51 protein-coding genes (1 of these 51 running past the window's edge) are annotated in these 57,671 nt (G+C 42.7%); 25 read left to right on the top strand and 26 right to left on the bottom strand.

Annotated features, from left to right (window positions below; all coding sequences use genetic code 11):
• The 8 genes from QWZ17_RS17550 to QWZ17_RS17515 form a co-directional block, all read left to right on the top strand.
• Nucleotides 1-1,032 carry the 3' portion of a twin-arginine translocation signal domain-containing protein gene (locus QWZ17_RS17550; protein ID WP_290306591.1) on the top strand. 72 nt of this gene lie to the left of the window's left edge, so the window shows 1,032 of its 1,104 coding nt (coding positions 73-1,104); its start codon lies beyond the left edge, outside the window; its stop codon occupies nucleotides 1,030-1,032.
• 291 nt (nucleotides 1,033-1,323) lie between these two features.
• Nucleotides 1,324-2,742 carry an alpha-L-fucosidase gene (locus QWZ17_RS17545; protein ID WP_290306590.1) on the top strand — a complete coding sequence of 473 codons (1,419 nt, stop codon included), beginning with the start codon at nucleotides 1,324-1,326 and terminating at the stop codon, nucleotides 2,740-2,742.
• A 375-nt stretch (nucleotides 2,743-3,117) separates the two neighbouring features.
• The gene (locus tag QWZ17_RS17540; RefSeq protein WP_290306589.1) at nucleotides 3,118-3,825 is read left to right on the top strand and encodes a DNA alkylation repair protein; all 708 of its coding nucleotides are present in this window, start codon (nucleotides 3,118-3,120) and stop codon (nucleotides 3,823-3,825) included.
• Nucleotides 3,826-4,050: 225 nt separating this feature from the next.
• Nucleotides 4,051-6,099 (top strand): BatA domain-containing protein, encoded by a 2,049-nt coding sequence (locus QWZ17_RS17535; RefSeq protein WP_290306588.1) that lies wholly within the window; start codon nucleotides 4,051-4,053, stop codon nucleotides 6,097-6,099.
• A gap of 29 nt (nucleotides 6,100-6,128) precedes the next feature.
• The gene (locus QWZ17_RS17530) at nucleotides 6,129-7,379 is read left to right on the top strand and encodes a dihydroorotase (protein WP_290306587.1); all 1,251 of its coding nucleotides are present in this window, start codon (nucleotides 6,129-6,131) and stop codon (nucleotides 7,377-7,379) included.
• 7 nt (nucleotides 7,380-7,386) lie between these two features.
• Complete coding sequence (locus QWZ17_RS17525; protein ID WP_290306586.1) at nucleotides 7,387-8,055, top strand: hypothetical protein; 669 nt, start codon at nucleotides 7,387-7,389, stop codon at nucleotides 8,053-8,055.
• A gap of 12 nt (nucleotides 8,056-8,067) precedes the next feature.
• A complete protein-coding gene (locus tag QWZ17_RS17520) occupies nucleotides 8,068-8,652 on the top strand; it encodes a DUF4199 domain-containing protein (protein WP_290306585.1) in 585 nt (194 codons plus the stop codon).
• Nucleotides 8,653-8,779: 127 nt separating this feature from the next.
• The gene (locus QWZ17_RS17515) at nucleotides 8,780-9,331 is read left to right on the top strand and encodes a DUF4199 domain-containing protein (protein ID WP_290306584.1); all 552 of its coding nucleotides are present in this window, start codon (nucleotides 8,780-8,782) and stop codon (nucleotides 9,329-9,331) included.
• Between the two features lie 265 nt (nucleotides 9,332-9,596).
• Here the strand turns inward: QWZ17_RS17515 and lysS are convergent, their stop codons facing one another.
• On the bottom strand, nucleotides 9,597-11,318 hold the full coding sequence (lysS, locus tag QWZ17_RS17510; protein ID WP_290306583.1) for a lysine--tRNA ligase: 1,722 nt from the start codon (nucleotides 11,316-11,318) through the stop codon (nucleotides 9,597-9,599).
• A 226-nt stretch (nucleotides 11,319-11,544) separates the two neighbouring features.
• Here lysS and QWZ17_RS17505 point away from each other — a divergent pair, with 226 nt between their 5' ends.
• Nucleotides 11,545-12,438 carry an SMP-30/gluconolactonase/LRE family protein gene (locus QWZ17_RS17505; RefSeq protein WP_290306582.1) on the top strand — a complete coding sequence of 298 codons (894 nt, stop codon included), beginning with the start codon at nucleotides 11,545-11,547 and terminating at the stop codon, nucleotides 12,436-12,438.
• On the opposite strand, the gene QWZ17_RS17500 is transcribed toward QWZ17_RS17505, so the two are convergent.
• The 5 genes from QWZ17_RS17500 to QWZ17_RS17480 form a co-directional block, all read right to left on the bottom strand.
• Nucleotides 12,435-12,755: a hypothetical protein gene (locus QWZ17_RS17500; RefSeq protein WP_290306581.1), complete on the bottom strand. Its 321-nt coding sequence runs from the start codon at nucleotides 12,753-12,755 to the stop codon at nucleotides 12,435-12,437. The genes QWZ17_RS17505 and QWZ17_RS17500 overlap by 4 nt on opposite strands.
• Before the next feature lie 92 nt (nucleotides 12,756-12,847).
• Nucleotides 12,848-13,159 carry a type II toxin-antitoxin system RelE/ParE family toxin gene (locus QWZ17_RS17495; RefSeq protein WP_290306580.1) on the bottom strand — a complete coding sequence of 104 codons (312 nt, stop codon included), beginning with the start codon at nucleotides 13,157-13,159 and terminating at the stop codon, nucleotides 12,848-12,850.
• Nucleotides 13,160-13,161: 2 nt separating this feature from the next.
• Nucleotides 13,162-13,386, bottom strand: a complete 225-nt coding sequence (locus tag QWZ17_RS17490) for an addiction module protein (RefSeq protein WP_290306579.1) — start codon at nucleotides 13,384-13,386, stop codon at nucleotides 13,162-13,164.
• A 496-nt stretch (nucleotides 13,387-13,882) separates the two neighbouring features.
• Nucleotides 13,883-14,473, bottom strand: coding sequence for a hypothetical protein (locus tag QWZ17_RS17485; RefSeq protein ID WP_290306578.1), 591 nt, complete (start codon nucleotides 14,471-14,473; stop codon nucleotides 13,883-13,885).
• A gap of 137 nt (nucleotides 14,474-14,610) precedes the next feature.
• Nucleotides 14,611-15,207, bottom strand: coding sequence for a Crp/Fnr family transcriptional regulator (locus tag QWZ17_RS17480; RefSeq protein ID WP_290306577.1), 597 nt, complete (start codon nucleotides 15,205-15,207; stop codon nucleotides 14,611-14,613).
• 240 nt (nucleotides 15,208-15,447) lie between these two features.
• Between QWZ17_RS17480 and QWZ17_RS17475 the strand changes: the two genes are divergently transcribed.
• Nucleotides 15,448-15,765, top strand: a complete 318-nt coding sequence (locus QWZ17_RS17475; RefSeq protein WP_290306576.1) for a cupin domain-containing protein — start codon at nucleotides 15,448-15,450, stop codon at nucleotides 15,763-15,765.
• A gap of 79 nt (nucleotides 15,766-15,844) precedes the next feature.
• Here QWZ17_RS17475 and QWZ17_RS17470 read toward each other — a convergent pair whose 3' ends face one another.
• Nucleotides 15,845-16,429, bottom strand: a complete 585-nt coding sequence (locus QWZ17_RS17470; protein WP_290306575.1) for an LOG family protein — start codon at nucleotides 16,427-16,429, stop codon at nucleotides 15,845-15,847.
• 108 nt (nucleotides 16,430-16,537) lie between these two features.
• Between QWZ17_RS17470 and QWZ17_RS17465 the strand changes: the two genes are divergently transcribed.
• Complete coding sequence (locus tag QWZ17_RS17465; RefSeq protein WP_290306574.1) at nucleotides 16,538-17,320, top strand: hypothetical protein; 783 nt, start codon at nucleotides 16,538-16,540, stop codon at nucleotides 17,318-17,320.
• Between the two features lie 78 nt (nucleotides 17,321-17,398).
• Here QWZ17_RS17465 and guaB read toward each other — a convergent pair whose 3' ends face one another.
• From guaB to QWZ17_RS17450, 3 genes are all read right to left on the bottom strand, one after another.
• Nucleotides 17,399-18,871: an IMP dehydrogenase gene (gene guaB / locus QWZ17_RS17460; RefSeq protein WP_290306573.1), complete on the bottom strand. Its 1,473-nt coding sequence runs from the start codon at nucleotides 18,869-18,871 to the stop codon at nucleotides 17,399-17,401.
• Nucleotides 18,872-19,177: 306 nt separating this feature from the next.
• Nucleotides 19,178-20,461, bottom strand: a complete 1,284-nt coding sequence (locus tag QWZ17_RS17455) for a M16 family metallopeptidase (RefSeq protein WP_290306572.1) — start codon at nucleotides 20,459-20,461, stop codon at nucleotides 19,178-19,180.
• A 138-nt stretch (nucleotides 20,462-20,599) separates the two neighbouring features.
• Complete coding sequence (locus tag QWZ17_RS17450; protein WP_290306571.1) at nucleotides 20,600-21,877, bottom strand: M16 family metallopeptidase; 1,278 nt, start codon at nucleotides 21,875-21,877, stop codon at nucleotides 20,600-20,602.
• A 211-nt stretch (nucleotides 21,878-22,088) separates the two neighbouring features.
• Between QWZ17_RS17450 and QWZ17_RS17445 the strand changes: the two genes are divergently transcribed.
• Complete coding sequence (locus QWZ17_RS17445; RefSeq protein WP_290306570.1) at nucleotides 22,089-22,643, top strand: HEAT-like fold family protein; 555 nt, start codon at nucleotides 22,089-22,091, stop codon at nucleotides 22,641-22,643.
• Nucleotides 22,644-22,725: 82 nt separating this feature from the next.
• Here QWZ17_RS17445 and QWZ17_RS17440 read toward each other — a convergent pair whose 3' ends face one another.
• Together QWZ17_RS17440 and QWZ17_RS17435 are read right to left on the bottom strand one after the other, a co-directional pair.
• Complete coding sequence (locus tag QWZ17_RS17440; protein WP_290306569.1) at nucleotides 22,726-23,070, bottom strand: phosphoribosylpyrophosphate synthetase; 345 nt, start codon at nucleotides 23,068-23,070, stop codon at nucleotides 22,726-22,728.
• Nucleotides 23,071-23,284: 214 nt separating this feature from the next.
• Complete coding sequence (locus tag QWZ17_RS17435) at nucleotides 23,285-24,907, bottom strand: hypothetical protein (RefSeq protein WP_290306568.1); 1,623 nt, start codon at nucleotides 24,905-24,907, stop codon at nucleotides 23,285-23,287.
• A gap of 215 nt (nucleotides 24,908-25,122) precedes the next feature.
• On the opposite strand from QWZ17_RS17435, the gene QWZ17_RS17430 reads away from it, so the two are divergent.
• Both QWZ17_RS17430 and QWZ17_RS17425 read left to right on the top strand, forming a co-directional pair.
• Nucleotides 25,123-25,518: a hypothetical protein gene (locus QWZ17_RS17430; RefSeq protein WP_290306567.1), complete on the top strand. Its 396-nt coding sequence runs from the start codon at nucleotides 25,123-25,125 to the stop codon at nucleotides 25,516-25,518.
• 84 nt (nucleotides 25,519-25,602) lie between these two features.
• Nucleotides 25,603-25,785 (top strand): hypothetical protein, encoded by a 183-nt coding sequence (locus QWZ17_RS17425; RefSeq protein ID WP_290306566.1) that lies wholly within the window; start codon nucleotides 25,603-25,605, stop codon nucleotides 25,783-25,785.
• Nucleotides 25,786-25,920: 135 nt separating this feature from the next.
• Here the strand turns inward: QWZ17_RS17425 and clpB are convergent, their stop codons facing one another.
• Complete coding sequence (gene clpB, locus QWZ17_RS17420) at nucleotides 25,921-28,512, bottom strand: ATP-dependent chaperone ClpB (protein WP_290306565.1); 2,592 nt, start codon at nucleotides 28,510-28,512, stop codon at nucleotides 25,921-25,923.
• 150 nt (nucleotides 28,513-28,662) lie between these two features.
• On the opposite strand from clpB, the gene QWZ17_RS17415 reads away from it, so the two are divergent.
• The 10 genes from QWZ17_RS17415 (at nucleotide 28,663) to QWZ17_RS17370 (ending at nucleotide 40,046) form a co-directional block, all read left to right on the top strand.
• Complete coding sequence (locus tag QWZ17_RS17415; RefSeq protein WP_290306564.1) at nucleotides 28,663-29,991, top strand: sensor histidine kinase; 1,329 nt, start codon at nucleotides 28,663-28,665, stop codon at nucleotides 29,989-29,991.
• Nucleotides 29,992-30,225: 234 nt separating this feature from the next.
• Entirely contained in the window at nucleotides 30,226-30,777 is a 552-nt protein-coding gene (locus QWZ17_RS17410) for a dihydrofolate reductase family protein (RefSeq protein WP_290306563.1), read from the top strand.
• 69 nt (nucleotides 30,778-30,846) lie between these two features.
• On the top strand, nucleotides 30,847-31,251 hold the full coding sequence (locus QWZ17_RS17405; RefSeq protein ID WP_290306562.1) for a DUF4890 domain-containing protein: 405 nt from the start codon (nucleotides 30,847-30,849) through the stop codon (nucleotides 31,249-31,251).
• 273 nt (nucleotides 31,252-31,524) lie between these two features.
• On the top strand, nucleotides 31,525-33,153 hold the full coding sequence (locus QWZ17_RS17400) for an acyl-CoA carboxylase subunit beta (RefSeq protein WP_290306561.1): 1,629 nt from the start codon (nucleotides 31,525-31,527) through the stop codon (nucleotides 33,151-33,153).
• 169 nt (nucleotides 33,154-33,322) lie between these two features.
• Nucleotides 33,323-33,736, top strand: a complete 414-nt coding sequence (locus tag QWZ17_RS17395; RefSeq protein WP_290306560.1) for a DUF3592 domain-containing protein — start codon at nucleotides 33,323-33,325, stop codon at nucleotides 33,734-33,736.
• Between the two features lie 14 nt (nucleotides 33,737-33,750).
• Nucleotides 33,751-34,164 carry a DUF3592 domain-containing protein gene (locus QWZ17_RS17390; RefSeq protein WP_290306559.1) on the top strand — a complete coding sequence of 138 codons (414 nt, stop codon included), beginning with the start codon at nucleotides 33,751-33,753 and terminating at the stop codon, nucleotides 34,162-34,164.
• A 39-nt stretch (nucleotides 34,165-34,203) separates the two neighbouring features.
• Nucleotides 34,204-35,376 (top strand): dipeptidase, encoded by a 1,173-nt coding sequence (locus QWZ17_RS17385; protein ID WP_290306558.1) that lies wholly within the window; start codon nucleotides 34,204-34,206, stop codon nucleotides 35,374-35,376.
• A 73-nt stretch (nucleotides 35,377-35,449) separates the two neighbouring features.
• A complete protein-coding gene (gene trxB / locus QWZ17_RS17380; RefSeq protein ID WP_290306557.1) occupies nucleotides 35,450-36,406 on the top strand; it encodes a thioredoxin-disulfide reductase in 957 nt (318 codons plus the stop codon).
• A gap of 556 nt (nucleotides 36,407-36,962) precedes the next feature.
• Complete coding sequence (locus QWZ17_RS17375) at nucleotides 36,963-39,266, top strand: family 20 glycosylhydrolase (protein ID WP_290306556.1); 2,304 nt, start codon at nucleotides 36,963-36,965, stop codon at nucleotides 39,264-39,266.
• 18 nt (nucleotides 39,267-39,284) lie between these two features.
• Complete coding sequence (locus QWZ17_RS17370; protein ID WP_290306555.1) at nucleotides 39,285-40,046, top strand: hypothetical protein; 762 nt, start codon at nucleotides 39,285-39,287, stop codon at nucleotides 40,044-40,046.
• A 302-nt stretch (nucleotides 40,047-40,348) separates the two neighbouring features.
• Here QWZ17_RS17370 and QWZ17_RS17365 read toward each other — a convergent pair whose 3' ends face one another.
• From QWZ17_RS17365 to QWZ17_RS17325, 9 genes are all read right to left on the bottom strand, one after another.
• Nucleotides 40,349-41,140: a DUF1223 domain-containing protein gene (locus QWZ17_RS17365; protein WP_290306554.1), complete on the bottom strand. Its 792-nt coding sequence runs from the start codon at nucleotides 41,138-41,140 to the stop codon at nucleotides 40,349-40,351.
• 25 nt (nucleotides 41,141-41,165) lie between these two features.
• Nucleotides 41,166-42,203 (bottom strand): alpha/beta fold hydrolase, encoded by a 1,038-nt coding sequence (locus QWZ17_RS17360; protein ID WP_290306553.1) that lies wholly within the window; start codon nucleotides 42,201-42,203, stop codon nucleotides 41,166-41,168.
• 144 nt (nucleotides 42,204-42,347) lie between these two features.
• Nucleotides 42,348-43,109 (bottom strand): LytR/AlgR family response regulator transcription factor, encoded by a 762-nt coding sequence (locus QWZ17_RS17355; RefSeq protein ID WP_290306552.1) that lies wholly within the window; start codon nucleotides 43,107-43,109, stop codon nucleotides 42,348-42,350.
• Complete coding sequence (locus QWZ17_RS17350) at nucleotides 43,090-44,109, bottom strand: sensor histidine kinase (RefSeq protein ID WP_290306551.1); 1,020 nt, start codon at nucleotides 44,107-44,109, stop codon at nucleotides 43,090-43,092. The genes QWZ17_RS17355 and QWZ17_RS17350 overlap by 20 nt, the downstream gene beginning before the upstream one ends.
• Nucleotides 44,110-44,167: 58 nt before the next feature.
• Complete coding sequence (locus QWZ17_RS17345; RefSeq protein WP_290306550.1) at nucleotides 44,168-44,353, bottom strand: hypothetical protein; 186 nt, start codon at nucleotides 44,351-44,353, stop codon at nucleotides 44,168-44,170.
• 80 nt (nucleotides 44,354-44,433) lie between these two features.
• Nucleotides 44,434-44,913, bottom strand: a complete 480-nt coding sequence (locus QWZ17_RS17340; RefSeq protein WP_290306549.1) for an organic hydroperoxide resistance protein — start codon at nucleotides 44,911-44,913, stop codon at nucleotides 44,434-44,436.
• 146 nt (nucleotides 44,914-45,059) lie between these two features.
• A complete protein-coding gene (locus QWZ17_RS17335) occupies nucleotides 45,060-45,821 on the bottom strand; it encodes an alpha/beta hydrolase (RefSeq protein ID WP_290306548.1) in 762 nt (253 codons plus the stop codon).
• A gap of 213 nt (nucleotides 45,822-46,034) precedes the next feature.
• Nucleotides 46,035-48,737, bottom strand: coding sequence for a TonB-dependent receptor (locus tag QWZ17_RS17330; RefSeq protein ID WP_290306547.1), 2,703 nt, complete (start codon nucleotides 48,735-48,737; stop codon nucleotides 46,035-46,037).
• A gap of 274 nt (nucleotides 48,738-49,011) precedes the next feature.
• Nucleotides 49,012-50,001 carry a FecR family protein gene (locus QWZ17_RS17325; RefSeq protein WP_290306546.1) on the bottom strand — a complete coding sequence of 330 codons (990 nt, stop codon included), beginning with the start codon at nucleotides 49,999-50,001 and terminating at the stop codon, nucleotides 49,012-49,014.
• A 189-nt stretch (nucleotides 50,002-50,190) separates the two neighbouring features.
• On the opposite strand from QWZ17_RS17325, the gene QWZ17_RS17320 reads away from it, so the two are divergent.
• Entirely contained in the window at nucleotides 50,191-51,018 is an 828-nt protein-coding gene (locus QWZ17_RS17320; RefSeq protein ID WP_290306545.1) for an SDR family oxidoreductase, read from the top strand.
• A gap of 26 nt (nucleotides 51,019-51,044) precedes the next feature.
• Here QWZ17_RS17320 and QWZ17_RS17315 read toward each other — a convergent pair whose 3' ends face one another.
• From QWZ17_RS17315 to purL, 4 genes are all read right to left on the bottom strand, one after another.
• On the bottom strand, nucleotides 51,045-51,623 hold the full coding sequence (locus QWZ17_RS17315) for an RNA polymerase sigma factor (protein WP_290306544.1): 579 nt from the start codon (nucleotides 51,621-51,623) through the stop codon (nucleotides 51,045-51,047).
• A 96-nt stretch (nucleotides 51,624-51,719) separates the two neighbouring features.
• Nucleotides 51,720-52,445, bottom strand: a complete 726-nt coding sequence (locus QWZ17_RS17310; protein WP_290306543.1) for a DUF6896 domain-containing protein — start codon at nucleotides 52,443-52,445, stop codon at nucleotides 51,720-51,722.
• 53 nt (nucleotides 52,446-52,498) lie between these two features.
• Nucleotides 52,499-53,077, bottom strand: a complete 579-nt coding sequence (locus QWZ17_RS17305; protein WP_290306542.1) for a peptidylprolyl isomerase — start codon at nucleotides 53,075-53,077, stop codon at nucleotides 52,499-52,501.
• Between the two features lie 558 nt (nucleotides 53,078-53,635).
• A complete protein-coding gene (purL, locus tag QWZ17_RS17300) occupies nucleotides 53,636-57,295 on the bottom strand; it encodes a phosphoribosylformylglycinamidine synthase (protein ID WP_290306541.1) in 3,660 nt (1,219 codons plus the stop codon).
• Between the last annotated feature and the right edge of the window lie 376 nt (nucleotides 57,296-57,671).

Raw genomic sequence — 57,671 nt, 5'->3', positions numbered from 1 at the left:
TTTGCTATTTTGCACAAGGATTTGCAGCCTGATGACCAAACCATAGGGCAGGGGGGCTTTACCTATAAAGCTGATAAGGGATGGGCCAAAATCAGCGTAAACAGTAACCCGTTGGCTAACTGCCACGAAATGGTGCAGGATAGTAAAGGTCGCCTCATTATGCTGGGCGATCATACGGCAAACAATATTCTCATTTTTGATAAATCGGGTAAGTTGCTGGATTATTGGGGAACGGCTTTACCAGGAGGTCATGGTTTAACCATTAGTAAAGAAGGGGGCGAAGATTTCTTGCTGCTTACCGATTGCGGTTGGGCGCAGGATAGAACAGGCGCCGGTTACGGTCAATCGGGACAGGTTTTAAAAACCACGGTGGATGGTAAGCTGATATTTGCCATTGGCCACCCGCGTACCATCGGTGTTTATAAAGATAACGAACCCTTTAAACCAACCGAAACGGCGGTAGCGCCCAACGGCGATATTTATGTTGCAGATGGTTATGGGTCTGACTATATTATCCATTACGATAGCAAGGGGCAGTATATCCGTCACTTCGGCGGCCACAATAATGCCAATAAAGATCATAACCTGGTGAATGCTCATGGCATTACCGTTGATACCCGCGATAAAAATAACCCTACTTTGATCTGTACCTCTCGCGAGGAAAATTGTTTTAAGGTTTTTACTATGGATGGCAAGTTTATCAAGCGTATTGACATGCCGGGGATGTACGTTTGCCGTGCGGTTATCAACGAGCAAAATATTTACGCCGGGGTATGCTGGAGCAAAGATGCCAGCGGTAACCGTTTTGATTACTCGGGCTTTGTAACCATATTGGATAAGGATGATAAGGTGATCTCTAATCCCGGTGGTGCGGCGCCCGTGTATAAAAACGGGGTGTTGCAACCTACATTGCAAGCTTCAAACCGTATTTTTCAACATGGTCATGATGTTTGTGTGGATGAGGATAAAAACGTTTACGTATGCCAGTGGAACGCTTATCATACGGCGCCGGTGAAGCTAACCCGGGTATAAGGATATAAGGTATTGTTGACGTCTGGTTTAATCCGGTCGTTAACAATTTATCAATTAAATATTGACACTTGATTAGGGAACTAATATTTAGTGCCTTAGCTGATCAGGTAACGGAATAATCCATCAATGTAAAAAATCGTCCATCGTTTATAAAAATCCATCAGTTGTTTTGACAATATCGATGAATAAAATGCCAATATCTATAGATGTTGATTAAACGTTTTATCGGCAACTTAGTAAATCCCCGTTTAACAGAATTTATAAAAAGTTGACTATCACAAAACAGTTCAGATGCATTCAAATTTTACCAAAAAGAAGCTATTTTCTTTATTCCTAAGCCTGCTTATTTTAGGCACCCTAAGCGTAAAAGCCCAAAGCACTTCAAAAGCACCAATTCCCTTAGCGCAATTGCAGCAGCAGTTTGTTGATCTGCGGTTTGGTATGTTTATCCACTTTAACATCCCAACTTTTGAAAATGCCGATTGGCCCGATCCCGAAACGCCGGCATCAGATTTTAATCCTAAAAAATTAGATTGTGTACAATGGGCAAAAGCAGCCAAATCGGCCAATATGACCTACGGTTGCTTAACCACCAAGCATCACAGCGGTTTTTGTATTTGGGATACCAAAAGCACTGATTATAACGTAATGCATAGTCCGCTAAAACGCGATGTGGTTAAGGAATACACCAAAGCCTTTCGCGATCAGGGTTTAAAGGTGATGTTGTATTATTCTATTTTAGATACCCACCACAAACTGCGCCCAAACCAAATCAAATCTAAGCATATTGAAATGGTTAAACAGCAAATCACTGAGCTGTTAACCAACTATGGCAACATAGAAGCATTGATTATTGACGGCTGGGATGCACCATGGTCAAGGATATCTTATGATGATGTGCCTTTTGAGGAAATCTACAAACTGGTCAAAAAACTGCAACCCAACTGCCTGTTGATGGATTTGAACGGTGCTAAATACCCTGCCGAAGGTTTATATTATACCGATATCAAAACTTATGAAATGGGTGCTGGTCAGCGTGTTCAAAAAGAGACTAATAAAATGCCGGCATTGGCTTGTTTGCCTATTCAAAGCAGTTGGTTTTGGAAATCAAACTTCCCTACCACGCCAATAAGGGATGTAAACAAACTGGTTAACGATATTTTGGTGCCGCTTAACAATGCCAGCTGTAACTTTATCCTCAATGTAGCCCCCAATACCGATGGTTTGTTTGATGATAACGCCATTGAAGGTTTAAAGGAAATTGGAAAGCTTTGGAAAAACGAAGGTCCGGTTGCAAAACTTGGCGAAACGGGCAATCCTATCATATCACATAACCTGGCCAAACGTGCGCCTGCAAATTCAAGCTGGAGCGATGACATGAACATCAGCGATTTTGCTAATGATGATGATTTTGAGTCGTCATGGCAATCAAATGATAGGGTGAAAAACGCCTGGTACGAGGTTGATTTAAAACCCGGTCAGCAATTTAACACCATTGTAATTTTTGAGCGTAAAGCCAATATCAAAAAATACAAGTTAGAGTACAACGACGGCGCGGGCTGGAAACCTTTATTTGAAGGCGAAAACCTGAGCCGTGTAAAAGTTAACCGCTTTAAGGCTGTTAACGGTAATAAAGTGCGTATGGCGATAGAAACATCTGATAGCGCGCCATCTATAGCGGAGTTTGGTGTATATAATGAAACGTTGTAGATATGCGGAATGGTAGATGTGCAGATATGCAGATTTCAGATATGCAGATGAAACACCAAGCAAGTGTGGTGCCGAATTTATTTCGGCACCACACTTGCTTGGTATATATCATGCTGGCAACCTGTCCTGTGAGGTCCTGAAACGAGTTCAGGATGACTTTGATTTTTAGTATACCCGAAATGTCACCTCAATTAATGGGGTGACATTTTTTTTAATCGCTCCCGCGAGCTTTCAGCTCGTGGGTACTTATGGCTACAGCTTTCAGCTGTCCCTGTTAAATTAGCCCACCTGAAATCTTTGTAACAGCTTTTAACTTGCAAAATATCCCGATCATTTTTTATATTTTTATTCGGCAAACAACCTAAATAAAATATCATGGATGTACAGGAAGTTATGGCCCAACTGCAGGGCTACGGCAGCGAAAGCATAAAAAAGATCTTGCTGAAGCATGGCATTAAAGAACCGTTTTTTGGCGTGAAGGTTGAACACCTTAAAATCATCCAGAAACAAACCAAAACAGATTATCCTTTAGCTAAAGAATTATACGCCACCGGCAATACCGACGCCATGTACCTGGCCGGCCTGATCACCGACGATGCAAAAATGACAAAGGACGATTTGCAAACCTGGGTTAAACAGGCCGTATCCAATAACATCAGCGAATACACAGTTCCCTGGGTTGCCGCTGGCAGTAAATATGGTTTTGAGCTGGCTTTAGAGTGGATAGACTCGCCGGAGGAACATATTACCGCCGCGGGCTGGTCCACATTGAGTAATACGGTAGCGTTAAAGCCGGATGCGGAGTTGGATATTCCGGCATTGAAGCAATTGCTTGAACGGGCCTCAGAAAATATCCATTCGGCGGCCAACAGGGTAAAGTATACTATGAACGGTTTCATCATTTCGGCAGCCAATTATGTAACCGCGCTAACAGAGGATGCCATTGACATTGCCAAAAAGAACGGTGTGGTGATGGTTGATATGAATGGCACGGCTTGCAAAGTACCCGACGCGCTTGAATATATCGCCAAAATGCAAGCGAAGGGGCAGGTAGGGAAAAAGAAGAAGACGGTGAAGTGTTGAGGGGGAAGATTATTTCCTCAATACTTGTCATGCTGAGGCACAAAGCATCTATTCATGAACTTACAGGGCGAATAAGTATGGCGAAGAATAGATTCTTCACTACATTCAGAATGACAGTTTTTTTAATGTTTTGACTTAGCAATCATCTCAACCTTAAATCCATTCATCCTAAATTTGCATATCTGCACATCTGAAATCTTCACATCAATTCGTACATTCGCATATATGCACTTCATCTATCCGGCATTTTTATTTGCATTGCTTACGTTAGCCTTCCCGGTAATTATCCATTTATTTAACTTTCGTAAGTTTCAGCGGGTAAATTTTAGCAACGTTCAGTTTTTAAAGGAGATACAGGAGCAGCAATCATCCCGCAGAAATTTGAAAGAGCGCCTGATCCTTGCTTCAAGGCTATTGGCTTTGGCCTTCCTGGTATTTGCGTTCGCTCGTCCGTTTATCCCTGCTCAGAATACTGCAAACGCCGGGCGGCAAAACGCGGTGAGTATTTTTGTAGATAATTCCTACAGTATGCAAACCCTTAACCGCGAGGGTTCCTTGCTGGATGATGCCAAACAAAAAGCCAAACAGATAGCATCGGCCTATAATATCAATGATCGCTTTCAGCTGCTTACCCAGGATTTTGAAGGCAAACACCAGCGACTATTAAGCAGGGACGAGTTTAATGACGCGGTAGACCAGGTAAAGATCAGCGCGCAGAGTCGTACATTGCAACAAATCATTAGTCGGCAGCAAAGTTTATTGATCACCCAACCTGGTGCTGCAAAATCGGCGTATATCATTTCAGATCTGCAAAAAAACATGGCCGATAAGCCTTTAAAAACGGATAGCGCCATCGCTATAAATTTGATTCAGTTAAAAGCGGGCAACCTGCCCAACGTAGCGGTTGATTCGGTTTGGCTGCTTAATGCTATTCACCGGCCGGGCGAAAGCGAAAAGCTGGTAGTACGCCTGCATAACTATGCCGATGAAAAGGCCGAAAAGATTCCGCTTAAAGTCACTATTAATGGCGCTCAAAAAGCTTTGGGGAGTTATACCCTTGCCGCGCGATCTGTACAAAACGATACTCTCGCTTTTATGGGTCTGCAGGCAGGTTGGCAACAGGGTGAAGTAGCTTTACAGGATAACCCGGTTACTTTTGATAATAAATTCTTTTTCAGTTTTAATGTGGCACAGCAAATGCCGGTTTTACTGATAGATGGTGGTACGCCAAACCCATACCTGAAAGCAGTTTTTGCTGCCGATCCTTTTTTTAACGCCCATAACAGTCACGATGGTAATGTTGATTATGCCGCGTTAGGGACTTGTCCGCTTATTGTGATCAGCGATATTAAAGCGGTTTCAACCGGCCTGGCACAGCAGCTAAAAACGTATGTGAGCAAAGGTGGCACGCTGGTAGTTTTTCCGGCTATAGATGCCGATTTGAACAACTATCGCTCGTTTTTGCAGCCGATGAACGCGGCTTATCCCGAAAAACTGGTGCCAGATGCTGGCAAAGTATCGGCGCTTAACCGTCAAAGCCCGGTATTTAAAAATGTGTTTGAAAGTTTCCCGCCAAACCCGGATCTGCCTATCGTAAAAAAATATTACCAGTTGAGCGCCGCCCATGGCAGCCAGGATAATTTGATGACGCTTACCGCCGGGCAAAGTTTTTGGGCAGGCTACAACAGCGGCAGGGGCAAGGTTTATGTAGCTGCTGTACCACTTAATGAAGATTTTAGCAACCTGCCGCGCCACGCGCTTTTTGTACCCATATTATTCAGGATAGCTTTATTGAGCGGGCACGATCTGCCTTTGTTTTATACCCTGGGTGCCGACGAAACATTAGAAGTGCCTCCAGTGCAGCTTACAGAAAAGCAATTGCTTAAATTAACCAAAGACGGCCAAAGCACCATCCCTGATGTAAGGCAGCAGGAGGGAAGCACGTTGCTATACGTATCTGATCAATTACGGGAACCGGGTATTTACACTTTAAAAAAGCAGGATAGTACGCTGGCCACGCTGGCGTTTAACGATAACAGGAAGGAATCGGACCTGAGTTATTTAACGCCGGCTGTTTTAAAAGATATTTTACCCAGGCAAGCAGCCTTAATACCAGGTAGTAACGCTTCATTAAAAGGTATTGTTGCCGAAACAAATTTAGGTACGCAATTATGGAAACTTTGTATAATTTTGGCATTGATTTTTCTGGCCATCGAAATTTTGCTCATCAGGTACCTTAAGTCCAATGTGCAGGGGATAAAACAGGCGGTTTAATCAACAAAAATCCTTTTAAAGCAGTGCTAATGAATTTGCTTATCAAATCTGCCACTATCCTTGATCCCGGATCAGCCTTTCATCAACAAGTTGCCGATATTTTAATTGAAAACGGAGTTATCACCCGCATTGCCGACGATATTGAGGCCGATGCCGAACTGGTAGACGCCGAAGGTAAATATGTATCACCTGGTTTCTTTGATCTTAACTGCAACATAGGCGAGTTGGGGCTGGAAAACAAAGAAGATATGATATCGGGCACACGTGCCGCCGCCGCCGGTGGTTTCACGGGTGTTGCCATGATGCCTAACACCGCCAACCCGGTGCACTCAAAAGCCGAAGTTGAATACCTGTTGAACCGCGCCAAAGGTAATTTGGTTGATGTTTATCCTTTGGGAACCATATCGCACAAACGTGAGGGAAAAGACCTTGCCGAAATGTACGATATGCACCTGAGTGGTGCAAAAGCCTTTACAGATGGCAACCGCCCGGTACAGGATGCCGGTTTAATGGAGAGGGCTTTATTATATACCCAGGGCTTTGATGCCATGGTTTTCTCGTATCCCGAAGATACCGCCATAGCCGGTAAAGCCAAAGTGAACGAAGGCGAGGTGAGTACCCTGTTGGGTATGAAAGGCATCCCTTCATTAGCCGAAGAGCTGATGATTGCCCGCGATCTTTACCTGGCCGAGTACACAGTTTCAAAAATACATTTCAGTACCATATCAACCTCGCGCTCTGTCGAACTCATCCGCGAAGCTAAGCGTAAAGGATTGGAAGTTACCTGCGATGTTGCAGCGCACCATTTAATACTTACAGACGAAGCCCTGCTGGGTTTTGATAGCCAATATAAGGTAAAACCACCCTTGCGCACCAAAGATGATGTGACGGCCTTAATAAAAGGTTTAAAGGATGGCACCATAGATGCCATTGTATCGCAGCATACTCCGCACGAGATTGAGTTTAAAGATGTGGAGTTTGAAGTAGCCGCTTACGGAATGGTAGGCTTTCAAACGGCCTTACCACTTGCGTTGAAAACAGGTTTGCCGGTTGAACTGATCGTAGAAAAATTAGCCATCAACCCACGTGAAATTCTTGGGGTAGACGTTCCGGTAATTGCAGAGGGTGAACAAGCCAACGTGGTAGTTTTTGACGTCGATGCGGAGTGGGAATATAACAGCAAAAACAATTTGTCGAAATCGGCAAACTCTCCTTTCATTGGCGAAAGCTTAAAGGGAAAAGTGCTGTTAACGTACAACAATCAACAAATACTTAAATAGAAAAACAATGATCGATCCAAAAATAGAAATAGCCTTCCAGGCTGCCTTAGAGGCATTTTCAAAATACAGTAGCTTTGACGCATCAACACTCACCGGCGATTTTGGTGATGTGTTTGCTTTAAATGAAGACTTTTTAGATAAAGTTGACGCCCTTGACGCGGTATTTGACAACAACCCCGATGTAGAAGTGCTTCGCGAAGTGTTTTTTGATTTGCTGATGATCAATTTCTTCAGCGCCGACGTTAAAAAATTAGAAGAAGATTACCTGGATACCCCCGAGTGGGAAGATATTGAAGAGCAAACGCTTGATCGCGGTACCGAGCTGCTAAACCTGTTATTGTACCTTAACGAGTGTGAAGATGAAGACATTGAGCCGGAATTGGAAGATTACCTGAAAGAGTTTTTATTAGTTGATGAAGACGAGTTCCAGGACGAATACCGTATTTACGAACCGGTTATAGCTAACCAGATTTTGATGGAAAGCCCGGTAGAAGAGATCAGCAAGGTAGCGCAAAGCCTGCCCGAAGATTCTGAATTAGCCGAACTATTCTATCCTATGATGTGCTTTTTTCAAAATGTAGATCCATCACCGGATGCTAAGGCCGTTATTGCCGATAACGCTTTGGAAAAAGAGTTTGATATGGCTGTGTTAGAGATTTTGATTAATTTTCAATAATAGGTTTCAGAAATGGAAATAGACATTGATAAAGCAGAATTAAGAAAGTGGGGAATTATTTACGGGATTATCCTGGGTGTTTTACTTTCTGCCTTTAGCATCATTTCTTTTTATGTGATGATAAGCACATCGTCGGTAATTGTAATATCATCGGCGCCCTTTGTTTTTTCGGTGTTGTTGCCAATAGGGGCTGTTGTGCTATTGGTTATTAATCTGCGTAAAAAGATAGGTGGTTTTTGGAGCATGCGCCAGGCGGCATCCGGTATCTTTATCATGTTTTTTACAGCCTTTGTGTTGCAGTTTTTGGTTAGGGATATGCTGTTTGCAAAAGTGGTAGAGCCAAATATGGTTCAAAAAACACAAACTGCCATGACCAAAGCAGTATCAACCTACCTTACAGAAAATAAAGCTAAGCCAGATGAGGTTAAAAAGAAGATGGACGATATTAACCAACAATTTGAAGTGCAAAAAGATGTTACCGTTGGCAGGCAGATTACCGGTTTCGGGATATCAATTATTTTTATGTTTGTGCTATCGCTTATTTTTGCCGCTTTCTTTAAACGCGAAGGCGTAGTTTATAATAACCAGCCACAGTAGATATATTATTTTATAAATAACGATGGGGCCTTTATCTTAACCGGTAAGGGCCTTATTTATTTATGAGTAATTACGCCGATTTTATAAAATATTAGTTAATTTTAGCTAAACTATAAAACCTACAATCATGGAAGTAAAAAAAGCAAGTCCCTCTAAACCGGCAATCAAATGGGCTTTGATAGGCCTGATAGCCTCGATAGTTATTACTTATGCATTTCAGTTTTTGAATGTCGACCCCACTTCATCAGCTAAATACATAAACTATTTGGTTTTTATCGGCTTTTTATGTTTAACGCAACAAGAATATCGCAATGATCTTGGTGGTTATATGACTTTTGGTGAGGGATTTTTATCGGGCTTTTTATATTCGCTGTTCCTGGGTATTTTAACGGCAGTTTTTTTGTATGTGTATTACGCTATATTAAGCCCCGAAATGGCTGAAAAAATCCTTTCATCTACACAGGCGCAATTGGAGGCAAAAGGTACGTTAACCCCAGAGCAGGTTGAAACAGCCATGAGCATGACCCGTAAGTACTTCGCCATTTTTGCAGTAGCCGGGGCATTTTTTGGCTCGTTGGTTATGGGTGTAGTTGTTGCCTTAATTGGCGCCGCCATATTCAAAAAAGAGAAACCACCGTTTGCTACTGATGTAGCTGATAGTTATGATCCTACTGTTTAAGCAGGGATTAAAAATATAGTAAAATGGGCCTGCTCTTTTCAGAACAGGCCCATTTTGTTTTTTGTTGCCGCGAGTTTAGCGCAACGTAACTCTTGCCTATGATGTATAGGCTTTCAGCTTATACCGGCAGCTAAAAGCTGCAGCCATGAGGCTCACGAGCTGAAAGCTCGCGAGAGGGTACAAAAAAGAGACGCATTTAATAAATACGTCTCTCAATTATTTCACTAAAAAAGCTTTCAGTTTTAAGCTTTCCGCCTTCAGCTTCTTATTTAAACCAGGCCATTACTTCTTCTTTGGTTGGCATAGTAATATCAAGTTTCATTTTTTTACGCATACCGCCAAGGTCATTAAATACCTTGTTGGGGTTTGCGGCTTTTAATTCTTCTACCGTGTTAAAGCCCATTTTATTTAGTACCGGTACCCACTCGGCAGGTACGCCAATGTTTGTAAAGTCTTCGATGGTAACCACTTTAGCCTTTTTCTCGGGACGCATCTGCGGAAAGAATAGTACTTCCTGTATGGTGCTTTGGTTGGTCATTAGCATTACCAAACGGTCGATACCGATACCCAGGCCCGATGTTGGTGGCATGCCGTATTCCAGGGCGCGTAAAAAGTCGTCGTCCATGGCCATAGCCTCATCATCGCCACGACCGGCCAGGATCAATTGCTCCTCTAAACGCTCACGCTGATCAATAGGGTCATTCAATTCAGAATAAGCATTGGCAATCTCTTTACCGTTTACAAATAGCTCAAAACGCTCTACCAGGCCATCTTTGGTGCGGTGTTTTTTGGCCAGCGGTGTCATCTCGATAGGGTAATCGGTAATGTAGGTCGGCTGGATCAAATTATGTTCAACCTTGGCACTAAAAATCTCATCTATCAATTTGCCTTTACCCATGGTCGGATTCACGTCTATTTTAAGCTCGGCGCAAACTTCACGCAATCCCGCTTCATCCATGGCAGATACATCGATACCTGTATATTTCAGGATTGAATCATACATCGATAGTTTTTCGTACGGGCCTGCAAAGTTAATCTCGTTGCTGCCTACCTGTACCACCGGGATGCCGTGAACAGCTTTGGCAACAGTTTCCAAACACTCTTCAACCATGGCCATCATCCATATATAGTCTTTATAGGCTACATATATTTCCATGGCAGTAAATTCCGGGTTGTGGGTACGGTCCATACCCTCGTTACGGAACATTTTACCAAACTCATATACTCCATCAAAACCAGCTACAATAAGGCGTTTTAGGTAAAGCTCATTGGCAATACGTAAAAACAGCGGCATATCAAGCGTGTTGTGGTGTGTAGCAAACGGACGGGCCGCCGCGCCACCATGCACGGGTTGTAATATAGGGGTTTCAACTTCCATCCAACCCTGGTTGTTAAAGTAATTGCGCATACTGCTGATCACTTTTGAGCGATTGATGAAAATTTGTTTATATGCAGGGTTAACCGTTAAATCAACATAACGCTGGCGATAACGCAATTCAGGATCGGTGAAGCCATCATGAATGGTGCCGTCGTCCTCGCGTTTAACAACTGGTAGTGGTTTCAGAGATTTTGACAGCACGATCAAATCACGTACGTGAACCGAGATTTCGCCGGTTTGGGTTAAAAATACATAGCCTTTAATACCGATGTAGTCGCCAATATCCAGCAGTTTTTTAAATACAGTATTGTATAAGGTTTTATCCTCGTCGGGGCAAATATCATCGCGTTTCAGGTAAATCTGTATACGGCCGGTTGAATCCTGTAATTCGGCAAAAGATGCGCTGCCCATAATGCGACGGGTCATGATACGGCCGGCAATTACTACATTTTGGTAGGCCTCGGGTTTTATTGCAAAATTATCGGTAATATCCTGTGCCCAGGCGTTAACATCAAAAGCTTCGGCAGGGTATGGGTTAATGCCCAGTGCCCTTAATTGTTGTAAAGATTCGCGGCGGATAATTTCCTGCTCGGATAGTGCAATACTCATGTTTTGAACGGTATTTTTATTAAAGGTGCAAAAATAGCGTTTTAAATGGTTTATTGGGACTGTAGAGACGCAATATTTTGCGTCTTCCGCCAAGCAATCAAATTTGAAAGTGAGAATCTAAAGGCGTGATTTGCATGCGGGAGACACAAAATGTTGCGTCTCTAAATTCGGGGCTCTTTTATCTCTGTCAAAAACAACCTACATTAGCAAACCAATTATTAGTACCATGAAAAAACGTTCTTTATTGTTTCTAAGCTTGCTAACCGTATCATGTAGTGTATTTGCCCAGGATGTTACCAATTTGTATGATGCAGGTACTAAGCCGGTATTAATATCCAAACAGTTTGCGTTTACCGAAGGCCCCGCCGTTGATAAAAAAGGAAATGTGTTTTTTACAGATCAGCCTAACAATAAGATCTGGGAGTATGATACCAGCGGTAAGCTGTCAATTTTTTTAGATAGCGCGGGCCGCAGTAACGGGATGTATTTTGACCGTAAAGGCAATTTAATAAGCTGTGCCGACGCTAAAGACCAACTCTGGAGTATCAGCCCCGATAAAAAAATAACCGTTTTGTTAACCGATTATAAGGGTAAATTATTTAACGGCCCTAATGATGTTTGGGTGCGCCCCGATGGCGGTATTTACATTACCGACCCTTATTACCAACGTGATTACTGGACCCGCAAACAATCCGATCTTGATGGCCGCAAACTTTATTACGTAGCCAGGGGCAAACACGAAGCTGTGGTGGTTGACGATCAGTTTAAACAGCCCAACGGAATCATCGGAACCCACGACGGTAAAAACCTGTACGTGGCCGATATTGGCGATAACAAAACCTACCGTTACGATATCAATAAAGACGGTTCCCTCAGCAACCGCACGCTTTTTATAGCCATGGGCTGCGATGGGATGACCATAGATCAATTAGGAAACATTTACATGTGCGGTAAAGGGGTAACCATAGTAAACCCCAGAGGCGAAAAGATAGGTCACATTGACATAGATGAACCCTGGACGGCCAACATCTGCTTCGGTGGCAAAAATAAAGACGTGTTGTTTATTACAGCCTCAAAAGCAGTGTATACCTTTCAAATGAAGGTAAAAGGAGTTGATTAAACTTGCTGTTGCAGAAACGTAGCTATTTGTTGTTGTTCGGTTTTGCTTAACAAGTCGCCGTTGTAATCCCAGTGTGTATGGTTGGGTAAAAAAATGATGGTACCTAAATAATCCGGATTATCACTATCGGTCAGCGATGCCTGCGTTTCATCTATTTCCAATTCCTCGGTAAATAAAGTAGATTCATTATCTATCGATGTTTTGTAAATTTTATAAACGCCGGTATCGGCAAGGTTGTGCTTTAAAACGGGTTCAATAATAATACTTCTTGTAGTGCCGTCAGTATGCATTAATGCCAGGTAGACCGGGTTTTTCATATCGATATTTATTAATGTATAAATTTGATATAAAAGACAATAAGTTGGGATTTTGTTTGGGCGATTGTTTAGATAAAAGGCAAACTTATAAACTATTCATCGTCGCTTCGCTTATCGGCTAATAATGGATTACGGGTTTGATGGACCACGGCGATAATAACAATTTGGTTTATTGATTGATTTACAAAGAAATGTATAGCGTAAGGAAATACATCGGTAAATGCAGTTCGGACGTTTTTATATTTAATCTCGTATCCAAGTGGATTTTTCTGTAGTCTGGCAATGCATGCCTTAACTTCTCTGCTAAACTGTTTTTCTAACCCAGGTTTCTGATTCTTATACCAATCTTTAGCTTCAACCAAGTCTACCTTTACAATATCAAGGTAGTGTAAACTGTAAGCCATTGCTAATTGTCTAATTCGTCAAACAATGTCTCAATTGGCAAAATCATATCCGGATTTCTTTTTAATGCTTCAAGGCGCTCATCTATTATCTCCTTATGCCACTCTGGAATTGATGTATCGATATTATCAACGTCGGGGTATTTGCTTTTTATCATTTCCCATTCTTTAATAGGGACTTGCACAGCAGTGACTTGTCCTTTTGTGTCTGATATATATTGTACGCTCATATTATCAAATTTAAAGATTATTGCAGAAGCTGTCAACAATAAGAAGATTAATATAAAAAGGGATCATAAAACCTATAGAAACAAGAAGCGCCCTCTGATGGGCAGGGGCGCGTTCTAACCAATTATAAACCTAAATTATGAGAAGAGCTGTAAGAAGAGGTATCGAACCATCTGTGTTTTGCTGCCGTTCAGCGTCTTACATTTATTACACTGCAAATATACATCGTATCTTTTATTTTGCAAATATTTTAAGTGAAAAACTTAACTATTAACAATTTGATAATATTGACAATGTTTAAGTACAATATTGATAAATAAATAAATGTTGTTTAAACATTTTATTTGCCTGTATATCAATATGTTTGAGCATTGCAATAATGATACCAATAAACCTGTCAAATAAAATAATCTGTAAACTTTTTAATAAATATTACAAAGTTTACAGATTATGATACGTTTTGTCGAAAAAATGCCACTATATGGCGAGTAAAACCTTTTAGATAGTTTGTGTATTTGCTATACTTATAGTTTTTGACAGACGGATTGCTGCCAAAAGGTAATAAAATGCCCCAAAGGCCGAATAGCCGGCCAGGTTGGCAATACCCATTGTTGGTTTGTGTGCAAACGCGATGAAAGAAATGCCGGCAATAACTGATTGACCACCACTTAATATCATTGGCCATTGGCCGCCAAGTTCACGCCTGCGTTGAAGGCCAAGTACCAGTTGTATAATGCCGGTTAACCCTGCCCATACGCCAAAAACAATAAGCGCGTTAGGCACGCCCGAATTTAAAGCTACGCCAACCGCAAAAGTGGTGATGATACTAATGATCGCGTTAGCGTACTGTGGTGTTACTGGTCCGTTAGCTTTATTAATACGGATATCTCCAAAAGTACCCACAACATCCCATGCCGGGTAAATGATTAATAATATGGCTGCTACTTGTGGCGATTTTGCTGCATATATGGCTACCAGGGTTACCCATATAACAGAGAAGCCCACGCGGGTAAAATATAACTTGCTTAATGATTTAGCTGTAGTTGCTTTTACAGCTGCATCGTGGTTAAAAGATTGTGCGGTTTTCATTGTGTTATTTTTTATGTTGCTTTTTGTTTGATAACACAAAGTTGTTTACAATAAACACCGCGTTTTTTCACCTAAGTGAAAAACGACCGTTCTTTTTAGAATCTTTTAATCCCCAGCCGAAGAAACTGACAGTCAGATTACTTTTGGGCAAGTAAACGTTTTTTAATTCGCGTTAACGATGGATTTTTAATACCCAGGTATGACGATATATGGTAAGCCGCTATCCTATCAACAATATTTGGATGTTCTTTGGTGAGTTTAATGTAGCGCTCCTCGGCAGTATTAAATAAAAATTCCTCAGCGCGGCTTTGCGAATAGTTAAAGAATAATTCGGCTATCAGCCGGCCAAACTTTTCCCAGCCGGTGGGGGTGGTATACAGGTATTGCAGGTCTTTATAATTAATGCTGATGATCTCGGCATCCTCCAGCGCCTGTATGTAGTAATAGCAAGGGTATTGGTTAATAAAACTGCGAAACGATACCAGGAATTGCTTTTCAGAAAAGAAGTATACATTTTTTTCGTCCTGCGTATTTGGCGGCACAAAATAAATCCTGAAGATGCCTTTGGTAATTAATGCCAGGTCTGTACAAACAAAGTTCTGCATATTAAAAAAATCGCCTTTTGCAATTTTCCGACTCCGCCAAAGACTTTGGCCCGCGGTAATATCATGATCATTAAGGCCGGCAAAATTTTTCAGTACATCGGCTAATATGGCGTGTTTCTCGTTGTTCATAGGCGCATAAGGCTAAACAAATGTAATCAAACCTGTAAAACCAAATGTTGCCAAAATGTAAAAGCAAAGGACAAGCACCTGGCAATAAATAAAATGTAAGAGAATTAATTTGAAGATTTAGAATTTAAGCCTTTAGAATTTAGGGTTTAATTTTTTTTAGAATTTGGAATTTTCCCATTTAGAGTTTCAGGTTTTGGAATTTAAAACATAAAACTTAGGTTTTATTCCGTACTTTAAAATATGAAATCATCCGTAATTAAAGCCCTTCAGAATTTAACAGACAAGCCCAACCAATTATTTGTAAAAGTGTTGGAGCATGGCAGCATGTCTGTAGAGCTTTACAAACCGCAAAATATCGACCCCCAAACACCGCATACACAGGATGAATTGTATGTTATCATTAGCGGCAATGGCGAGTTTGTAAATGATGGCGTACGCACCAGTTTTCAGCAAGGCGATGTGTTGTTTGTAAAAGCCCATGCAATACACCGCTTTGAAAACTTTACCGACGATTTTGCCACCTGGGTAATATTTTACGGCAAACAAGGAGGAGAGTGAAGAAGAATCAAGAATTAAGAGCCAAGAATCAAGACAAAAGCCTTCTTTAAGTAACCGAGCAGAATTTTTGACTTTTGACTTACGCAAGGTTTCTGTCTCTGAACCAAACTTCATCTGGCTTGGCGTTGAAGCTGTCCATAAGGTTCACCAGTTCTATCGGGTTGCCGGAGGTGAGCACCAGTTCGCGGTTGGTGGGTTTCAGGAACTTTTGAGCAACCATTACGTCAAGCTGGGTAAGCAGGGGATCATAAAAGCCACCTATATTTAATAAACCTATCGGATGATTGTGCAGGCCAAGTTGCAGCCATGTTAGTACTTCAAAAAACTCTTCAAGCGTACCCAATCCGCCGGGCAGGGTAATGATGGCATCACACAGATCATTCATCATTTGTTTGCGCTGATGCATGTTCTCTACAATGTGCAGTTCTGTTAAGCCGGTATGGCCAACTTCTTTATCCATCAAAAACTGTGGGATTATACCAATAGCTTTACCTCCACGACTCAAAATGGCATCGGCTATCAATCCCATTACACCAACTTTGCCACCGCCATAAACCAAGGCTATTTCACGACTTACCATTACTTCGGCCAGTTGTTCAATTGCTTCTTTCAGCAGGGGATCGCCGTTAAAGTTTGCGCCGCAGAATACACAGATAGATTTCATGTTCAATTATAACAAAATTTGTGCAATGCCTCATTATGGTTTTGTTATCTGTTAGTTGCCTTATATTATGGTTGATATTTTTATATATCTTTAAAAAAAACATAACCCATGAAAAAAACCTTAACACTTACTGCTTTCCTGATGATATCTTGTTTCACTGCCTTTTCGCAAAATATAGTAAAGCCACAGGTAGATCAAAATGAAGATCTCAATAGCGATATTGAAAAAATTGAAACCGGTAACCAGTTTACTACCGTAACTTTTGCCTATACCGCTAACGCCGACAATGCATGGGTGCAGCTAAACAAGGAAATTTATATCCAAACAGACCAAGGTAATGAACATTACAATTATGTAAAATCTGAAAACATTGCTATGGTGCCTGCAAAGCATGTTTTTGCAAAAGCGGGCGATAAACTTACGTTTAAAGTATACTTCAAAAAAATACCGGCAGCTTCAAAAACTATCGATATTATTGAAAGAGCGGGGTATAGGAAAGATGGTATATTATTTTTTAACTTTTATGGCGTAAGCCTCAGCCAATCAACATCAGACGGTGTCTCAAAAAGAGCAACAATTACCGATGTAAGATTGCTTCCGCCTCCGCCTGTAAGTGCGGATACCGCTTCGAGGGGCTTGTTTTACGGTGCAGGCAATGAAATGCAGAACGCGATGAGTGCCATGGGACCGATGTATGCGTCAATGGCAAAATCTTTACTGGATGCAAATCTGGCCTATTACAAGCAACCGGGCAAAATAGCCGAACTGGCCAAACTTAATAAAGATTATTTTGACGCGCTTGTAAAAGAAGGATTCACCAACGATCAGGCGTTAAAGATCATTACCTCAGATGGTCTGTTTTCAAAATCATCGTCCCTGAGCGGTAAATAAAGAGGATATTATAAAATAAGAATCGTCATTGCGAGGAGGAACGACGATTCTTATTTTATGCAGTTTTATCTTAAAAAACTACCTGCTTGTATAGTTAGGCGCTTCTTTAGTAATGGTAATATCGTGTGGATGGCTTTCGCGCATACCGGCTGCAGTGATACGTACAAATTTGGCGCGTTGGAGGTCTTCGATAGTTGCGGCACCGCAGTAATGCATGCCGGCACGTAAACCGCCTATGTATTGGAAAATTACTTCGGCCATGCTGCCTTTAAATGGCACGCGACCAACGATACCTTCTGGTACCAGTTTGGTTACCACATCTGTCTCGTCCTGGAAATAGCGATCTTTTGATCCTTTTGCCATTGCCTCAACAGAACCCATACCACGGTACGATTTAAATTTACGGCCTTCATATATAATAGTTTCGCCCGGTGATTCTTCAACACCGGCAAATAATGAACCTGCCATAATGGAACTTGCACCGGCCGCGATAGCCTTTACAATATCGCCTGTTTGTTTGATACCACCATCGGCAATAACAGGTACGCCACGGCCTTCAAGGGCTTTAGCACACTCATAAACGGCATATAACTGTGGTACACCAACACCGGCAATAATACGGGTGGTACAAATAGAACCTGGTCCAATACCTACCTTAACGGCATCGGCACCGGCATCGGCTAAGGCGATAGCGGCATCACCGGTTGCTATGTTACCGGCAATAACCTGCAGATTAGGGAACAGCTCTTTTACAGCTTTCACCATATCAATAACCCCTTTTGAGTGACCGTGTGCAGTATCAACAGTAATCACATCAACACCTGCCTGGGCTAAAGCCTTAACACGGTCGATATTATCCGCGGCAACTCCAACAGCGGCACCAACCCTTAAACGACCAAACTCGTCTTTACAGGCGTTAGGGAAATTTTTAACTTTTTGAATGTCTTTATAAGTAATTAAACCAACCAATTTGCCAGCCGCGTTAACAACCGGCAGTTTTTCAATTTTATTACCTTGTAGTATAGCCGTAGCCTCGATTAAGGTAGTACCCTCTGGCGCGGTGATCAGGTTAGTTTTGGTCATGATCTCGCTAACCGGAACGGTCATATCCTTTTGGAAACGCAAATCGCGGTTGGTGATGATACCTTTAAGGTTATGATCGGCATCAATTACCGGGATACCGCCAATGCTGTATTCCCTCATAATCTGGAAAGCATCTGCAAGAAGTGCGTCTTCGGCCAAAGTAACCGGGTCCTGGATCATTCCACTTTCAGATCTTTTAACCTTGCGTACCTCATCGGCCTGGGCCTGTATGGTCATGTTTTTGTGCAGTATACCAATGCCACCAGCCTGGGCAATAGCAATAGCCAGGCCTGCTTCGGTAACGGTATCCATAGCTGCCGAAATAATTGGAATGTTTAAACGGATATTTTTTGTTAAAAAAGTACCTGTGTTTACATCACGCGGCAATACTTCAGAATAAGCGGGGAGTAGTAATACGTCGTCGTAAGTTAATCCTTCGGCAACAAATTTAGATGGGTCTAACTGCATAGCAAATAATTATTTTGGAGTTATTATTTGCCGGGCAAAGCTACCTTTTTATTTTGGATTTAGGAAATGTATTGTAGAATAGAGTCAAGAATCAAGAGTCAAGAATCAAGATTTTGACATTGGGAACAGAAATATAGAATAGAATCAAGAATTAAGAGTCAAGAACTTCACATTGCGAACAAAAATTGGAAGTTGTACTTACTATTGCAGCCTTAGGTTTCTCACAAACAAAAAGGCATCCGTTATATAACAGATGCCTACATAAAAGTTTGTCTTAACTCTTGATTCTTAATTCTTGACTCTTTTTTAATACTTCCCGACAATAACTTTGTAAAAACTGTCGAAGTCGAAATACTTATTAGCCAGGTCTAACAATTGCTGCGAGGTTGTATTTTTCACTGTAGCTGCATACCTGTCGTAATAATCATAATCTAACCCGGCAAAATAGATACTTTTGAACTTATCGGCGTGTGAAAAAACGTTTTCGAGGCTGCCTAATAATGATCCTAACATGTAGTTGCGTACCAAGTCCAGTTCTTCATCGGGGATCAGTTCGGTTTTAAGCAGGTTGAGTTCTTTTTCAATTTCTTCAACTGCCGATTTGCAAACATCTGCACCCACTTCGGTTGCTATGAAAAAGGCGCCGCCCTGTTTTAATGAGCTTAAGCCCGAGCCTATGCCGTAGGTGTAACCCTTATCCTCGCGGATGTTGGCCATCAGCCTTGAGCCAAAATAACCGCCCAAAACAGTATTTAAAACCTGCATCGGCTGAAAATCGGCGTGATTACGGTTGATAGTCGGAATACCCATCCTGATTGCCGACTGTAAAGCCTCAGGCTTTTCTGTAAAGTAAAACAAGTCTGTAGCCGGTGTAAGTTCTGGCTGGGTAGTATTGGCAGCTACAGGGCCGTTAAGCCAATTTTTATCAAAGGTATCGGAGATGAGTGATAAGGCATCAGCTTCAACCTTACCAGCTATAATTATAGTGCAGTTTGCGGGTTGGTACATCTCTTTATAGTGAGCTACCAAATCATCACGTTGCAGGCTTTTGTAATTATCAGGTGTTGCTCCCAGGCCATAAATAGTATCGCCGTAAACGGCTTTATTAAAATCGCGGCGGGCAATAAAGTCGTTTTTTTGCAAACTTACCTGTAGTTTTTGCTGCTGGTTACGCTTAAAAGTTTCCAGTTCCTTTTCGGGAAAGGTGGAGTTGGTAAGCAAATCAAAAATAACCGGTAAAGTATGGTGCAGGTGTTTATTTAAACTGTAAAGGGTTACTGTCGAATTTTCGTAACCATACTCAACCTGCAAAAACGCGCCGTAAAAATCTATTTTATCTGCAATTTGCGCCGCATTTAAAGTGCTGGTTCCTTCGGTAAGCATGGTGTTGGTAGCCATGTTTAACATCGGCTTTGCCGGGTTAAAACGCAGGTTGCCAAAGATCCATTCTATACGAACCAGCTCCTGGCCGCCCGAGTTAAAGCAAAATATCTTACAGCCATTATCAAGCTGCTGGCTCTGGGGCCGCAACAGGGTTATATTATCGATAGCCTTAAAATCCGGGGCTAATGTTCTATCTATGTTGGTCATTGGTGAATAGTCAATAGTCATTGGTCATTAGTCTGAACCGGGATTAAGCAGATTTTTCAGATTTATAGGATTTGATTTTCTAATCCTATGAATCTTTTAATCCTAAAAATCGTGGTTCAGACAATAATTGCGATTCTGTTAATTCTCTAATTCTGAAAATTCTGATTCAGAAACAGCAGCTTTATCCGCCAGGTAAATCAGGGTTGATGAATTATCTTTTCTAAATATTTTGTTGGCAGCTTGTTTAATTTGCGCGCCGGTTACAGCCAGGTATTTTTCGGTTTCCTGGTTTAGCAAATTGGCATCGCCCAGTAGCTCAAATGAGGCCAGGTTCATGGCTTTATCTAACAGCGACATTTCGGAAAATACCATGGTCGATTCCGTTTTGTTTTGAACCTTGGTCAATTCATCGGCCGGAACTTCTTCGTTTTTAATCTTTTCCAGTTCTTCCCAAAGCGCGGCTTCTGCCTGTTCAATGCTGATGTTTTCTAAAGGCTTGCCTTCTAACACAAACATACCCTTGTCAAGACTGCTGGTGATGTAGGCGTGCACTTCGCTGAAAATCTGCTTATCTTGCACTAAACTGCGGTACAAACGTGATGAATGACCACGCGAAAGTACATCGCTCAATAACTCAACCGCGTAATAATCTTCATCTAAACGGGCACCCATCTGGAACGCTATGTACACGTCATTTAAAGGTACTTTGGCGGTAACCGTTTCGCGGCGCTCTTCGTGCTGATCTGCCTCCTGCGGCAGGTTACGGATATATTTTTCGCCGGCTGGGATAGATCCAAACCATTTTTCGGCCAGCTGTTTTACCTGTTCCAGGTTTACATCGCCACCAACAACCATAATGGCATTTTGCGGATTGTAGTGTTTTTTGAAAAATGCTTTCACATCCTCAATACGGGCATCTTCAATATGTTTAATGGTTTTGCCTATTGTAGCCCACCGGTACGAGTGGGTTTTGTAAACCAGCGGACGAAGCTTTAACCAAACATCTCCATAAGGCTGATTCAAGTAACGCTGTTTAAACTCCTCTATTACCACGTTACGCTGTACCTCCAGGCTTTTTTCGCTAAAGGCGAGGCTCAGCATGCGGTCGCTCTCCAGCCAAAACGCGGTTTCAATATTGGCCGATGGCAGGGTAATGTAGTAATTAGTAATATCGTTGCTGGTAAAAGCATTGTTTTCGCCGCCTACGCGTTGCAGGGGTTCGTCATAGCTTGGGATGTTAACCGATCCGCCGAACATCAGGTGTTCAAACAAGTGGGCAAAGCCGGTTTGATCGGCATCTTCGTCGCGTGCGCCAACATCATACAGAATGTTAAGCACCGCCATGGGCGTAGTATTATCTTCGTGAACAATAACCCGCAGGCCATTATCCAGTGTAAATCGATTGAATTTAACCATTGATAGTTATCTTTAAACTGAGCAAATGTAAAACTTTTGGCGATATTGTTGTTGTAAGTCGGAAAAGTCCGAAAGTCCGGAAGTCGGAAAGTCCGGAAGTTAGAAAAGTCTGGAGGCTTAGGAGGCTATTGAAACTATTCCTAAACTTTCAGACAAAAAATCTTTCGGGCTTTTCCGACTTTCGGACTTTCCGACTTCCTGACTAAAAAAAATGACGCAAACTGAACTCATTAAACAAATTAGCGAAACGATTGGCAAACCCAAGGTGCTGGAATTAAGCCGCATATTAAAGGAGCAGCAATTTGCGTTGCGTGATATTATAGATATTACTTTTCATGCTGATAAAGCCATTTCGTTTAGGGCAGCATGGATTTTAGAGAATATTTTTTTTACCGATCCCGAGCGTTATCTGCCCGATTTGCAATACCTTATAGAGCGCTTTAAAGATGTTAAGCATCAAAGTTGTATGCGCCATTACGCCAAAATAATGATGCACATTACCGAGCCTGATACGTCAGCCTCGCTACAATTAAAACTGAAAGAAATAGATTTTGAACCCGTAGTGGAGCAACTGTTTGATTGGATGATAAATCCCAAAACAAAAGTTGCCGTAAAGGTTTTTGCCGGGAGGGCACTGTTTAATTTAAAAGACGCTTTTCCCTGGATAAAAGAAGAATTAGCTGCTCAGTTTGAATTCTTAATGCGCGACGGCAGCCCGGGAATACAATCAAGAGGGAAGAAGATAATTAGTGAAATTCAGAGATGATGTGCAGATATGCGGATTTCAGATGTGCAGATGAATTATTATTGAATCATTTGCACATCTGAAATCTGCATATCTGAAAATCTTATTCAGTCGGTTTATCCTCGCCGTGTAAATTATGGCTTACCTGGCCATGGTGTAGTTTGGCGGCTATGGCCGATGAGCTATCATCGGCATAAGTACCGTAAGCGTTAACTAAAACGCCTTTCAGGTTATATTTTTCTGATGATACAGCGTAAACTATCGACATATCATCGGGATTGCTGGCACCTTCAAAACGGTAAAATTCGTCTATTTCAAATTCATCAGCAGTCATTTGAACGCCTTGGTTATGATCGTTTACCGTGTCGCCATCTAAAATTAAGTTAGCGGTATATCCTCTTTTTAACAGGTCGTTAGTGGCATCCACTAAAGTATCGTAAGTTTTCATGTTGGTGATGTTAAGGTAATGAGCAGTTTTAAACTGTCTGTAATGTATAACCGTTCACTGCGTATGTTGTTTGCTTTAGCGAATAAAATAGGGGGGGAGCACGAACCAAACCCTACTAAACAAAAAACTTGCGAAGTTTTTAAAACTTCGCAAGTTTAAAGCATGCAAATCAAAAGTCTCCCCTTCAGGGGAGATTTAGAGGGGCTTGGGCTTCTTACTGCGCCTTAGCCAACCACAACGATGCATTTAGATGCAAAGCCGGGTGCGATGTATAACCAGAAGGTGCATCGCCCGACCAGCCGTTGAACAGGCTGTCGTTAGGATCGCCTGTGCCGTCATCAGCGTCAGAGCTATCACCAATCCAAACTATACGGCCGCTGCCATAAGTAGCCATTAACGCCATGGCATTAGCAGTACCACCATTGGTAGCGCTGTTACGCCAGAACAAACCTTGCACGCTTGAATTGTTGGCCGGCAATAAAGTAGCTGTTGAGCCATCATAAAAAGCCAGTTTAGATGCTGTACCAGCAGCGCCATTCAATACTTTTTGCGCATCTGCGTTGGTACCTGTATATACATTGGTTGATGGGCTTTCGTTTATGTCAACATAATTGATGTTAAAGCCAAACAGGTTATTATTATTGATGCCGTTATTGGTCATCAAATCGTTCCAAACACGTGGTGAATCGTAACCATCACCGTCGCGATCCGATGGATTATAACCATTAGCATCGGTACCGGCGGTTGTAGCCGCGGTATGATCGGCAATCATGAATAAGCCGCCACCATTGGCCACAAAGTTGATCAATGCTGTTTTTTCGGCAGCGGTAAACAAACGGTTAGGCTCAACAACTACAAATACATCGTAGTTACTTAAATCCTGTGCGTTTGATGAATTACCATAGGTAATTGATGATCCGCTTGGCAAGCTTTCAACTAATTCGCCGCGTTTAACCAATTCAATAGCCCATGAAGAAAGCGCGCCTCTCCAATAAGTTTCGGCAGTGGTTGAAGTAATGCCGGTGTATGACGGCGTTGGGATGCGTTGTGCTTTGGTTTCAACTGTGGTGCCGCCTGTATAAATTGGTACGTTTTCGGTACCATCGGCATCAATTTGCCAATCGGCACTGCCTGCGTTTTCGAGGTGACTTGCATCAAACAGGAATTTTTTACCTGTAAGTACAGTGCCACCTCCGGTACCGCCACCGCCTGTAGTACCACCATCATTAATGGTAATATCGTCAATATCAATACGGTTGGTGCCGCCGCTAAGCTTGCGAATTTCTAAACGGGCTGTGCCGGTTACACCGGTGATAGTAAAAGTTGATAAGGTTAAGGTGGAGGTAGTAGTTATAGTTGAGCCTGCCTGAGTGTAGCTTGTACCACCATCGGTTGAGTAAAACAATCCCCAGGTGCTGGCCGCGTCGCTGCTGTAAGTGCCGCTTTTAATGGTTACGGAGCTGATGCCTGTAGTTACATCAAACAACATGGTAATTTTACCGGTGTTACGGATGCGTGCCGCCCATGAACCGGCTTTTAAATCGCCGGCAAGGTTACCGATCAATGCATCGTAAAGGTTCCAGGTATTGCCAGAGAGCGTTACGTTATCGCCGCTGCTTGATCCGGTAGGAGATACATCATAAGCTGTTTTAGGGCTGGTTGAACCTACCTCAAAACCCTGGGTTAATGATACCGCTTCAGTTTTTAATTTTGATGCAGTATTTGCATCAGCGGTGTTTTGCACTGGAGTGGCAAGGTCTTTTTTGCAGCCGGTTGCAAGTGTACCGGCAAAAGCTAAGGCAACAAAAAGCAGCCTTGAATTGTTGAATTTTAGCATAGTGTGTTTTTTAGGTGTTTTGTGTATAAGTTTATATTTATTAACTGTACTTCAAACTTGGTTATATTTTTATAACCAAGTATTGCTAATATATTAACTTATTGTTAAATAAAATTATTGAAACTGATTTTTAAGCCTGATATTGAATGTGTTATTGTTTCTACAATTAAGGGAGCTTTGTTATCAACTTACAACCTTAATACTTATATTTACCTATGCTTAAAAGCGAAAAATATGAACACACTAAAATGAGCGTTAAGCAGTATATATTGGCTTTAACCTTATTGCTCAGTTTTTTCGCTACCGTTGGCCGCGTAAGTAATGGGGAGAAGGTCATCGGCGTAGTTAATACCGAGGTTTTGACAACCAGGCCATCCGTATTTAAAAATGGTGTTGGTTTTAGGAGAGCCTTAATAGCCCTTGATAAAAGAGGGGCTTGTTTTTCGACGCCTAAAGAAAGCCCGGTTTGGGCGCTGGTATTATTTAGCGCTATTGTTACATCGCGCTGTATTCATTTGAACTTACTCTTCAATAGTTATAAAAGTACTCTACAGCTAAAAATGATGAGTCCCGCTCATTTTTACCGTCTGTATTTCTCCACGATAGGCTAATCTTCAATCACCGATTTTCCAAATAAAATTTTATTGAACTGCCTGGCTGTGCCTCAAAGCCTGTTAGGCGCTTATGGGCATTACATGAACAGATTTAAAAAGCTGCTAAGGTTTATTTTCCTGGCGCTGTTTTTAATATTGGCCGCAACCGGAATTTCTATTGCCGGTGCCGCGCCAATTTTAGCGAAAAACCAAGAAAGGTATAATGATAATGAAGTACGTATAGAAATGGTTGACGAGAAGAAAGAAGACGAAGAAAAGCCATAGTACGAGATACAAAAATAGCCGCCCAACCTGGGCGGCTATTTTTTATATGATAAACATTATGATATTGATTTTTTGACCATGCTGATAAGTCTTCCAACCCAATCAACCGCTCACTCAATCAACCTAATCAACTCTTCAAGAATTCAAAAACACAAAGTTGTTATCAAACATATCAACCTTTATAACACTGTCTTTATCCACCTTACCGGCCAGGATTTGTTTGGATAGCTCATTGAGAATCTTTTTCTGGATCACCCGTTTTAGCGGACGCGCACCAAACTGCGGATCATAACCTAACTGGGCAAGCCAATCTAAAGCTTCGTCGCTTGCTTCCATGGTGATGCCCATTTCGGCCAGCGTTTGCTGTACCTGGGCAAATTGCAGCTTCACAATGTCATGAATCTCATCACGGCTAAGCGGCGTAAACATAATGATCTCGTCAATCCTGTTTAAAAACTCTGGTCTGATGGTGGCCCTTAGCAAGCTGAATAATTCATTCTTGGTTTTGGCTATCAGCTCATCGCGGTTTTTATCTTCCAAACTCTGGAAATTTTCCTGGATGATGTTTGAACCAATGTTTGACGTCATGATGATGATAGTATTTTTAAAGTTCACCACCCGGCCCTTATTATCAGTTAAACGGCCATCATCCAACACCTGTAGCAAAATGTTAAATACATCGGGGTGTGCTTTTTCAATCTCATCGAGCAAAATTACGCTGTAGGGTTTGCGGCGTACGGCTTCGGTTAACTGGCCGCCTTCGTCGTAACCTACGTAGCCCGGAGGCGCTCCTATCAACCTGGATACCGCGTGGCGTTCCTGGTATTCGCTCATATCAATACGTACCAGTGCAGCCTCGTCATTAAATAAATACTCGGCCAGGGCTTTTGCCAGTTCGGTTTTACCTACACCGGTGGTACCCAAAAATATGAACGAGCCAATTGGCTTGCGTTTATCCTGTAAACCTGCACGGCTGCGGCGTATAGCATCACTAATTGCCTCTATTGCTTCCTCTTGCCCCGCTACGCGCTTATGCAGCTCGTCTTCCAGGTTTAACAGTTTTTCTCTTTCGCTTTGTATCATTTTGCTCACCGGGATGCCTGTCCAGCGGCTTACCACACCGGCAATATCATCGGCGGTAACTTCCTCTTTCAGCATTCGGCTGTCGCTCTGGTTTTCTAACAGGGCGGCTTTTAGTTTTTCAACTTCGGCCTGGGCCTGTACAATGGTACCGTAGCGTAACTCGGCTACTTTACCGTAATCACCGGCACGCTCGGCCTGTTCGGCTTCCAGCTTGTAGTTTTCAATTTGCTCAACCTTGTTATTGATGCCATCTACCAGGTCTTTTTCGCCCTGCCATTTGGCACGTAGGGAATCGCGCTGGGCCGATAGGTTGGCTATCTCTTCGCTTAGTTCGGCAACCTTACGGTCATCATGCTCGCGTTTAATCGCTTCGCGTTCAATCTCCAATTGCATAATGCGGCGTTCCAGTTCATCAACTACTTCTGGTACCGAGTCCATTTCTAAACGCAGTTTTGAAGCCGCTTCGTCCATAAGGTCTATAGCTTTATCCGGTAAAAACCTGTCAGATATATAACGTTGCGACATTTCAACGGCGGCAATAATGGCCTCATCTTTAATACGCACCTTGTGGTGAGTTTCGTAACGTTCCTTTAGCCCGCGTAAAATAGATATGGCATCGGCAGCATCCGGCTCTTCAACCATCACCTTTTGAAAACGGCGTTCCAGGGCTTTATCTTTCTCCAAATATTTTTGGTACTCGTTAAGGGTTGTGGCACCTATAGAACGTAACTCGCCACGAGCCAAAGCTGGCTTCAATATATTGGCTGCATCCATAGCGCCTTCGCCACCGCCGGCACCAACCAGTGTATGGATCTCATCAATAAACAGGATGATTTCACCATCGCTTTGCGTAACCTCTTTAATAACGGCTTTTAAGCGTTCTTCAAATTCGCCTTTGTACTTGGCACCTGCTATCAGCGCGCCCATATCTAACGAATAAACTATTTTGGTTTTCAAACTTTCGGGCACATCACCTTTCAGTATTCTGAAAGCGATACCTTCGGCAATGGCTGTTTTACCAACGCCTGGCTCACCAACCAGGATAGGATTGTTTTTTGTACGGCGGGATAAAATCTGGATAACCCTGCGGATTTCATCATCACGACCGATAACCGGATCAAGCTTGCCCGAACCGGCATATTCATTTAAGTTGCGGGCGTATTTATTTAAAGCGTTGTAAGTAGCTTCGGCGTTTTGATCGGTAACCTTGCTGTCACCACGTAAACTAACAATGGCTTTTTTCAGGTCTTTTTCATTTACGCCAAAATCTTTCAGTACCGAACTTACGGTACCACCCGCGGCTAAAATACCCAACAGGATATGCTCAACCGATACAAATTCATCCTTAAACTCCTTTAAATACCCCTGCGCTTTTTGCAGGGCCGAGTTTGATTCGGAAGATAAGTATATATTGCTGCCGCTTACTTTAGGGTACGATGCAATTTGGGCTTCCAGGGTATCGTTTAAGCGCTTAAGATTTACGTTTAGTTTTTTTAGTAAGTACGATATAACATTTTCATCAACCAGCAACAGGCCTTTTAAAAGGTGCGCCGGTTCAATTGCCTGCTGTTGGTTGCCAGTGGCAATTTCTGAAGCCTTTTGAACGGCTTCCTGGGCTTTTATGGTAAAGTTGTTAAAATTCATAGTACTCAATGTTAGTCAAATCCCCTGCCATACAAGGCAACATGATAAAAAGTCACGTTAAAATGACTTTTAAGGCCATTTTGACATTTTAAATTTAGAAAGATTCTTATTTAAATTAATATTTTTGCTTCCAGGCCTCAGCGTAACAAATTGGATACAAATTTTTTTTTCAACAACCTACCCAAAAAGTACAGAACATCGTACAGGAACTTTTATACCTATCAAAATTTAATAGCCATGCGGGCGGCAAGCGGGGTGTTTTTGCTGATCAATGTTATTATCCGTATTCTGTACTTCGTTTTCCCGGTAAGCCTTACCAAAGCACAAAACTTTCCCGAATTTAATACCAGTAACTGGATTTTCCTGGCCATTACGCCGCTTTTTTTGGCCGCAAGCTATCTGTTGATATTGGATTTTAAAAAGCGACAAAAAGGCACACAGCTAATGGCTTTTACGGTGTTTTTGTTTTCGCTGTATATTATTACCTGTGGTATGTATTCCAGCTTTATTACCACATCTGATCCCAGCAACGCGCTTACATTATATTTAATAGCCTTGTGCCTCATTAGTGCAATTTGTGTATTGGAGTACTATGAAACCTTTATGCTTTTAATAGCGGTCGAAATATTTTTTACGGCCCTGCTACTTTACAGCCAGGTATCGCCTACACAAATGCTTTATAATCAGTTAATATCGGTAATCCTGTTATCGGCTTTTTACCTTATATCCAGGTACTTTTTTACTTACAAGGCCAATAGCTATCAGCAGGTTTTACAAATTCGCGAAAAAAATGAGCTGATTGGAAAAGCCAACGAATTTAAAAACCAGGTATTGGGTATGGTTGCCCATGATTTGCGCAACCCCATAGGGGCGGTTGAATCAATAGCGATGATGATGGAGCTTGATGATGATGTATCTGCCGATACACAGGAAAATATAGATATGATCAAAGCATCTTGCGAAAAGGCGCGATCAATTATCACTGATTTGCTGGATGCCGCCAAAAACGAAAACAATACCCAGATAGCCACCGAACGCACCGAGCTTAACCAGTTACTTAAAGCGGCAGTGAGCGGGTGGAAAACCGAAAAGAAAGTACAAGTGGTTTTTACCAGCAATGTTAACCCTGTTTTCGCGCTTATTAATAAAGAGAAGTTTTTTAGGGTGGTTGATAACCTGGTAAGTAACGCCGTTAAATTTTCAAAAGATTATGATCGTGTAGATGTGCGTTTATCACAACTAAACAAGGAGGTAGTGATAGAAGTGCAGGACTATGGTATGGGCATCCCCGCACAAATGCTGCCTGATATTTTTACCCGTTTTACCAAAGCCGGACGAACAGGCCTGCGTGGCGAAAAATCAACCGGACTGGGCCTGAGCATAGTACGCCAGATAGTTGAAAGCCACAACGGCACCATCAAAGTTGAAAGTGCCGAAGGCCGGGGTTCTGTTTTTATTGTTAAACTTCCCTTGGGGTAGTTCATTGTTTTCTGACTAAATAGGGTTGCCGTACAGAAAAGTAGTGTTTAATGGAGTGTAATCGGCTCCATTAATAATGTCACCTTAAAATTCCATTTATTTTGTCGATTCAGAAATATCCTCTGTGGCTTGTTGTTACTTCACCAACTCGTTAAAAAAACTGATATTACTGTCCAATTCCCCAATCCCCATTTGTTATGCTCATATAATTCAAACAATTAAAAATTTAAAACGATGAGAAAGTTAACAGCATTCAATTTTGTGACCCTTAACGGCTTTTATAAAGATGAGAATAATAGTACCAGCTGGCATATTCATGGCGAGGAGGGCGCTAAGTTTTCTGAAGAAAATATGCAGGCTGGAAATACGCTGCTGTTCGGACGGATTACTTACCAAATGATGGCTGGTTTTTGGCCTTCGCGAATGGCCATGCAAAGCATGCCTGGGGTAGCCAAAGGCATGAACGATGCACAAAAGATTGTAATTTCATCAACTCTGCAAACTGCCGACTGGAATAACACCACTTTAATAAAAGGCAACCTTATTGATGAAATCAAAAAACTAAAGGAACAGCCTGGCAACGATATTACCATACTGGGTAGCGGCAGTATCAGCGCGCAATTGGCCAATGCTGGACTGCTCGACGGTTTTATGCTTTGGGTTGATCCGATTGCTATTACCGGCGGCACGCCCATGTTTGAGGGAATTACCAGGCAGCTTAATTTTAAGCTTACCAATTGTCGCACACTAAAAAACGGGGCGGCGGTATTAAGTTATGAATTGTAATATTGGGGTAGCGCTAAATTAAACCTATCAATCGATACCAAGTCATACCAGCAAAAAAACTAAAAAAGGATGAAAAAGTTAATGTTGATGATAGCGCTGGTGGCTGGTTTGGGCTTATATGCAAAAGCTCAGGACAAAGCGCCAAAAACACCCGAGTTAAAGGCCGCTAAACAAACCAAAGTTTTGGCAAAACAGTTAGGTTTAACCAACAGCCAGATACCACAGGTAAATGCCGTATTGCTTGCGCAGGTGAATAGCCAGGATAGCCTGAAAGCCTTGAAAGGTACCAACGATAAAAAAGAACAAAGATATTCGCACAAGCTGATCCATGATCAAACTCAGGCTAAGTTGAACGCTATTTTAACACCCGAGCAGCAAACTAAATTTGCAGCGCTGGTACAAGCCAAAAAGGAAAAGAGAATGGCTGTGAAAAAAAGCTCGGCTGCAACCCCAGCTCCCGCTCCTCAAAATTAATATAGATATTTTTCCGGGTAGCGATGGATTTTAAACCCATCGCTACGTTTAAAAGCCGCCAGAAAATTTGAGCGGCTTTTGATTTTTAATAAACTCAAAAGTTGCTTGAAAATAAAAAGCGTCAGCAAAAGGGGGATATGGTGTTGTTATGAAGCACCTGTTAGGGTTATAATTTTCAGGATATTATTATTTTACTGCAAACTGCGGACCGCTAACTGCAAACTGAAATTACAGTAATTTTCCCTAAATTACGTTTCCTATTAAAGACCAATTATGGATATCGCTTTTAATGTTAATGAAGATATAAATAAGCAGCTTGTTTATGAACTGAACACCCGGCTTAAAAAAGTATACCTGGGTGGTGGCGAAAAGGCTGCCGCAAAACAAAAGGAAAAAGGCAAAATGCTGGCCCGCGAGCGGGTGGCTTATTTAATAGATAAAGATAAACCATGGCTTGAAGTTGGCGCTTTTACTGCCGATGGCATGTATGCCGAGCATGGTGGTTGTCCATCGGGCGGTGTTATTTGTGGTATTGGTTACGTATCGGGCAGGCAATGTGTTATTGTAGCCAATGATGCCACCGTTAAAGCCGGTGCCTGGTTTCCAATAACCGCCAAAAAAAACTTGCGTGCGCAGGAGATTGCGATGGAAAACCGCTTGCCCATTATTTATTTGGTCGACTCGGCAGGGGTGTATTTGCCTTTACAAGATGAGATATTTCCGGATAAGGAGCATTTTGGCCGCATTTTTCGCAACAACGCCATGATGAGTAGTATGGGCATTGTGCAAATTTCGGCCATCATGGGTTCATGCGTGGCCGGTGGGGCGTATTTACCCATTATGAGCGATGAGGCCATGATTGTTGAAGGCACCGGTTCGGTTTTCCTTGCGGGATCATACCTGGTAAAATCGGCCATTGGCGAGGATGTTGATAACGAAACCCTTGGCGGTGCAACAACCCATTGCGAGATCTCGGGGGTAACGGATTACAAACAACCTAACGACCAGGCCTGTCTCGATTCCATCCGCAATATCATGAGCATGACCGGCGATTATACCAAAGCTGGTTTCGACAGGATAAAACCCGCCACCCCAAAACTCGATCCTAAAGATATCTATGGCATTTTGCCCGATAATCGTGAAAAGGCCTATGATATGATGGAGATTATTAAACGCTTGTTGGATGATTCGGCTTTTGAACCCTATAAAGACGGCTACGGTCAGTCTATTATTTGCGGCCTGGGCCGTATAGATGGCTGGGCGGTAGGTATTGTTGCCAATCAACGTAAAGTGCTCAAATCAAAAAAAGGCGAAATGCAGTTTGGCGGCGTCATTTATTCCGATTCGGCAGATAAGGCAACCCGCTTTATCATGAACTGTAATCAAAAGAAAATTCCGCTGGTTTTTTTGCAGGATGTTACCGGTTTTATGGTAGGCAGTCGGAGCGAACAAGGCGGCATTATTAAAGATGGTGCCAAAATGGTGAACGCGGTGGCCAATTCGGTAGTGCCCAAATTTACTATTGTGGTAGGCAACTCCTACGGTGCCGGCAATTATGCCATGTGCGGCAAGGCTTATGACCCCAGGTTGATCTACGCCTGGCCATCTGCAAAAATAGCGGTAATGGGCGGTGCGCAGGCAGCCAAAGTATTGGTTCAAATGCAATCGGCAGGTTTAAAAGCCAAAGGCGAACAGGTTGACGAAGTAAAAGAACAAGAACTGTTAAAACAAACCACAGATCGTTACAATTCTCAAACCACCCCATACTACGCCGCGGCTCGTCTATGGGTTGATGGCATCATTGATCCGCTGGAAACCCGCAAGGTAATCTCTATGGGCATCGAAGCGGCTAACCACGCGCCGATAGAGAGACCGTTTAATGTGGGAGTGATACAGACTTAGTGAGTGGTGAGTGGTGAGTGGTGAGTGGTGAGTGGTGAGTTTGCAGTTTGCAGTTTGCAGTTTGCAGTTTGCAGTGAAAAGTGCAAACAAGTTAATCAAAAATCCTAAAATCTGATAAATCTGCTGAATCCTGGTTCAGACAAAAAAAACAGAAACCCGAAATCAAAAAATGAACGTAACAATAGACGAAATTATCTTACTTGCAGGCGGCACTTTTTTAATAGTTTGGGGTATTGGTAAGATAGTGGAACGTAATAAACTTGTCAAAACGGGTATTAAGGTTAAAGGTATTGTTTTACGATTTGAGCGCCGCTCCGATGCCTCTCTTAGTTCATATTATCATCCTGTAATAAAGTATGTTACCGTAGGTGATAACGAAGAAATAACAAAAGCATATGCCATAGGCAGCAACCCGCCTATGTATGATGAGGGCGAAACACTTAAGATAATATACGATAAGACTGACAAACGGCACTTCATCATCGACGGCACAGCCAATAAGATAACCGGGCCTTTATTGCTTTTGATCGGCGTGGGTTTAATTATCGCGGTGGCTGTTTATTATATGTTGCATCAATATTAGTTGAATAATAAGATATGTTTTTAGCACTTAAAACCGCAATTGATGACAATGGGGTACGGATGATTGCTGGCATGCTCGGGTTTTTTGTTGTTGGGATTGGCGTTATAAATATATTTCTGCGCAGTCAGCTGATGAAGACGGGTGTCCGTGTTCCCGGTAAGGTAATTAAGATTGATGAAGTTGTAAAGGGTTTTAAAAAGCGATACTACCCGGTTTTTAGGTATCAAACGTTAGACAATGAAACCATAACGCAAAGAAGCACGATAGGGTATAGTATGACGTTGTACATCGTTGGAGAACAGGTAAAAATCATCTACGATCCAACCGAAAAGGATAATTGTATTGTAGATAATTTAACGGGTAATAGTATTGGGTATTTAATAGCTGGTGGTGGAATTATTGTCATCCTTGCCGCCATCTTTTTTTAACCAACACAAAATCAACGCTCAAAATTCCTATCTTGAGGCATGAAAAAACTGTTACTTCCCTTATTACTGTTTTCATTAAAACTATCGGCACAAAACGCGCAGCAAATTCATCAAAAGGCTATTTTAATTGATACCCATAACGATGTGCTATCGAATGAACTGATCACTAAGTTTGATTTAGGCAAACGACAAAAAGAGGGCGATTTTGATTTAGTACGCGCCAAGGAGGGCGGACTTGACGCGCAGATTTTTTCCATCTGGTGCGGCGAAAATTATGGCAAAGGCACGGCTTTCGCATTTGCCAACCGCGAGATTGACTCTTTATATGCCCTTATCAAACGCTACCCTGATAAAATTACCCTGGTACATAACAGTGCCGAACTCAAAAAAACGGTCGCCCAAAAGAAATTAGCGGCATTGATAGGGGTAGAGGGCGGCCACATGATAGAGGACCGTATGGACTATATTGATAGCCTGGCCAAACGTGGCATGAATTATTTAACCCTTACCTGGAATAACAGCACCTCTTGGGCAACCTCGGCACGTGATGAGGTTACCAAAAAAGATAGTTTGCCGCATTTGGGCCTTACCGATTACGGCAAACAGATTGTTAAACACCTGAATCAATTAGGTGTAATGGTTGATGTGTCGCACGTTGGCGAACGTACGTTTTACGATGTGCTGGCTACCACAACCAAACCGGTAATTGCCTCGCACAGCTGCGCCTGGAGTATTGACCCAAGCAGACGTAATTTAAAAGACGATCAGCTAAAGGCCCTGGCTAAAAACGGGGGAGTGGTTTGCCTTAATTTTTACAGCGGCTTTGTTGATAGTACTTACTCGCCCAAAGTAGCCGTGTTTTTACATCAGCATAAAGCCGAGCTAGATTCGCTCACTAAAATTTACAATGATGGCGATTTGGCCAATATCAGGCTGAATGTGATGTACAAAACAGAGTCGGATAAAATTCGCCCGCCGTTGAGTTTGCTTATTCATCATATAGACTACATTGTGAAACTGATTGGAGTTGATTATGTGGGCATAGGATCGGATTTTGACGGTGCAGAATCGTATCCATTAGGTTTGGATAGTGTAAGTGATTACCCCAAAATTACCGAGGAGTTATTAAAGTTGAATTACTCTGAAAAAGATATAGACAAAATATTAGGCGGTAATGTAATGCGGGTGTTGAAGGCTAATACAGGCAAATGATGGCACAGGCCTGACGATATTTTGCTTGGCAGATAGGCTTTTAAACCGTAAATTCGCATACATTTTTATAACAATGTCTGAAGAATTAGAACACGTAAAATGCCTGATCATTGGATCGGGTCCTGCCGGTTACACAGCCGCTATATATGCTTCAAGGGCCGATTTAAAGCCCGTAATGTACACCGGTTTATTAGCCGGTGGGCAACTTACCCAAACTACTGATGTAGAAAACTTTCCGGGCTATCCAGAAGGTATTATGGGGCCCGAAATGATGGAAGATTTCAGGAAACAGGCCGAGCGCCTGGGTACCGAAATTCGTTTCGGTTACGTAAGTTCGGTTGATTTTACGAGCCTGCCACATAAAGTGGTTGTTGATGATGTGAAAACTATCCTGGCCGATACCGTAATTGTATCTACCGGTGCATCTGCAAAATGGCTGGGCTTACCATCCGAGCAAAAATACAGCGGCTTTGGCGTTTCGGCCTGTGCTGTGTGTGACGGCTTCTTTTTTAAAGGACAGGACGTAGCCATAGTTGGTGCCGGTGATACTGCTGCCGAAGAAGCAACCTACCTGGCTAAACTTTGCCGCAAGGTATACATGATTGTTCGCCGCGACGAGTTCCGTGCATCAAAAGCAATGGTTCACCGCGTAAAGAACACCCCTAACATCGAGATCCTTTACAACACCGAAACCAAAGAAATCATCGGCGACGGACAAAGCGTAACCGGTGTTAAAGTGATTAACAACAGCACCAATACTGAAACAGATCTTAACGTAACCGGATTTTTTGTGGCGATAGGTCACCATCCTAATACCGATATTTTTAAAGGCTGGTTAAATATGGATGAAACAGGCTATATCATCACCCGCCCCGGATCAACAGAAACCAACGTAGAAGGCGTGTTTTGCTGCGGCGACGCCCAGGATCACATCTACCGCCAGGCCGTAACCGCGGCAGGCACCGGCTGTATGGCCGCTATAGATGCCGAAAGGTACCTGGCTGCTAAAGAGCATGTGGTAACTGCGTAAGAAGCCTCACCTAAATCCTCTCCAAAGGAGAGGACTTTGAAAATATATTTAAGAGCCATTTGCAAAGCAGGTGGCTCTTTTTGTTTTAAAACGGTCGTCATTGCGGTAGGAAGCAATCCCCAACTATACAGGGGCTATTTGCACAGTTGCTCTGTAAATTGGGGATTGCTTCGTGCCTACCCATGACAAGTTATAAAACTGAAGTCATCCTGGAACTTGTTTCAGGACCCCATAGGGTAGGTTTTTCACCAGGTGTACACTAAGCAAGTGGGGTGCCGAAACAAGTTCGGCATGACTACGGGATGAAAAGCCGTTGTCATTTTCACTTTCAGAGTCCGTGGATTTTATAACTCGCAATGACGATTCCTGGTATTTATAATTTGGACAGTGGTTAACTATTCCTGTCTGTCTCCCAATCCCCAAGTCCAACCAGTCCTAAAGTCCCACCGTCCCAAAGTCCAATCAGTCCTTGCTCCTAAATCCTTACTCCAAAAAAACTTCTTATAATTTTTTAAAAACTCTATATTCACAACGTAGTACCAACCTCACACTAAATATGTTAAAAAAAGCTTCCCTGCTGCTGTTTGCATTGCTTACATCATGCACTATTGTTGTTAACGCCCAGGATACTGATCCGTACGCGGGTGTTATCCCGGCACCGGTATCGTTGAAAAAAGTGCCCGGTCAGTTTATACTGAGCCAGGAAACCAATATTCAGGCCGATTCGCCTTCAAACAAAGCGGTATTGTTTTTTAAAGATTACCTGGCTAATAACCAGGCTTATAACAAAGCCATTACTGTTAAAAGCGCAGGGAGCACATCAAATACTATCACTTTAACTTCTGCCGGAACTGATGGGCTACCTGCCGAAGGTTATCGTTTAACCATTACCTCACAACAAATTACTGTTGCCGGTAAAGGCGCTGGTTTGTTTTACGGCATCCAAACATTAATTCAACTGTTCCCTGCCGATAGAGCCGCTACAGCCAAATTGCCTTGCGTACAGGTAGAGGATTATCCTCGCTTTGGCTATCGTGGTGCCATGCTTGATGTTGGCAGGCATTTTTTTGGTGTAGAGATGGTCAAAAAATATATCGACCTGCTGGCCGCTTACAAACTCAATAATTTTCACTGGCACTTAACAGAAGACCAGGGCTGGCGCATTGAGATTAAAAAATATCCGAAGCTAACCCAAATCAGCAGCATGCGCGCCCAAACGCTGATAGGCGGCTATCGTGATAAAACACCCCAACAGTTTGATGGTACCCCATACGGTGGTTTTTATACCCAGGATCAGATCCGTGATGTAGTTAAATACGCATCTGCCCGTTACATCAACATTGTACCCGAAATTGAAATGCCGGGCCATTCACAGGCCGCTTTGGCTGCTTACCCGGAGTTAAGTTGTGACCCAACCAAAACTTATAAAGCTGCCGAAACCTGGGGCGTATTTAAAGATATTTATTGCCCAAGCGATAAAACCTTCGCGTTTATTCAAGATGTGCTTACCGAGGTGATGGAATTATTTCCAAGTAAATATATCCACATTGGCGGCGATGAGGCCCCTAAAGATGCCTGGAAAGCGTCACCTTTTTGCCAGCAGCTGATTAAAAAGCTAAAACTTAAAGACGAGAACGAGCTGCAAAGCTATTTTATTCAGCGTGTTGAAAAATTTGTAAACTCAAAAGGCCGTAACATTATTGGCTGGGACGAGATTTTAGAAGGTGGACTTGCACCAAACGCGGCAGTAATGAGCTGGCGCGGCGAAGAGGGTGGTATTGCAGCCGCTCAGCAAAAACACAATGTGATCATGACACCCGGTAGCCACGGTTTATATATCGATCATGGCCAGGGTAAACCAAGCCAGGAGCCATTGAGCATTGGCGGTAATGAACCGCTATCAAAAATTTACGCTTACGACCCAACGCCCGAAGCGTTGACACCCGAGCAAAAGAAATACATTATGGGTGTACAAGCCAACCTGTGGACAGAGTATATCCCAACCGATGCCAAAGTTGAGTTTATGTTGTTGCCGCGTTTAATGGCACTATCAGAAATTGCCTGGTCGCCATTGGCTAACAAAAATTTTAAAGATTTTTCTGAAACCCGTTTACCCGGGCATTTGGCTTGGTTAGATAAAAATGGCTTTGATTATCACGTGCCGGTGGCCATTGGCGCGGTTGATACCGTAATGATTGGCAGCCAGCTTACCGTTAACCTGAAACCATCTGTTGATGGCGCTAAAGTTTACTACACCATTGATGGCTATACTCCACGCGAAACCGACTTGGAGTACGACATCCCGATGACCTATAACGTGCCGCAAGATCAGTACCGCGAGCTACAAACCATTGTAATTACCCCATCTGGCAAACGCAGTAACGTTACCCGTGCGCTGGTTTATAATAAAGCGCCGATGGCAGCCGTTAATTATACAGGTGATGCCGCGGGCCTTAAATACCAGTTATTTGCGGGTACGTTTGGTAGCACCAGCCAATTAATTGGTGCCGCTACAGATAGCGGTACGGTAAAAACCTTTAGCACTGCCGATTTTAGAAAAAGTAAGGGTAAGTATGGTGTAATTTACAGCGGATTTATTAATATTGATGCTGATGGAAATTACGGGTTTTCAACCCTGTCTGCCAATGGTTCGGTATTGTTAATTGACGACCAGGTGATAGTTGATAACGATGGTAAACATGCCGTTAACGAGCAAATGGGTGCCGTGCCTTTAACGAAAGGCTACCACAAGTTTGCTTTGAAGTATGCTGATAACGGCGGTAACAATACTTTAAAAGTATTCATAACTGCACCGGGCAAAACCAAGGCCGAATTAACGGCCGATGTGCTAAAGAACTAACAGAAGGATAAACATATAATGATTAACAGGTTATATTATTTAGCTTTTTCATTAACTGCCGCTATTGCTTTGGCGGGCTGTGGCAACAGCGAAACAAAAACAGCGGTAACCGCGCCGGTACCTAAAAAGCCCGCGTTAATGGCACCTTTCAGGTTTCATAAGTTGATTGAGGTGGCACCGGGACAAAGCTATGACATCTTTAGCTGGGGCAGGGGATCGCAGGAAGCGGGTTCATTCATGATCCTGCATTCCGATTCATCGGCCATAAAATATACCACTACCACCGGCGATCTGGATGGCAACATCATTGATGTTTACAATGCCGATATGGATTTAGATGGCAACCCCGAGATATTGATTGAGGCAAAATCAAAAGATACCATTAACCGGGCAAGTATTTACGCTTTTGAGTTTAATGATAATAAAGCCAATAAGCTCGACTTTCCCAAGTTAAACTCATCACAACGCAAAGGTTACCGGGGCGATGATAATTTTTACATCCGCGATGGTAAGCTCATCCGTGAGTTCCCTATTTACAGCGGTACCGGTAAAGATGCCAAATCAACCGGAGCCAAACGCCAACTGGAATATGGCTTGAGCAGAAATGAGTTTACCGTTAAGCAATTGAGTAAAGATTCTACGGATGCGGCTACTAAAGCAACTACTACAGCGAGTACTCCGGTAAAACAAGCTGATAAACCAAGTACCAAAAAATCTGAAAAGAAAAGCTCGAAAAAATCGAGTAAGAAAAAGAAACATAGAAGGCATAGCGGAGATTAAAGAAAGCTTAACTACAAGCAAAGTGTCATTGCGAAGAGGAACGACAAAGCAATCCCCAAAATACAGAGCCGCCCTGTATAGTTGGGGATTGCTTCGTTCCTCGCAATGACAAGTTATGTTTTAAAATAAGGCGGCCTGTCACCCTGAGCCTGTCGAAGGCTCGCGCGCAGAGGCCTTCGCCCGCGTGCTTCGACAGGCTCAGCATGACCCCATTTTTTTGATGTTGTCATTTCACTTTCAGAGTCCGCGGATTTTACAACTCGCAATGACGCTTTCTTTTGTACTATTTTAGGGCTGTGTTTTTAAGAATTTTCACCTTTAACAACTTCAACCCTCGTAGCAGTCAACACCTCGCCGGTACTGGTACTCTGAATAAAACCAACTATTTCCCATGCCTGCGTATTAAAACCTTGCGGAAGTTTAACGGTGGTTGTACCATGATCTGATGTTAAAGCCACCGTATGTAATTCACGTACTATTTGGGCGTGGGTCAAAGTGCGGCCGCTATTTTCACCGGCCCCTATTTTACTGATGGCTTGTTTTTGCACAACCGCGATGAGTAATTGATTGCTTGCCGATGTTCCGGTTAGTTTGTAGTTTACCGCCAGTTTATCACCTTGTTGCTGCGCTTGCAGTGTAACATTAGCGGCAGGGGCAGAGGCTAACCCTTGCGCAATGGCATCCCTTAAAGCCGATTCATCAGAACCTACGCATTCGGCCTTCCCGTTAATAACAACCTGTGGCGTATAGATTGATACATTTAAAAAGCGGTTATATGCTATCTGACGGTTGGTAAAATCATGATTGCTGAATACGTCTTTCCAACCCAGGCGGTTCCAGTAATCAACGTGGTAGGCTAATATGTAAACGGGTTTATCTGTTGTCTCTTTTTGAATCCTGGCCAATAACTCATCTGCCGGCGGGCAGCTTGAACAACCCTCCGAGGTGAATAACTCCAATAACGCGAATCCTTTTCCGTTAGCTATTGGTTTGCTAACTTTTACCGGGTTTGAGTGATAACCTGCAAAGGCGCTAATTGCTGATATCATGGCTATAAGTATTACGGCTATCGCCAAAAATTTAATGGGTTTCATGTGTTTTAGTTTTAAGGGTGAGAAATTAATAAGTACCTACTTCTAATATGGCATCAGCAAAGGCTTGTGGTGCTTCCTGTGGTACATCGTGGCCAATACCTGGCAGTATTTTGTGCGCGTATTTGCCGGTAAATTGTTTCGTATAAGCTTTTCCGTCGGCGTTGGCACCGTCAAAATCGCTTGATATGGTAATGGTAGGTACAGTGATTACCGGGCGGGCGGCAAGGCGTTTTTCCAGCTCGTCATATTTTGCTTCTCCTTCGGCTAAATTTAGTCTCCAGCGGTAGTTGTTAATCACAATAGCTACATGATCGGGGTTGTTAAATGATGATGCAGTGCGGTTATAAGTAGCATCATCAAAGTTCCATTTTGGTGAGGCCAACTGCCATATTAGTTTGTTAAACTGGTCGCGGTTTTGATCGTACCCGGTTACGCCGCGTTCTGTAGCAAAATAATATTGGTACCACCAACCTAATTCGGCTTTTGGAGGTAATGGTTGTTGGTTAGCAACACGGTTCACTATAAGGTATCCGCTTACCGATACCAGGGCTTTACAACGTTCTGGCCAAAGGGCGGCTACAATATCGGCGGTACGGGCGCCCCAGTCAAAACCGGCTAAGGTAGCTTTATCAATTTTAAGCGCATCCATCAAAGCGATTACATCTGCGGCAATTGCTGCCTGCTGTCCGTTTCGTGGTGTTTGGTTGGATAGGAAACGGGTAGTACCAAAGCCACGCAGATACGGAGTAATTACGCGGTAGCCTTTAGCAGTTAAAATCGGAACAACATCGGCAAAGCTATTGATATCATAAGGCCAGCCGTGTAGTAAAATAACTACCGGACCGGTGGCTGGTCCGGCTTCGGTGTAGCCAACGTTTAGCACGCCTGCATTGATCTGTTTTAAAGTACCTAACGAGCTGGCAGGTGCTACGCTATTATTATTGGTTGCCGTAGAAGCAGTTTGCGCGTTGGCAAAGCCAAATAAACCTGTTTGTATTGCAACCAGGATAACAGTTGCTAAGCGGATTAAACTGTGGCGATTAAATTTTATTTGAGTTTTCATTTTGATGATAGTTTTTTGTTTTTGTTATGAACAAACTTACCTCAATCATCAAGGCGAAAACAGTACTATTGGGCTTAACCAGACATATTGGATGGCGGATTAGACAATTAAATGGCTAATCCGCCACGCCGCTTTTGGAATTAATTAGCGATTATCCATCCAGTTTAAAAAGATGGGGGCTTTCTCTTTGTTGATCAATAATTTCTCGGGCGTTGGGATAGTGAGTTTCACAAATAGCTTGCGCATAAAGTAATGCTCAATCTCTTTAATGGCGCTAAAGTTTACAATGTATTGCCGGTTTAATCTGAAGAAATCTACCGGGGATAAAAGGCTGCTGATCTGATCGAGCGATTGATTGAGTATATATTCCTGCTGATCAAAACACATGATGGTTGATAACTCGTTCCTGATGTAAAAAAAGGCGATGGTATCGGTAGCCACGTTAATGTATTTGTTGTTTTTAAACACCAGGAAGCTTTTTTTGCCGGTAGGCGGAGCAGTTTTGGTTAAAAGCTCATCAATATTGGGTACTACCTTTTGCTGAAAAAAATTGCGTAGCTCATCTACCTTTTTAAAAGCGTCGGCTATATCGGTTTTGGAGAAGGGCTTAAGTACATAATCAACACTGTTGGCTTTAAATGCCTCCAATGAATATTCATCAAAAGCGGTACAAAAAACAATAGGGCACGAAATTTTTACCGACTTAAAAATCTCAAATGATAAACCATCCGATAGCTGGATATCCATAAATATCAGATCGGGCATCACGTTTTCTGACAGATAGGCCAATGAACTTTCAATGCTTTGCAGCTTGGCTATTACTTTAGCCTGGGGCCTTACCTCGGCTATCATGTTTTCAAGGGACCTGGCGGCTTTTATCTCGTCTTCAATGATGATAATGTTCATGTATAAGGGGTAGTTTTATTTTAAATGTTTTATCGGTTACTATAACCTCGGTTTGTTTATCTAACAAATGAGCATACCGCTCATTCACGTTTTTAAGGCCAACACCTGTGGATGCTTCGGGCGTTTTTTTGAGTTGCACCTGGTTTTCCAAAACTATGTAATCACCTTCTGTGTAAAGGTTAATGTACAAGGGGCGTTCTAAGGATACAATATTATGTTTTATACAGTTTTCAACCAATAGTTGCAGTGTAAAGGGAGGGATGAGCGTACCGAGATATTTTGCATCGATGGTGTTGGTGAAAATAAAACCATCTTCAAACCTGGCTTTTAATAAATAGTTATAGGCATCTATTATTTCCAGTTCTTCCGATAAGCGAATCAGGTCCATCTTGCGGCTCTCCAGCGTGAAGCGATAAAAGTTGGAAAGCTTTAAAATAAAATCGACTGAGTGCTGATCGTTTGTCTCAACCATCGCCTTCAATGTATTAAGGCTGTTAAACAAAAAGTGCGGGTTAATTTGCTGCTTAAGCAGTTCATACTGCGCGCCTAAATTATCGGCGGTAGTACGCTCCAAAGCTACGTTAACCTGTTGGTTGCTGTAGTTTTGGTACACCAGGTGCAAAAACATATAAAAGATAAGGTTGATGAGAATCCCCCTTACCTCAATCATCAGCGCTATAGGGCCAAAATTGATATGCGCTAAAATTAATTGCTGCAAATAAGCCAGGCCAAGCATCACCACAATACCTATTGATAAACTGCTTACCAACCGCGAGTAAAAAACGGTGGTATTATCATATTTTTTATAGCTTTTGGGTAGCGCGTAAATGTTATAGTACCACATCACCAAAGCAAATGCCGCGGTGATTCCCGCATTTACAGATGCTTCAGCAATGTTGAAATGCCGCTCGGCAATTTGAGGAACAGATGACAGCAAACCCAGGCCTATGGAACTGATCCATATAATAGCGGGGGATATTTTGAAGGTTGTATTTTTCATTTTAATTATACTGTCTTCGCTTTTTGCGCTAAGGTATAGCAAAGTGTAGTTTTTCTGATTAAAATTTTAAGGATGGACTGTATTTTGATGTCGATAATTCATTTTTCCTCTTCTTAATTACGCTTACCAGCTCGCAATCCTGTGGGTTATTTTCAAATGGAGATCTTGAAAACATAGCGCTACTTAACAGCGAAGTAAAAGCGATTACCAACCTGCTTTTGATGTATTTATTTAATTTGTTCATGGCTTTTAAAATTGTTGTGTATAAATAGCAAAGGCTTGCCCGTATTAACCGGCAAGCCTTTGTTTGTACCAGGCAAAGGGTTATACCATGTTAATTACTACGTTGATATTGCCTTTGGTTAGTTTTGAATACGGACAGGTTTGGTGTGCCATTTTTACAACTTGTTGGGCTACTTCAGTTTCCAAACCTGGTAAACTTACATTAAGGCGGGCTTGCAGAAAATACGCGCCAGAAGTGTTAGCCAAATCAACTTCGGCATCTACCGCTAAATCGGCAGGTAGTTTGATTTTCAGGGTATGGGCGGCTAAACCCATGGCACCAATGAAACAGGCCGACCAGCCTGCTGCGAACAATTGCTCTGGATTAGTACCAACACCTGATGTGCCGGGAGATGATAATTTAATATCTAACCGGCCATCACTGCTTTTTGCAGCGCCATCGCGGCCGCCGGTGGTGTGGGTTTTACCGGTATAAAATATTTTTTCTACCTGGTGGATGTTAGTTTCTTTAAATACCGTGGTGGTGTTTACTGTTAAACCACCGATGCTATTATTTTCCATTGTTTTATTTTTTAATTGTTGTTGTTTGTTGATTCAAAAGTAGCCTCCATTTGCCCCCGGGCAAATCGTTTACTATGTAGGGTAGACAAATTGAGAGCTGAGTTAGACACCCGGTTGATTGGATTATACAAGGTGTTTGTGTGCTATTATTTTACTGTGTTTGCAGCGGCTTCTATTACCTGCAATACTTCTTTGGGATGAGATAAAAGAACCACATGGCTTGATTCAATTTCGGTAGTTTTAGCATTTATTCTTTTGGCCATAAACCGTTGCAGAGCTGGACTAAGCGCCCTGTCGTTTTTGGTAACGATGAACCAGTTTGGTTTTACTTTCCAGGCGGGTTCGCCGCTTGCTTCTCCAAATACCGTTTGCGAGGCCGGCACCTGGGTAGCATAAACTAATTCTTGTTGTTTGGCGTTTAAATCCTGCGCAAAATCTGTTTTTACGCCTTCTTTAGATAGGTAGATAAAGCCATTGGTGTTGATGAAGTTTTTGGAGATTTCGGTGGCTGGTCCGTTTGCAGATAAGGTAGCAACAGTTTCGCCTGCATTGGGTGCAAAAGCGGCTATGTAAACTAACCCTGTTACTTTTGGATCATTTCCCGCCTGGGTAATTACAAAACCACCCCATGAATGGCCAACCAGTATCACCTTACCGGGTGCCATATCAATGGCCCTTTTTGTGGCGGCAACGTCATCGGTTAATGAGGTTAAAGGGTTTTGCACCGATACTACCGGATAGCCTTTGGCTTGCAGCGCCGTAAGTTCATCGCTCCAGCCAGAGCCATCGGCCCATATACCGTGTACAAATATGATGGTTGGTTTAACATCTGTAGTTTGCTGCGCACGGGCTGAGGAAATACCAGCTATTATTAAAAGCAAAATTGATAGGATTCTAAGCGTTTTCATTGTTTTTTATTTTAAGTTTTTTGTTGTTTGTTGCTCAAAAGTATCCTGGTATTGGCTTTTATTGAAGCACTAATATGGGCAGGTAGACAATGTGAACCGCCAGTTAGACAATTTTAATCCCGAACATCAGCGTAAACAAAAGTTGCCCACACAAAAAAGGCGATTAGTGCATGTCAACTAATCGCCTTTTGGTCTTGCTGGTGCTAATACTATTTAGTTTTTTACCCTGTTCTGTTCGCTCTCCGCGCCGTTGGCATCGTGCTTACGCTGATCTGAAATGGTTTTGCCAAAACGGTAACTGAATGTTAATACGCCATACCGGGTGTCGTTTTTGTTTCGGTATGATGCATTGGTATTTACCAGGTTGCTGATGATGCCCTGGTTTATATTGGAGTAAAATATATCATTAACCGCCAATTTTAATGAGGTTGAAGGTGATAGTTTTTTGGAAACAGCCATGTTTACCTGCCCGCGGCTCCCCAATATAAATTGGGCCGAAGTTAATTTGCTCCGATAATTACCATCTAACTGGGCGTTCCACGTACTGCCTATTTTAAATTGCAGCATGGGGTTTACATACACAAAGGTGCCTTTGGTATGTAAATAGCCATTATAAAAAGCGCTTTTTGATTCCGTTTGTGTTAACTCAGAATATAGGTGGAAACTGAGCCATTTGGTTGGATCAAGCGTGCCATCTACAGAGATACTTTTGTAGGTGCTGGTGCCTATGTTGCCCGGCCTATCGTAATAAATGCCGTTAATAATCTCAATGGTTTCGTTAACATTATCGGTAGTGGTACCGTAGCTTATGGCTGTGGTAAATTTATTTTTATAGGTATGTGAGAGTTCAAACTCTGTTGAGTAGGAGGGCTTAAGCAATGGATTGCCAAGGTAATAAGTAAACTTATCTATCGGACTAATGAACGGATTCAAATCCTGGTAATAAGGCCGGTCAATCCTTCGCCCTATTTTAAGACCAAACTGGTTATTACTCATCGTATCCAGTTTGTATGATGCGTAAAACGTAGGGAACAAGCTGTTATAATTACGCTGAAAGGCCGAATCGGCTCTTTGAGCATTTCCAAGCTGATGCCCGTCCGAATTGGTGTTTTCAAACCGCAGCCCGGCTTCTATAGATAGCTTGTTAAAATCCTTGTTTACATTTATGTAGGCAGCGTTTATATTTTCTTTGTAAATGAAATGATTGCTCAGGTTGTAATCCGGGCTGCTTACCTGGTTAATTACGTTTGCATAATCGGCCAGGTTATCTGTTTTGGTAAAGCTGGATTTTAGCCCGGCCATTAGCTTTAGTTTATTGGCAAATGGGTGTGCATAGTCTGTTTTAGCCGAATAGATATGAACCGTAGCAGGTAAATACCCAACCTGTTGATCTTGCGTGGCCAGGCTTTGATCTGGCAGATAGGTAAAATTGTTAAATTGTTGGTTTATTTTAGATTGATAACCTATGTAATCCACATCGGCGGTTAATTCTTTCCCGCTTTTATCATATTCGTGGCGATAGTTAAAATTGATGCCCCCATTTTTGTTGTTGTATTGTTCTGTATTAAGGGCCACAACCGCCGAATCTAACTGGCGCCCGGCACTCAACAGGTTGCTTGTACTGTTATAGTCGCGGCTGTAAGGACGAATTGATCCTGTGAGCACAACTCCAAAGGTGGTTTTATCAGACGCGTAATAATCGGCCCCAAGCTTTGACGTAGTTGCCTGGCCGTGTTGATAAATGTAGGTATGCTGGTTAAGGAAAGAAGTTGTGCTGCCATCTGGTGTAAAATATTGCCTGTCTATGTACAGGTTGTTAAAGCCCCGCTGAACGTTAAAGCCAAGATTGCCAAAAATGTTCAGTTTGCCATCGCGGTAATTAAAGTTAAAGCTATTATTGGTTTTTGCGTATTTACCCTGTACATAGGCAAGGCTGATGCCGCCATTAAAACCCTTGGCTGTATTTTTTTTGGTTTTTATGTTGATTACCCCACCATTGCCAGCCGCGTCGTACTGGGCAGGCGGATTGGTCATAATTTCGATTTGATCAAGGGTTGAGGAAGGTAACGACCGTAAATAGTTTTGCAAATCTTCACCCGATAAATAAGTAGGTTTATTATCAATGAATACGGTAACTCCCGATTTACCTTTTAGGCTGATCTTCCCGCTTTGATCAATTTGCACACCTGGTGATTTTTCCAATACCTCAAGCGCGGTAACTCCCGCGTTGCCTATCAGGGCATCTACATTAACTACCGTACGGTCAAGCTTTTGCTCAATAAATGGGCGGGTGCTAACAATGCTTACCTGTTTTAACTGTCTTACCGCTGTGCTGAGCACTAAATCTGGCAGGGTTACTACCGGTGCATCTGCAAGGGTAACCGCAACGCTTAAACTATCCTTACCCAAGGCCGAAAGTTTAACAAGGTAATCGCCTTTGGCTGCTATGGATAGTTTAAAATAGCCGCCGGTATCGGTTTGCGTGGTTTGTAATGTTTTGTTAGCCACTTTTTCGCTCACGCTTACCATCGCAAATTCAACCGGCTTACGATCTATTCCAACAACTCTTCCCTTAATTTCATAGCTGGTTTGCGATTGGCTTTTTTGAAGCAGGATATTTTGATCAACCTGCCTGAAAGATATAAAGGTATTTTGGAGTAAGGCCTGCAAAATCTGTTCAACCGAACTGGCTGTTTCCGGCAAATAAAGGTTATTGATATGCCTTATATCCGCTTTGCGGTAATAAAACCTAAGCGCGGTTTGCTGTTCAATTTTGTGTATAGCTGTTTCCAGGCTTTCGCGTTTAAGGGCTATCGTTACCTTTTCGGTATGCATATCCTGGGCGTTCGAAACCGCTGCCGAAAGCAGTTGCACCGATAGCATAGTGATAAAAACGAGAGCGAAACTTATACGCATGAATTGTAATATGATTGATTTATTTGATAGCTGGCGACCGGCTTTGCACGTACGCATAGTCGCCCTTCTCCGCGTTATTGCAGAAAAATTCATAATTTTAAAAGTTTTAATGATTTCCGAATGATTTAAAGCCCCGGTTAATTCCGGGAAACCTGTAAGTCGATTGCCGTCGGCTTGCAGGTATTATTTTTTTCCGGCTACGCTATTCTGTTATTGAGCCGGTTGGTATGGTGTTCCTTTCCTGTATTTTATAAATGAATAGATTGAATTATTATTACTGATCGCATCCCGGTCCGTCAATACTGATACTACCATCTGGATTGGTTTTGTAAGTAGCACCGTTAAAGGCGCATATCACTTTCAGTATTTTATCCAGGTTATTACCCGTTAAGGAGGTACCGGTAAACTGGCATTTTTTAACCTTTTCGTTGCCGAAGCTGATCTTCACCTTAAAGCGTTTTTCAAGTATAGCGGCAGCGTTTTCAAAGCTGATATCTTCAAAATGGATTTCCTGTTGCTGCCAGGCTATCACCGGTGCCACATCTACCTGCGCCTGGGTAGCCGTTTGCGAATCTATGTTGTAGCTAATTTGTTGGTTGGGTGTAAGTACGCCCAGCGTTTTGCTACCGTTGCCTACGCTTACTTTGCCGCGCGTTACAGTTACCACTATTGTATGGCTCGCCTTGTCTTCCTTAATATTAAAAGCGGTGCCTAAAACGGTGGTAACTACTTTACCAATGTGGATCAGGAACGGCCGGGTAACATCGTGTTTAATATCAAAATAAGCTTCGCCCGATAAATAAACCTCTCTCGTTTTGCCGTCAAAAGTTTTAGGGTAGGTTAATTCCGATCCGGCATTTACCCAAACCTTGCTGCCATCGGCAAGCGCCAGCTCTTGTTTTTGATTAGTAGCCGTTTTTAAAACAGTTTGCTCAACAAGGGCCTCCTGGTTATCACTGTTAGATTGTATTAAATAAATCGAAAAAAAGATGATCAATGCCGCGGCCACAGCAGCGATACTTCGCCATAAAATTTTCGACCGTTTTATTGGGGTAATCTTAGCACCCTCATTGCCTATATCCTGCCGGATGTTGCTATAAAGAAAAGATAGCCATTGTGTGCGGTCGGCGGCGGCCATTTGCTGCCATTCGGCGCTCGGGTTATTGATATTGGCTAACCATTTCTCCACCCTTTCTTTTTCGGCTGCCGATGCTTCGCCGCTTAAATAACGGTCAAGCAATTTTTCCATGTCCTGCTGGCTCATTGTTTTAATGATTTTTGCAGTAGTCGGACAAGAGTGGATTTGGTACTATGTGGAAATGAAAAAAAATTAAATCAGTAATAATGGTAGATAATCCGGTAATTGGTATAACAATCAAATTAAAAATAAGCCCGACCTTTATATTACTCTAAACTTCAAAAGACCAAAGAAACCTGTAATAAAAATTATTAAATGAAAAGTGTAAATGTTGTAATAGGCGCAGGATCAATAGGCCAGGCCATAGTACGAAGGGTTAGCGCCGGCAAGCATGTTTTACTTGCCGATATCCGGCAGGAAAATGCCGAAGCCGCTGCAAAAACTTTAAGCGATGCGGGGTTTGAAGTCACCACCACAATTGTGGATGTTACCTCGCGTTCCTCAGTTCACGCATTGGTCGGGTTGGCTGCCACTTTGGGCCATGTATCGGGTGTTATTCATGCTGCGGGTGTTTCTCCATCCCAGGCACCACCACATGTTATTCTCAGGGTTGATTTGTATGGTACCGCTCTTGTACTGGAAGAATTTGGTAATGTGATAGCCGCCGGTGGGGCAGGAGTGGTGATAGCATCTCAGTCCGGGCATCGTTTGCCGCCACTTTCTGCTGAGCAAAACGCATTGTTGGCAACCACTCCGGTTGAAGAGTTGCTTCAGCTACCCATGCTGCAGCCCGACCAGATAAAAGACGCGCTGCATGCTTACCAGATTTCCAAACGCGGTAACTCCCTGCGGGTTATGGCCGAGGCTGTGCGTTGGGGAAAACGTGGCGCAAGAGTTAACACCATTAGCCCGGGTATTATCATTACGCCGCTTGCAAATGATGAACTGAAAGGACCGCGCGGCGATGGTTACAGGCGCATGATACAAATATCGGCAGCTGGCAGGGCCGGAACTCCGGATGAGGTTGGAACGGTTGGCGCGCTGCTGATGGGGCCCGATGGCGCATTCATTACCGGCAGCGATTTTTTGATGGATGGAGGAGTAACCGCTGCGTATTGGTATGGCGATCTGGCTCCGAAATAACGCGACCATGGCATAAAATTAAAATGTCACCTATTACTAATTTCCCAAAGAATAGCAATAAAAGGCAGCGATTTACGCAAAACCGCGAGCGCGGTTGTCAATTGATTTTTTACAGTTTGTTCCGAAATATTAAGTTGTTGGGCAATTTCGGGGATGCTCAAATGCTGTTCCCTGCTCAGTTGGTAAACCTCACGCACCCTTGGCGATAAGTCGTTTAACGATTCATCAACAGTACGTTTTAACTCTTTGGCTTCTAATTGTTGATGCGCATCTGGCCAAAATGAGGTTTGCAATGATTGCACCATTACCGAGTAATCTTCGCGGGTAATGTTTTTGCGGATGTGGTCTATAACCCGGTAACGCGTGGCTACAAATAAATAGGATTTTAAGTCGGCTTTTATTTCCAGCTGCAAGCGATCTTCCCAAAGCTTAACAAAAAGATCGTGGATAATATCCCTTGCATCCTCCAGTCGGAATAGTTTTGACGCTGCGAAGCCCGCAAGATTTTCTGCATAGCGGGTATAAATTTCTTCAAAAGCAGCTTCGTCTCCATCTTTTAAAAGATGAATTAACTGAAGATCTGTTTTGGATTGATATATACCCATGGTAGCAAGCAAATGTAACTTTTAGCGATAATATTTAAATCATAGGGGAGGCACGCTAATTACAGGTTAGAGTATTTGACGGTGCATTAGTTACTGTTATTTAAGATGAAAAAAACGAAGCAAACTAAATTTAGGTTTTTGAGTTGTTACCGGCTCTGGGTTATAAATTTCAATAGGTACTCTTTTTCTATCTTTAACAGCTATGCCTGTATGGTTTTCTATGTTTGAATTTATATGTTCAAACTTACCAATAGCAAGCATTCGTTCATTTATACGCCGTCCATCCGCGTAGTCTTCATAAATTGCTACTGGCAAAGGAAAATATGCTTTGGTCGATTTAATGAACCTTGTAAAAAAATAAGGGTCTAAATCTCCAAACTCCAGTCCGAAAACAAGTGGGACCTCCACAATTTGTCCACTCTTTTTATGCTCGAACCCACAATGATAACCGTGTAAGAAATATCGCCAGCCTTCAATTGTTCCTATCTGTTTTCTATTTGATTTGAAGGGATTAAATGACATCATCGGAAAGGCGGAGTTTATCTCGATATTCAATTTAATAGCTAATTTACTAATTAGCACTTCGGCTAAAGCACGATAATCTTTTGCACACTGTTCAAAAAATAATTGATTGTCGTCAATTTCTTTATCCGTTATGAGTTTGGCAATGTTTATCTCCGGTTGACCGTTATGTATTGAAACTTGAAAGCCTAAAAGGTCATTTTTGAGTTTTTTGCCTATCTCTTCTCTTACGTGTACTAGAGCCTCACCGAAGATCAATTTTATTTTTTCATCACGCGAAGTCTTACTAATTTCTTCCACCGTTGGAATTTGGTCAACTGATTCTATAGTTATTGTATAGGGTGTTCTATGCATTATTCCTCCACTCTGCTAATCTCCAAAATCTTCACAGGCTCAATCAAATATTGATTTTTATCTTTTTGAGATTGAATTGTCTTCACTACGTCCATGCCCGCGGTTACTTTTCCGAAGGCGGCAAAGCCTTGTCCGTCTGGGTTTCGGGCACCGCCATAATCTAAGGCTGGTTGATTACCAATGCATATAAAAAACTCACTCGTTGCCGAGTTTGGTCCGCTACGGGCCATGGATAGCGTGCCGTTTTGATGCTTTAGACCTGTTAGTTTGGTAGTTTCTATTTTTATACTGTCGAGGATCAAACTATCAGGCACATTGCCGCCCTGAATAACCTGAATCTTTACTTTTCTTGGGGCTTCGTTAACAGGGGTACACACCCTGAAAAAGCTGCTGCCATTGTAAGCTTTCTTATCTACATATTTCATAAAATTAGCCACAGTAACAGGCGCTTTAGCAGGATATAGCTCAATGGCTATATCGCCCATGGAGGTTTTGATGAGGCAGTGGATAGCGTTTTGAGCAAAGGTTGTAAGGGATGAGGTTAGGGCTAAACAAAAAATGATGATCGCTTTTTTCATGACGGAGGTAGTATCTAAAGGTGCAGTAAGATACTATTTTCTTTGGTTTAAGTTTAGAGGGGAGATCTTAAACTCAAGAAAATCGCTTTTAAAGATTTGTATAGCAAAAGGTAGCTCCTATGGAGCAAAAAAAACAAACATCTTTCTGCTACAAACGGGTAGCCGCCATGCGGCATTGAACAACTTAATAAGTCAAGGAATGCCGCGTAGCGCATTGTCATTAAGTTAAGGATTTTTTCCCCCATAGGGGGTAGAGCTTTGTAGAAAAAACAGGAAATAATACTCCGTGTCGTAGGTACGAAACCTGTGTAGCGTACCTACGGCACGCAAAAAAATATTAATTTTCGCGTGCTACAAAGCTTTTGCTCCGATGGAGCAACCTGTTAATCTCTTAACTTAATGACATTGCGCATAGCGGCTACCTGTTGTGCGTATTGAATGATGTTACATTATACCCCAATATTAAAAGCGATTTTCCTGATCTTAAACTACATCCCGTAAACCAAAAACGCTCCTCATCAACAGATGAGAAGCGTTTTTAATTAAGTGTATCTTTTATTATTTGCCTTCTAACCAAACACGGGCATTAACAAATGCCTCCATCCATGGCGACACTTCATCTTTACGACCTTGTGGGTAATTAGCCCAGTGCCATTGGAATAATGAGCGCTCAATATGCGGCATCATCACCAAATGGCGACCGGTTTTATCGCACATCATAGCTGTGTTATAGTCAGATCCGTTTGGATTGGCCGGGTAGCTTTCGTAAGCGTATTTAGCCACAATACCGTACTGATCTTCCGTTAATGGTAACTGGAATTTTCCTTCGCCATGTGATATCCAAACGCCCAGTGTTGAACCGGCTAAGCTTGATAGCATTACCGAGTTGTTTTGCTGTATGGTAAGCGATGTAAAACCACTTTCGTGTTTGTGGCTTTCGTTATGCAGCATTTTAGGCTTATCGGTATGGTCGGGATTAATTAAACCTAACTCAACAAATAGCTGGCAGCCATTACAGATACCAACAGATAAGGTATCCTCACGTTTAAAGAAATTCTCTAAGGCTATACGTGCCTTTTCGTTATACATAAACGCGCCTGCCCAGCCTTTTGCCGAACCTAACACATCCGAGTTAGAGAAACCACCAACGGCGCCAATAAACTGAATATCCTCCACTGTTTCGCGGCCAGAAATCAGGTCGGTCATGTGTACGTCTTTTACATCAAAACCTGCCAGGTACATGGCGTTTGCCAGTTCCCTTTCAGAGTTACTGCCTTTTTCACGGATCACCGCCGCTTTTGGTCTTGGTTTAGATGGATCGATCACCGGTTTTTTACCGGTAAAGCCAACCGGGAAGCTATAGTTTAAAACGTGGTTTTTATAGTTGTCAAAACGTTCCTTGGCTTTAACCGGTCCGCTTTGTTTTTGATCTAACAGGTACGATGTTTTAAACCATACATCGCGCAGGTGATCAATATCAAATGCCCAATGGCCGCTTGCGTTTGCAATATTAAGCGTGGCGGATGATGATACGGTACCAATTTTATGGAAGGCAACACCATTGGTGTTAAGTACTTCTTCAACAGCGTTATCAGCCTGGAAAACAATGCCAATGTTTTCTGCAAACAGTGTTTCGATGATATCCTGTGAGCCTAAGCTGCTTAAGTCAATATCCGCACCCAGGTTACGTTCGGCAAAGCAAAGCTCCAACAGGGTGGTAATTAAACCGCCGCTGCCAATATCATGGCCGGCCTGGATCTGTCCTGCTTTAATTAACTGCTGCATGGTGTTAAATGTGTTTTTGAAACTATCTGCATTTAATACGTCCGGTGTTTCGGTGCCAATTTTATTCAGAATCTGGGCAAATGATGATCCGCCAAGTTTATAAGTATCTGCCGATAGGTTGATGTAATAAATAGCACCGCCATCTTTCTTCAAAACGGGTTCAATCACAGCGGTTAAATCATCGCAATGACCGGCTGCCGATATGATCACGGTACCAGGGGCAATTACATCGCCATCCTTGTACTTTTGTTTCATGGATAAGGAGTCCTTACCGGTAGGGATGTTGATGCCCAGATCAATAGCAAAGGCCGAGCAGGCTTTTACAGCCGCGTATAAACGGGCGTCCTCGCCTTCATTTTTACAGGCCCACATCCAGTTGGCAGAAAGTGATACACTCTCCAATCCATCTTTTAACGGTGCCCAAATGATATTTGAAAGTGATTCTGCAATAGCATTTCTGCTGCCTGCCGCCGGGTTAATTAATGCTGATAACGGGGAGTGGCCGATAGAAGTGGCAATGCCGTCTTTACCCTGATAATCAAGTGCCATAACACCGCAATTGTTTAAAGGCAATTGCAAAGCGCCCGCGCATTGTTGCTTAGCTACGCGACCACCTACGCAGCGGTCCACCTTATTCACCAGCCAGTCTTTACAGGCAACGGCTTCTAATTGTAAAACCTGTTCAAGGTAATTGTTTAGTTGATTAGCATCGTAAGTTACAGGCTGATATTTACGGGCAACGCTTTTATCGTGCATCACCACTTTTGGCGAGCTGCCAAACATATCGTCCATTTTCAGGTCCATTGGTTTGGCGCCTGTAGTGGCCGATTCAAAAGTAAAGCGGTGATCGCCGGTTACTTCGCCCACTGTATACATTGGAGCGCGTTCACGGTCGGCAATACGTTGCAGGGTTTCCAGGTTTTCTTTACCGATAACCAGGCCCATACGCTCCTGCGATTCGTTTCCGATGATTTCCTTAGCCGATAGGGTAGGATCGCCAACCGGTAATTTATCCAAATCTATTTTACCACCGGTTTCTTCAACCAATTCAGATAAGCAGTTCAGGTGACCACCGGCACCATGATCATGGATAGACACAATGGTGTTGGCATCATTTTCAATCATACCGCGTACGGCGTTAGCCACACGTTTTTGCATTTCGGGGTTTGAACGCTGAATGGCATTCAATTCAATGCCAGAGCCTAAAGCACCGGTATCGGCCGATGATACCGCCGCGCCGCCCATGCCTATGCGGTAGTTATCGCCACCCAAAACAACAATTTTATCGTGGGTAGCAGGTTTTGATTTTTTAGCCTGATCTGCCTTGCCGTAGCCAATGCCACCGGCCTGCATAATCACTTTATCGTAACCTAATTTACGACCGTCTTCATCGTGCTCAAACGTTAAAACTGAACCAGTAATAAGCGGCTGGCCAAATTTGTTGCCAAAATCCGACGCGCCGTTTGAAGCTTTGATCAAAATATCAACCGGCGATTGGTAAAGCCATTTGCGTTCGGTAACGCCGTTTTCCCATGGCCTATCCTGCGCCAGGCGCGATAATGCGGTCATGTAAACAGCGGTACCTGCCAATGGCAAAGAACCCTGGCCACCGGCCAGCCTATCCCTTATTTCGCCGCCCGAGCCGGTTGCAGCGCCGTTAAATGGCTCAACCGTGGTAGGGAAATTATGTGTTTCGGCTTTTAATGAAATTACCGATTCAAAATCTTTTATCTCGTAGTACTCCGGTACATCCGGGCGTTTAGGTGCAAACTGCTGTACTACCGGGCCTTTTACAAAAGCCACGTTATCTTTATAGGCCGAAACGATGCCGTTAGGATTAGTTTCGGATGTTTTGCGGATCATTTTAAACAGCGATATTGGCTGCTCTTCGCCATCAATAACAAAAGTGCCATTGAAAATTTTATGACGGCAATGCTCTGAGTTTACCTGCGAAAAGCCGAAAACTTCCGAGTCGGTTAATTTGCGACCTAATTTTTCAGACAAGCCGTTGAGGTATGTAACCTCTTCATCGCTTAAAGATAAACCCTCCTGTTTGTTGTATTGCGCTATATCGTCTATTCCGAGTATAGCCTCAGGTTTAATTTTAATGGTGTAAATCTCCTGATCAAGCGCCGTGTATTTCTGAAACAGCATTGGGTCAAAGCCAGAAAAACCAGCATCAACTACCGCGAACTCTTCAATCCTGATAATGCCTTCAATGCCCATGTTCTGCGTAATTTCAACCGCGTTGGTGCTCCATGGGGTTACCATAGTGGCACGGGGACCAATAAAAAAACCGGAAATATTGGTTCCCGGATTTAAAGTCGCGCCTGCAAACAGCCAGCTTAATTTAGAAATATCAGTGGGGTTGAGCGTTTGATTTTTTTGTACGGCAAATACCGTATCTGCGTTGTTAAAAAAGAAATAGATCATAGCCTCGTTTCAAGGTGCAAAGTTACGGTTTTTTTAAAAAATAACAGCGCTTTTTACAGGGGAGTTTTGTGTAAGTTGTTTAAAAACAGTTTCACGTAAACATATAGCATAAAAAGGGACGTCATTGGTTCATACTTATCCATGATATATTCGTTTTAGCCTAATGCGGTGGGTTTGAACGCTGGCCACGACTCACCCCGGCTACGCTTCGCTGGCCGACCCTCTCTGCGGCTAATGCCGCAAAGAGGGTAAAAACAGTCTTTTTATTTCCCCGCCCCTCTATGCGACGCAGTCGGAGAGAGATTCTGTGTTAATTATCAAATAATTTTTAATTTTGTTTTATTAAGGCGGCTTTATGCCAGCCTGTTTAGGGCAG

The sequence above is a fragment of the Mucilaginibacter flavus genome, from assembly GCF_030409315.1.
Taxonomy (GTDB): Bacteria; Bacteroidota; Bacteroidia; order Sphingobacteriales; family Sphingobacteriaceae; genus Mucilaginibacter; species Mucilaginibacter flavus.
The sequence above is the reverse complement of the archived record's forward strand: the minus strand, read 5'-3'. Positions and strand labels throughout refer to the sequence as shown.

Coding starts and splice junctions, on each gene's coding strand:
- QWZ17_RS17545 (WP_290306590.1), top strand. CDS start 1,324: ATGCATTCAAATTTTACCAAAAAGAAGCTATTTTCTTTATTCCTAAGC.
- QWZ17_RS17540 (WP_290306589.1), top strand. CDS start 3,118: ATGGATGTACAGGAAGTTATGGCCCAACTGCAGGGCTACGGCAGCGAA.
- QWZ17_RS17535 (WP_290306588.1), top strand. CDS start 4,051: ATGCACTTCATCTATCCGGCATTTTTATTTGCATTGCTTACGTTAGCC.
- QWZ17_RS17530 (WP_290306587.1), top strand. CDS start 6,129: ATGAATTTGCTTATCAAATCTGCCACTATCCTTGATCCCGGATCAGCC.
- QWZ17_RS17525 (WP_290306586.1), top strand. CDS start 7,387: ATGATCGATCCAAAAATAGAAATAGCCTTCCAGGCTGCCTTAGAGGCA.
- QWZ17_RS17520 (WP_290306585.1), top strand. CDS start 8,068: ATGGAAATAGACATTGATAAAGCAGAATTAAGAAAGTGGGGAATTATT.
- QWZ17_RS17515 (WP_290306584.1), top strand. CDS start 8,780: ATGGAAGTAAAAAAAGCAAGTCCCTCTAAACCGGCAATCAAATGGGCT.
- lysS (WP_290306583.1), bottom strand. CDS start 11,318: ATGAGTATTGCACTATCCGAGCAGGAAATTATCCGCCGCGAATCTTTA.
- QWZ17_RS17505 (WP_290306582.1), top strand. CDS start 11,545: ATGAAAAAACGTTCTTTATTGTTTCTAAGCTTGCTAACCGTATCATGT.
- QWZ17_RS17500 (WP_290306581.1), bottom strand. CDS start 12,755: ATGAAAAACCCGGTCTACCTGGCATTAATGCATACTGACGGCACTACA.
- QWZ17_RS17495 (WP_290306580.1), bottom strand. CDS start 13,159: ATGGCTTACAGTTTACACTACCTTGATATTGTAAAGGTAGACTTGGTT.
- QWZ17_RS17490 (WP_290306579.1), bottom strand. CDS start 13,386: ATGAGCGTACAATATATATCAGACACAAAAGGACAAGTCACTGCTGTG.
- QWZ17_RS17485 (WP_290306578.1), bottom strand. CDS start 14,473: ATGAAAACCGCACAATCTTTTAACCACGATGCAGCTGTAAAAGCAACT.
- QWZ17_RS17480 (WP_290306577.1), bottom strand. CDS start 15,207: ATGAACAACGAGAAACACGCCATATTAGCCGATGTACTGAAAAATTTT.
- QWZ17_RS17475 (WP_290306576.1), top strand. CDS start 15,448: ATGAAATCATCCGTAATTAAAGCCCTTCAGAATTTAACAGACAAGCCC.
- QWZ17_RS17470 (WP_290306575.1), bottom strand. CDS start 16,429: ATGAAATCTATCTGTGTATTCTGCGGCGCAAACTTTAACGGCGATCCC.
- QWZ17_RS17465 (WP_290306574.1), top strand. CDS start 16,538: ATGAAAAAAACCTTAACACTTACTGCTTTCCTGATGATATCTTGTTTC.
- guaB (WP_290306573.1), bottom strand. CDS start 18,871: ATGCAGTTAGACCCATCTAAATTTGTTGCCGAAGGATTAACTTACGAC.
- QWZ17_RS17455 (WP_290306572.1), bottom strand. CDS start 20,461: ATGACCAACATAGATAGAACATTAGCCCCGGATTTTAAGGCTATCGAT.
- QWZ17_RS17450 (WP_290306571.1), bottom strand. CDS start 21,877: ATGGTTAAATTCAATCGATTTACACTGGATAATGGCCTGCGGGTTATT.
- QWZ17_RS17445 (WP_290306570.1), top strand. CDS start 22,089: ATGACGCAAACTGAACTCATTAAACAAATTAGCGAAACGATTGGCAAA.
- QWZ17_RS17440 (WP_290306569.1), bottom strand. CDS start 23,070: ATGAAAACTTACGATACTTTAGTGGATGCCACTAACGACCTGTTAAAA.
- QWZ17_RS17435 (WP_290306568.1), bottom strand. CDS start 24,907: ATGCTAAAATTCAACAATTCAAGGCTGCTTTTTGTTGCCTTAGCTTTT.
- QWZ17_RS17430 (WP_290306567.1), top strand. CDS start 25,123: ATGCTTAAAAGCGAAAAATATGAACACACTAAAATGAGCGTTAAGCAG.
- QWZ17_RS17425 (WP_290306566.1), top strand. CDS start 25,603: ATGAACAGATTTAAAAAGCTGCTAAGGTTTATTTTCCTGGCGCTGTTT.
- clpB (WP_290306565.1), bottom strand. CDS start 28,512: ATGAATTTTAACAACTTTACCATAAAAGCCCAGGAAGCCGTTCAAAAG.
- QWZ17_RS17410 (WP_290306563.1), top strand. CDS start 30,226: ATGAGAAAGTTAACAGCATTCAATTTTGTGACCCTTAACGGCTTTTAT.
- QWZ17_RS17405 (WP_290306562.1), top strand. CDS start 30,847: ATGAAAAAGTTAATGTTGATGATAGCGCTGGTGGCTGGTTTGGGCTTA.
- QWZ17_RS17400 (WP_290306561.1), top strand. CDS start 31,525: ATGGATATCGCTTTTAATGTTAATGAAGATATAAATAAGCAGCTTGTT.
- QWZ17_RS17395 (WP_290306560.1), top strand. CDS start 33,323: ATGAACGTAACAATAGACGAAATTATCTTACTTGCAGGCGGCACTTTT.
- QWZ17_RS17390 (WP_290306559.1), top strand. CDS start 33,751: ATGTTTTTAGCACTTAAAACCGCAATTGATGACAATGGGGTACGGATG.
- QWZ17_RS17385 (WP_290306558.1), top strand. CDS start 34,204: ATGAAAAAACTGTTACTTCCCTTATTACTGTTTTCATTAAAACTATCG.
- trxB (WP_290306557.1), top strand. CDS start 35,450: ATGTCTGAAGAATTAGAACACGTAAAATGCCTGATCATTGGATCGGGT.
- QWZ17_RS17375 (WP_290306556.1), top strand. CDS start 36,963: ATGTTAAAAAAAGCTTCCCTGCTGCTGTTTGCATTGCTTACATCATGC.
- QWZ17_RS17370 (WP_290306555.1), top strand. CDS start 39,285: ATGATTAACAGGTTATATTATTTAGCTTTTTCATTAACTGCCGCTATT.
- QWZ17_RS17365 (WP_290306554.1), bottom strand. CDS start 41,140: ATGAAACCCATTAAATTTTTGGCGATAGCCGTAATACTTATAGCCATG.
- QWZ17_RS17360 (WP_290306553.1), bottom strand. CDS start 42,203: ATGAAAACTCAAATAAAATTTAATCGCCACAGTTTAATCCGCTTAGCA.
- QWZ17_RS17355 (WP_290306552.1), bottom strand. CDS start 43,109: ATGAACATTATCATCATTGAAGACGAGATAAAAGCCGCCAGGTCCCTT.
- QWZ17_RS17350 (WP_290306551.1), bottom strand. CDS start 44,109: ATGAAAAATACAACCTTCAAAATATCCCCCGCTATTATATGGATCAGT.
- QWZ17_RS17345 (WP_290306550.1), bottom strand. CDS start 44,353: ATGAACAAATTAAATAAATACATCAAAAGCAGGTTGGTAATCGCTTTT.
- QWZ17_RS17340 (WP_290306549.1), bottom strand. CDS start 44,913: ATGGAAAATAATAGCATCGGTGGTTTAACAGTAAACACCACCACGGTA.
- QWZ17_RS17335 (WP_290306548.1), bottom strand. CDS start 45,821: ATGAAAACGCTTAGAATCCTATCAATTTTGCTTTTAATAATAGCTGGT.
- QWZ17_RS17330 (WP_290306547.1), bottom strand. CDS start 48,737: ATGCGTATAAGTTTCGCTCTCGTTTTTATCACTATGCTATCGGTGCAA.
- QWZ17_RS17325 (WP_290306546.1), bottom strand. CDS start 50,001: ATGAGCCAGCAGGACATGGAAAAATTGCTTGACCGTTATTTAAGCGGC.
- QWZ17_RS17320 (WP_290306545.1), top strand. CDS start 50,191: ATGAAAAGTGTAAATGTTGTAATAGGCGCAGGATCAATAGGCCAGGCC.
- QWZ17_RS17315 (WP_290306544.1), bottom strand. CDS start 51,623: ATGGGTATATATCAATCCAAAACAGATCTTCAGTTAATTCATCTTTTA.
- QWZ17_RS17305 (WP_290306542.1), bottom strand. CDS start 53,077: ATGAAAAAAGCGATCATCATTTTTTGTTTAGCCCTAACCTCATCCCTT.
- purL (WP_290306541.1), bottom strand. CDS start 57,295: ATGATCTATTTCTTTTTTAACAACGCAGATACGGTATTTGCCGTACAA.